The organism is Corallococcus sp. RDP092CA (genome assembly GCF_041903675.1).
In the GTDB taxonomy this organism is placed as follows: Bacteria; Myxococcota; Myxococcia; order Myxococcales; family Myxococcaceae; genus Corallococcus.
Map to the genome: position 1 here is coordinate 56,238 of NZ_JAYESI010000018.1, position 57,368 is coordinate 113,605.

Here is a 57,368-nt window from a genome sequence, read left to right on the forward strand (position 1 = left end):
CGGTGGCTGCGCCGCCCGTGCCTCCCGCGCACGCGGAGGTGCTGGAGGCGCTCAAGGGTGTGGCCATCGACCGGATGACGCCGCTGGACGCGCTCAACCTGCTGGCGAAGCTGAAGCAGACCTTGGGTTGAGCTGCAGGCACGCCCGGTTCGTGCGGGGGGGAGCATTGTCGTCCTGATCGACCAGGCAGGTCATGAGCTGCGAGCGCGTGCCGTCAGCCCTGCGCCGGTTCAGGGCGGGTGCGGCTGCCCCAGGCACGAATGGAGCGCGGGCCCCGGGCGTGAAGTAGGCTTCACGCCCGCCATGCAGCTCGCCATCCCCCACGCCCCCCGCCGCGTCCGCCTCGCCCAGGTGCCCGGGGCGGTGGCGCGGCTGGTGCGCGGGGTGGTGCTGGGCCTGGGGATCATCGCCGTGCTGGGGCTGGGTGCCGGCTACGTCGGGCGCTACTTCGTGGAGGAACAGCGCTTCACGGCCCATGCGGAGCTGGTGGACGCGGTGGTGGGCGCAAGCCACGCGCCTCCTCCCCATCAACGCGAGGACGCGGAGGGCACGCTGGACGTCCTCTACACGTTCGGTGATGAGGAACACTCCGTGTCTGGAGTCCGCACGGCCGCGGACTTCGCGGCGGGCCTGGGCCACGGCGCCCGGGTGCAACTGCTGGTGGATCCGTCCCAGCCGGGGCGCCCTCGCGAGGCGACCTACGCCCGGGCCCGGGCGGCCCGCGTGGGGCTGCTGCCCTGGGGCCTCGGTCTGGGCGCGCTGGTGGCGCTGGGCGGCTTCGCCTGGGAGGTGCGGCGGCTGTGGCGCCGGGAGGTCGTGCCCCTGCGCCTGGGCGCGCTGGTGTGGCTCACCCCGGACGACGGGTATCTGCCGGAAGGGAAGGGCGAGGCGGTGTTCCCCGCGCACTTCTTCCGCCAGGACGTGAAGCACGCCGTGCGCGCGCGCTGCCGCCCCCAGCGGGCCCCGGTGCGCAACGGCGGCAAGGTGCTGGCGGCCGTGGTCCCCGCCGAGCCGGGGTGGTGCCGCGTCATCGACGAGGAGCTGGCGCGGACGCTGGGCTGGGTGCGCTGACAGACGGACAGGTGGGGTTGAAAAGTTGCTGCCCCCCGGAGGCCGTGTGACACACGCCTGTAGCTGCAACGTCCGGAGGCTTCCATGCGCTTTCGCTTCTCCCTCTTCGTGCTGCCCGTGCTGCTCCTCACGGCCCCGAGCGCCGTCGGGGCCGGCAAGCGCAACGAAGCGGAGGAGGCGTACCAGCAGGCCCGCCGCGCCTACTACGCGCTGAAGGACGACGCGGCCCGCCGCAAGCTGCGCCACCACTGGCTCAACGTGGCGCACCGCTTCGAGTCCGTCGCCACGCGCTTCCCCAAGAGCGAGCGCGCCCCCGACGCCCTCTTCACCGCGGGCGACCTCCTCCAGGAGCTGAGCCGCATCTCCTTCGTGGACGAGGACCTCCAGGCCGCCATCGCGGACTACTCGAAGCTCGTGGAGGCGCACCCGAAGCACCGGCTCGCGGACGACGCGGCGCTCGCGCTGGCGCGCATCCACGTCAACCGCCTGGACAAGCCGGAGGCGGCCCGGAAGATCCTCAACGACTCGCTGGCCGCGAACCCCAAGGGCGACCAGGTCAAGGAGCTCAAGTCGCTGCTGGCCTCGCTGCCCGCGCCCAGCAAGACGCCGCCCGCGAAGCCCTCGGTGAAGCCGCTGCCCCCGGTGGTGAAGTCCACGCCGGACGCCGCCGTCGCCGCGGCCCCCAGCTCGCAGCTGGTGGATGCGATCACCCGGCTCGCGCGCGAGCCGTCCCCCGTGCTGCCGCGCCTGGATCCGAACGTCCCGGCGTCGGGCCCTGACACCTCCGCCAGGGATGCGGCGGCGAACATCGTGGACGCGCCCACCGTCGCCGACCGGACCGGGGACGCGAAGGACGCCGCGAAGGCTCCGGAGGCGGTGGCCTCCGCGAATGGGGCGTCGCAGCCCGCGAAGCCGGAGGCCCGCGTGGAGGTCCCGACCGTGGCGTCGAAGGCTCCGGCGGTGGAGAGCACCCCGGTACCCCCGAAGCCGGCGCAGCCCGAGGCGGTGGCGTCGAAGGCGCCCCGCGCGGTGTCGCCGGCTCCGGAGGCGCCTCGCCCGGTGACGGCGCCGGTGGACGCACAGGTGGCGCAGGCCCGGCTCAAGGCGGTGGCGAAGCAGTCCCGCAACGCGGAGCTGACGCTGGCGGAGCAGCTGGGGTTGAAGGTGCGTCGCGTGGTCATTGACGCGGGCCACGGCGGCCATGACTCGGGCGCCATCGGCAAGGCGGGGACGAAGGAGAAGGACGTGGCGCTGGCCATCTCCAAGAAGGTCGCGGACGGCCTGCGGGAGAAGGGCCTGGAGGTGGTGCTCACCCGCGACGACGACACCTTCATCCGCCTGGAGGACCGCGCGAAGCTGGCCAACGAGGCGCACGGCGACCTGTTCATCTCGGTGCACTGCAACTCGGCGGCGACGCACAAGCTGCGCGGCATCGAGACGTACACGCTCAACACGTCCGCGGATCGCTACTCCATCCGGCTGGCCGCTCGCGAGAACGCGTCCTCCGAGAAGGGCATCAGCGACCTTCAGTTCATCCTCGCGGACCTGGCCACCAAGGCGAACACCGAGGAGTCCTCGCGGCTGGCGAACGCGGTGCAGCACAACCTGGTGGCGGGCCTGTCCAGCAAGTACGACGGCATCAAGGACCTGGGCCACAAGGAGGCGCTGTTCTACGTGCTCCTCGGCGCGAAGATGCCCGCCATCCTGGTGGAGACGTCCTTCCTGTCGCACGCCGAGGACGAGAAGCGCCTGGCGTCCGAGCGCTACCAGGACGAGGTGGCGAAGAACATCGTGCTCGGAGTGGAAGAGTTCCTCGGTGATCGGCGCCGCGTGGCCAAGGTAGACTGACGCCTCCGCCGTCAGTCGTCCCCATGGCCGAGCAGTCTCCTCCGTCCAGCCCCAAGCCCGCGCAGGACCCGCACGCGCCCCCGTTCCGGACGGAGGCGGACCTGCGCGCGTGGCTGAGGGCGGAGGGCCTGGAGCACCTGTCGCGCCTGAGCCTGGCGCTGCTCACCCCGCGCGTGGAGGCCGCCTGGCTGCCGCAGGTGCGCGCGGTCATCTCCCGCCGCCGGTTGGTGGAGCTGCTGGCCCAGGACACGCTCGACCGCTGGACCGCGGAGATGCTGCCCACGCCGCGCATGCGCGACCTGCTGCCCACGCTCGCCCGGCGCCACGTGGAGGACGAGCGGCAGGGCGCCATCGAGGCCCGCGCCTCCGTCGCGGAGCGCATCACGCCTCCGGCCGACCCGCGCACGCACCCGGTCCACGCGCTGCTCATGGCGTGGCGCGGTCGGGTGCCTCCGAGCATCGCGCCGCGTCCAGCGCGCGCGTTGTCGGTGGAGGCGCTGGTGGAGGAGCCGGACCTGCCGGGCTTCCGCCTCAAGGAGACGCGCAGCTCCGAGCTGCCGGTGTCCCCGCCGGGCTCGGGCTTCATCCTGCCGGAGGCCCGGCTCACGTTCAGCCCGTCCGAGGTGACGGTGGACTGCTCGTGCGGCGCGACGTTCTGCGTGCACCAACTGGCGGTGGTGGACACCGCGCTGCTCTGGCTGCGGCAGCGCTGGACGGAGGACTTCGGCGAGACGCTGGAGGAGCTGGTGCGGCCCGCGTGGGCCCGGACGCTGCGCGCGCTGGAGCGCGCGGTGGAGGAGAGTCCGGGCGGCGGTGGGGGCGTGGAGATCGCCTGGCGGCTGGACGTCATCGAGGGGTACGGCGTGGAGGTCACGCCCTACGTGCACCGGCGCACGAAGAAGGGCCAGCGCACGACGGGCGCGAAGGTCGGCCGGCGCAAGCTGCTCCAGGAGTACGGCTCGCAGCTCAGCCCTTCGGACTCGCGCATCGCCGCGCTGCTCCCCGACGGTACGGCCCCCGCGTCGCGCGCGCTGCTGTTCGAGCTGATCAGCCACCCGCGCCTGTCGCTGGAGGGCACGCAGGACATCCCCGTGCGCATCGAGCGCGCGAAGGTGGGACTGGTCGCCGAGGACCGCGGCGGCACCGTGCTGGTGAACGCGGGCGTGGACGGCACCGTGCTGCCCGCGCCGCTGCTGGAGCGCGTGCGCAAGGCGAAGCCAGAGGACGCGGTGTTCCTCTGGGACGAAGGCGCGCACGTGCTCACGGTGCTGGACGTGAGCCCGGAGGTGCGGGCGATGGCCACCGTGCTCCAGCGGCACGGCAACGCGTTTCCGCCCGAGAGCCACGGGGCGCTGCTGGAGCACCTGTCGAAGCTCTCCGTGCGCCTGCCGGTGGCCATGCCCCGCAGCGTGATGGGCGAGTCCATCGCGCCGCAGCAGCTTCCCGTCCTCCGACTGGAGGGACAGCCCGGCGGCGCGGTGCGCCTGGAGCTGCGGCTGCGCGCGCTGCCGGATGGGCCGGCGTACCTGCCCGGCGAGGGGCCTCGCGACGTGCACGTGCGGCGCGACACGCGGTCCTGCCACGCGGTGCGCGACTTCGGACGCGAGCTGGCCGCGGCCACGGCGCTCCAGGCCCGGTTGCCGTTGCAAGCGGCGGAGCCACAGGAGCTGCCGTTCTGCTTCCTCTTCCACAGCGCGCAGGGCGGGCTGGCGGTGCTGGCCGCGTGCGCGGAGCTGGAGCCCCGGCCGGAGCTGGAGTGGGTGGGCACGTCCATGCGGCTCGTGCCGAAGCGGGGCGCGGGGGACCTGAAGGTCGTCCTGGAGCGCAAGCGCGAGTGGTTCGGTGTGCTGGGGGGCCTGTCCGTGGAGGGCGAGCGGGTGGAGCTGGCGCGCCTGCTGGACGCGGCCCGGCGCAAGGAGCGCTTCGTCCAGGTGGACGCGCGCACGTGGGTGGAGATCGAGGCCGCGCTGCGCGAGCACCTGGAGCGGCTGGCGGATCACGCGTACCTGTCACGGCACGGCCTGGAGGTGGGGCCGTCCGCGGCGGAGGCGCTGGCGGGGCTGGGCACGGCGGGCGCGATCATCGACGCGGACGCGTCCTGGAAGTCCCTGGTCGAGCGCATCTTCGCGGCGAAGGAGCTGAAGCCCCGGGTGCCCGCGACGCTCAAGACGGAGCTGCGCGACTACCAGTTGGAGGGCTTCCGCTGGCTCTCGCGGCTGGCGTCGTGGAACGCGGGTGGGGTGCTCGCGGACGACATGGGCCTGGGCAAGACGGTGCAGGCGCTGGCCGTGCTGCTGGAGCGCGCGAAGCACGGCCCCGCGCTGGTGCTGGCGCCCACGTCCGTGGCCTTCAACTGGCGGGACGAGGCGAAGCGCTTCGCGCCGTCGCTCAAGGTGACCCTCTTCTCCGACGCCGAGGACCGGGGCGGCACGCTGGAGCGGCTGGGGCCGCGGGACGTGCTGGTGCTCAGCTACGGCCTGCTGGTGCGCGACATCGAGCGGCTGGCCGCGCTGCGCTTCTCCACCATCGTCTTCGACGAGGCCCAGTCCCTGAAGAACGCGGCCACGCAGCGCTTCCGCGCGGCGCGGGCGCTCCAGGGCGACTTCAAGTTCGCGCTGTCCGGCACGCCGCTGGAGAACCACCTGGGCGAGCTGTGGGCCCTCTTCGCCGTCGTGTTCCCGGGCCTGCTGGGCAGCCTGGAGGCGTTCCGCAGCCGCTTCGCCGCGCCGATTGAAAGGCAGGTGGACCCGACGGCCGCGCCCGCGCTGGCCCGGGTGCTCCAGCCCTTCCTCCTGCGCCGCACCAAGGCGCAGGTGGAGGCCCAGCTGCCGCCGCGCACGGACGTGCACGTGCCCGTCGTCCTGTCTCCGCCGGAGTGGACGCTCTACGAGGACGCGCGCCTGGCGGCCCTGTCCGACCTGGAGACGCGCAAGGCGAAGATGAGGGACCAGGAGCGCCGCATCGAGGTGCTGGCGGCGCTCACGCGGCTGCGGCTGCTCGCGTCCCATCCCCGGCTGTACGACGCGTCGTCCAAGCTGGAGTCCGCCAAGCTGGAGCGCTTCCTGGAGCTCATCCAGGAGCTGCGCGAGGAGGGCCACCGTGCACTGGTGTTCAGCCAGTTCACGTCCCACCTGGCCCTGGTCCGCGAGGTGCTGGACGCCCAGGGCATCCCCTACGAGTACCTGGACGGCCAGACGCCCGCGGGCGCCCGTGCGGAGCGCGTGCGAGCCTTCCAGGAGGGCGACGCGCCCCTGTTCCTGATCTCCCTCAAGGCGGGGGGCTTCGGCCTCAACCTGACGGCCGCCACCAGCGTCATCCACCTGGACCCGTGGTGGAACCCGGCCGTGGAGGATCAGGCCTCCGATCGCGCCCACCGCATCGGCCAGCAGCGGCCCGTCACGGTCTACCGGCTGGTGGCACGCGGGACGATCGAGGAGCAGATGCTCTCGCTCCATGAGCAGAAGCGGGCCCTGGTGGCTGGCGTGCTGGAGGGCAAGGACGCCGCCGCGCGCCTCTCCACCCAGGAGCTGCTGGGACTGCTCGCGCAACGGCTGCCAGGCATCGATGGCCTGGAGTCCGACACCACGAAGCACTGAACAGTCTTTCCGTGGTTCTTGACGGGGCCTCTCGGGCGCCTGAACGGGCACTGAACAGACTTTTAGCCATTTCCGGCACCTTCAAGCCTGAACGGTCGAGCAGGCCCGGGGGCTGATCGGCCATGCCTACATGAAACATTGATCAGGTAGGAGGGGCACGCCGTTCGCCCGTGGACACTGGAGCGGGGCACCTACATCCACCCAGCCGACCGGAAGCATCATGCCTACATGCTCTTGTTTTCAGTGGGTTGGAGCGAACCCCGTGAAGCATGTATCAATTGAATACATGTTTCATATGTTTGTGATATGTAATTAACTGTAATCAATTGCATATTGTCTATGTTTCAGTTGTGTGTCAGCGGAAAGAAGTGTCCGATCGGGCCGTTCCCGTGGCCCACGGCGAGCGGGTAGCGCAGGGCGGAGGTGACGTACTCCTTCGCCAGCCGCACGGCCTCCAGGGGCGGGGTGCCCAGCGCGAGCCTCGCGGCGATGGCCGCGGACAGCGTGCAGCCGGTGCCGTGCGTGTTCGGCGTGTCCACGGGCGCCACGGAGAGCGTCTCCATCCGCGTCCCGTCGAACCAGACATCCGTGCCCCGCAGCGCGCCCGGCATGCCGCCGCCCTTCACGAGCACCACGCGGGCGCCCAGGGCGTGGATGCGCCGGGCCGCCTCGCGCATGTCCTCCAGCGTCTCGATGTCCATGCCCGCGAGCAGCCTCGCCTCGTGGCGGTTGGGCGTGAGGATGGCGGCCAGGGGCAGCATGCGCGCGCGCAGCGCCTCCACCGCAGCGTCGTCGATGAGCCGCGAGCCCGCGCGGGACACCATCACGGGGTCCACCACGATGGGGCCCAGCGACACGCGGGAGAGCTGATCCGCCACGGCCTCGATGAGCGCGCGCTGGGCCAGCATGCCCACCTTGACCGCGTCCACGCGCATGTCCGACGCGACGGCGTCCACCTGCGCGGTGACGGCTTCGGGCGGGAGCAGGTCCACGCGGGTGACGCCTCGCGTGTTCTGCGCGGTGATGGCCGTCACGGCGCTGGTGCCGTGGACGCGGTGGAAGGAGAAGGTGCGGAGGTCGGCCTGGATGCCCGCGCCACCGCCGCTGTCCGAGCCGGCGATGGTGAGGGCGGTTGCGACAGGGAAGGGCTTCATGGGCGCGGCATCCTACCCGCGCCCCGGCTCACGCGATCCTGGAACTAGAACTGGTTCTGCCGGGCCTGGTCGAAGTCCACGCGGTGCTTCAGGTAGAGCGTGTCCAGCATGTGGTTGCTGATGGGGTTCAGGTTGCCGTCGGTGAAGCGGTGCACCACCGCGCCCTTGCCCGCGTCCTTCAGGAAGGCCAGCGGATCCACGTCGCCGCCCAGGCCCGTGAGCGTGGGCACCGGGTCCGCGTTGTTGACGTAGTGCACGTACTGCGGGCCGTCCGGGTACTTCGTGGACGCGGCGCCGAAGGTCTCCACCTGCAGGTGGCTCATCTTCGCCTCCACCTGCGCGGCGGACAGCCCGTCCTCCACGCGCAGCCGCTTCGCTACGTCGTTCAGCGCGCGCGCCGTGATGAGGCCGCCCTGGCTGTAGCCCACGAGGTGCACGTCCCGTCCGGCCTTCAGCTCCGAGTAGAGCGTGTCCGCCAGCGTGTCCACGGCCGGGTTCTTGCCCTTGTCCAGCTTGTCCGTCACGCACTGGGCCAGGTCCTTCACCAGCCCCTCGGTGGCGTTGTGGATGCCCACCACCTTCGCGCCGGAGCTGTCCGCCAGCGCCTGCATCTCGTTCAGCTGGCCCTCCGTCGGCGTCATGATGCCGTTGACGTAGAGGATCGTCTTGTCCGGGTTCGGGTCGTTCTTCGGCGTGACGCCCGGCACGTCGCCCAGCTTCGTCGTCGACGGGAGCACCTTGCCGCCCGCGCCCACGAACATGCCGTCCTGCGCCCGGTCCGGCTTCGCGCCGCCGAAGAGGCTGGTGATCTCCCTCACCGTGGTCGCGTTGAAGACGTCCGCGCCCATCTCCAGGAAGCGGGGGATGTCCTTGATGCCGCCCACCGCCGCGTCGATGAGGCCGCCCAGCAGGTTCTTCTGCTGCGCCGGCGCCGCCTGCGTGGCGCCCGTCAGCTTCGCCGCGGAGGTGTTGGTCGCGCCCGCGCGCGACGACTCGAAGGAGGACTTCTGGAACGCGGGCGAGTGCTGCGCCGGCTTCTTCGCGAGCGGCTCCGTGGCCGGCTTCGGCGTGGAGGACGGCACGGCGAGGGAGCGGGTGCGGTCGATCGTGCTCATGGGGACCTCCAAACACCGGGGGAAAAGTGTGTTTGGGTAGGTTATCCGTGTCTTCCCAGGGAAGTTGCGTTTGTCCGCGCCATGGCCTCGCAATCCACACCGCGTGTCTGACGCATCTGGTCAATTCCAGACACGGGGGCAGGGGTGTTCAGCGCTTCACGACGTGGATGTTGAAGTCGCCGGTGCGAAGGGTGCCCCACAGGCGCAGCCACAGCGGGAGGAACGCCTCGGTGCCCCGGGCCGTGGTGATGTCACCCAGGTCGATGATGTGCTTCCAGCCGAAGCCCTCCGTGAGGAGCTGCTTCACGCGGGCCTTGGCGTCCACGTCGTTGCCGGACACGAAGACGTCGTGGTCCCCCGGCACGCGCGACGGCTCCACCATCACCTCGCAGTTCATCGTGTTGAGCGCCTTCACCACCTTGAGCGACGGGAAGGCGCGCTGGAGCTGCTCGCCCAGCGAGTCGTCCGGGGGCGTGGCGAGCACCGGCGGCATGCCCTTGGTGAAGTCGAGCGGGTTGGACACATCCACCAGCACCTTGCCGCGCAGGGCGTCCTCGCCCGCGGACTCCAGGACCTCCAGCGAGGCCGTGCCGCGCGTGCAGTTGAAGAGCAGCTCCGCGAACACGGCCGCGTCGCGGAACGTGCCCTGCGACGCGTTGCTCCCGGCCTTCTTCACCCACGCCGCGGCCTTCGCGTTGTCCGGCGTGCGCGAGCCCATGCGCACCTCGTGGCCCAGCGCCACCAGCTTGCTGCCCAGCGTCTCGCCCACCATGCCCGTACCCAGGATCGCGATCTTCATGAGGACTCCCTTTCGTGTGGGGTGAACCCTAATCGTCAACCGCATTGGCCGTGAGCACCTCCGGGTTGAACCATCGTCAACCTCCGGTTGACAATCCGTGGCATGGACCTGTTCACGGGCGTGTTGCCGTTCCTCCACGTGGCGGAGGAGCGGAGCTTCCGCAAGGCCGCGGAGCGGCTGGGCGTCACCGTGGCGGCGGTGAGCAAGGCGGTGCGCAGGCTGGAGGAGGAACTGGGCGCGAGGCTCCTGGAGCGCACCAGCCGGCAGGTGGCCCTCACCTCCGAGGGCGCCGCCTTCCTGGAGCGGGCGCGCGAGGCAGTGGCGCAGATCCGCGCCGCGCGCGAGACGGTGGCCCAGGCGCACCGCGCGCCCCGGGGGCCGCTCACGGTGTCGCTGCCGTTCATCCTGGGCCCCGTGCTGCTGCCCCGGCTGGCGCGGCTCCAGGCCCGCCACCCGCAGCTCACGCTGCACGTGCGCATGAGCGACCGGCTCAGCAAGCTGGTGGAGGAGCAGGTCGACGTGGCCATCCGCCTGGGCGGGCTGGAGGACTCCAGCCTCGTGGCGCGGCGGCTGCTCTCCACGCGGTGGATGACGCTCGCGTCGCCGGCCTACCTGGCTCGGCACGGGACGCCTGAGCACCCGTCGCGGCTGGAGCGCCACGCGTGCCTGAAGTTCGTGGATCCGCGCGGCCTCACCCGCGAGTGGCACTTCCGGACGTCACCGGGCGCCGGGCCGCAGGTGGTGCGCACGCGCGCGGCCATGGACGTGGATCACGGCCCCGCACTGCTGGACCTGGCCGCCGCCGGTGCCGGGCTCTGCCAGGTGCTGGACTTCATGAGCGACGCCCGCCTGCGCGCTGGCGCGCTGGTGGAGGTGCTGGCGGACTACGCCGCGGAAGGGCCTCCCGTCCACGCGCTGTGCCTGCCGGGGCGCCAGTCCGTGCCCCGCGTCCGCGCGCTCCTCCAGCACCTGGTGGAGGAGCTGCGCGGCGTCACGGCGTGGTGAGCGCCTCCTTCGCGCCGCCCAGGTCCCGCGCGGGCACCGCCTCGGGGGCGGAGGGCTCCACCGGCGCGTCGCTGATCTCCTTGTAGAACCGGCGGCCGAAGATGACGCCCAGCACCAGCGACACCACCATGCCCACCGCGGACACGGCGGTCATCACCGTGCGGCCCTGCGCCAGGCCACTGCCGAACTGCGCGGTGAGGAAGGTGCCCGGGATGGTGCCCAGCACCACGCCCAGCACGGAGGGCCAGAAGCGCGCGCCGCTCGCCGCGCTGGCGATCAGCATGAGGTCCGTGGGGCACAGCGGATTGAGGCAGGCCAGGAACGCGAAGTGGAAGTCATGCCGCCGCGCCGCCCTGGAGATGGCGGAGTACCTGCTGCCGCACATCCGCTGCATGGGCCGGGTGCCCAGCTTGCGAGCGACGAAGAAGAGCAGGGTGGCGGACAGGAAGCTGCCCGTTAGTGAATAGAGGGTCGCGGCGAGGGTTCCGAACATCATCCCGCCCACCGCGGTGAGCACCTGGCCCGGGAGGAGGGTCAGGGGCCGCACGGCCAGGAAGGCCACGTAGGCCAGGGGGGCGTAGTCGCCCAGGGGGAGCAACAGCTCCCGGATGGTGCGCTGATCGATGAAGTCCGGCCCCAACAGCCGGAGCATCACCAGACCGCCAATGGAGACGACCATGGGCGCCAGGATGCGCAACCAGGTCTTCAGTCCGCTGCCGCCACTCGCCAAGGAGTCCTCCCCCCACCGCCCGCGAACCCAGATGTCAGGCGTTGCGCACAAGGTGGGAACCGAGCAGGGAATCGGCAACGTGGCCTGAATTGTTGTGAACAACGAGAGCGTCCTGCCGGGCAATCACCCGTCCCGTCCGGATGCCTAGCAAGCCTGACAAGCGCGCGAAATCCTTGGGGATTATGCATGCAATGTCAGGAGAGAACGGCTGGCGGTGTACGGAGCTTGCTTGCATCGGGGCGCTTCCGTCCCAAGGTTTCAGGCAAGGGACACCAAGGCGCGGACGGGGTTGGGCAGTCACGAGAGGAGACACGGACATGACGGACAAGGACAACAAGGGAAGCATGACGGTGGCGGAGGCCGGGCGTAAGGGCGGCGAGACGGTCCGCAACGAGCGCGGTCGCGAGTTCTACGAGACCATCGGTCGCAAGGGCGGAGCCACGGTGAAGGCCGAGCGCGGCCGCTCCTTCTACGAGGAGATCGGCCGCAAGGGCGGCGAGACCGTCAAGGCCGAGCGCGGCGCCAAGTTCTACGAGGAGATCGGCAAGAAGGGCGGCGATCGCGTCAAGGCCACCCGCGGCCCGAACTTCTATGAGGAGATCGGCCGCAAGGGCGGGCAGAAGGTCAAGAAGCTGATTGAAGAGGGCAAGCGCGCCGCCCGCGCCGCCATGGAGGGGCAGGCGGGGAACGCCTCCGCGTCCGAGGGTCCCGCCGCGCCGGCTCCGGAAGAGCCCGCTCAGCCCGGTGGCAACGAGTAACGGGGGACAGGATGCGCGGTCTTCCGATATGACGGCCGCGTGTACCTGGTCATCACGTTCCTCGAACAGGTGGAGACGACCGAGCGGGCGATCCGCCGGCTCCGGGAGTTCGGCATCCCGGAACCGCTGGTCATCCGAGCGCGCAGCGCCGCCGCGGCCCTGTCCGCGGAGGTCCCGGTGTTCGCCGGCCTGCGCAGCCTCGCCCTGGGCGCGGATGAGGATCGCGTCGTGCTCGTGAGCGTGCTGCCCGCCCTCCCACAGGAGGAGCTGGATCGCATCCTCCAGCGCGTCCAGTTGGAGATGGACGCGGACGACCCGCCAATGGGGCGCCTGGTGGCCCTGCCCGTCCTGGCGGCGCCCACGCACCGGCGTTGATGACGCGCGGGGGGGCACGGGTGTAAGCACGCTCCGTGCAAGCGCTGCTCGTCTTCCTCATCGTCGCGGCGTTGTCGCTGCTCGCGTCCAGCCGGTCGCTCCTGGCTCCGGGGCGCTTCCCGGCGCTGGCGCAGCTGGCGGCCAGCGGCCTCCTGTTCCTCATCTTTGGGGCGCTGCTGGGGCCGTCGCTGTTGGGCGTGCTCACCGCGCACAACCTGGACTCGCTGCGCCCGCTGATGGCGCTGGGGCTGGGCACGGGCGGGGTGCTCCTGGGGCTCAACCTGGAGCCGCGCCTGCTGCGGCTGTTGCCCCGGCCCGTCTACGCGGCGGCGGTCGCCCACGCGGGCACGGCGTTCCTCTTCGTCGCGCTGCCCCTGTCCGTCCCGCTGCTGCTGTCCCTGGGGTTGAGGCCCCTGGTGGCGGTGGGCGCGGCGGCGCTGCTGGGCGCGGCGGCGAGCCTGTCCTCCAGCCACTTCGCGGTGCTGGGCTACCGCAACGGGCGGCTGGAGCGCGCGCGCGGCCTGGGCGTGGCGCTGCTCACGATGATGGACGACGCGGTGGGCCTGGGCGTGCTCGCGCTGGGGCTGGTCCTGGGCGCCACCGGCAACGCGGTGGAGGGGCTGGGCCTGCTGTCGCTGGCGCTGCTCCTGGGCGTGGCGTGCGGCGCGCTGCTGGCGTTCCTCACGCATTCGCTGAAGGACCTGGCGGAGCAGAGCACGGTGACGCTGGGCATGGTGGCGCTGGTGGGCGGCGCGGCGGCGTACCTGCGGCTGTCGGCGCTGCTGGCCGGCGTGGCGTGCGGCGCGACGCTGGCGCTGATCGGCGGGCGCACCGCGGAGCGGGTGGCGCGGGCGCTCTCCCGGGTCGAGCGCCCCACGTACCTGGTGCTGGTGTTCCTGGTGGGCAGCCACCTCCAGGCGCGTGACGTCGCGGCGTGGGCGCTCCTGCCCGCGTTCGTGGGGCTGCGCTTCCTGGGCAAGGTGCTGGGCGGGCGGTTCGCGCGGCGGCTCACCGCGGGCGTGTTGGACCTGCCGCCGCGCTTCGGCTACGCGCTCATCTCCCAGGGGGGCCTGGCGCTGTGCCTGGTCGCGGAGTACGTGATGCTGGTGCCCGGCTCGCTGTCGCAGCGCGTGCTGGACGTGGTGGCGGCGGGCGCCGTTGTCAACGAGATGCTCGCGCACGGGGCCTTCCGGCAGGTGCTGGCCGCGGAGCCCCGGCCCTCCGAACCCTCGCGGGACGCGCCTCCCGAGGGTGACGCGGGGGTGGCGGCATGAAGGGCTCCATCTTCCGCTTGCTGCTGCTCATGGCGCTGCTCGCGGCCATCACCCAGGCGCAGGTGGTGCGCGCGGACGCGGGCACGCCGGTGCTGCTGGCGGCGGGCGCGCTGCTGCTGTGCGGCCTGTTCGCGGGCAAGGTGGCCAAGGGCCTGGGCCTGCCGCGCCTCACCGGCTACCTGCTGGTGGGCGTGGCGGTGGGGCCCTTCGCGCTGGGCTTCATCCCCAACGCGGGGGTGAAGGGGCTGGAGCTGGTGAAGGGGCTGGCGGTGAGCCTCATCGCGCTCGTCGCCGGCACGGAGCTGCACCTGGGGCTCATCCGCCGGGTGGGCGCGCGCGTGGCGCTGCTCTGCACGGCGGTGTGCGGGGTGACGTTCGCGGTGTGCTTCGGGGCGACGTTCGCGCTCAAGCCCGTGCTGCCGTTCCTCTCCCCCATGACGGTGCCGCAGGCGCTGGCGGTGAGCGCGCTGCTGTCCACGGTGGTGGTGTCGTTCTCTCCCACGGTGACCATCGCCATCGTGCAGGAGACGTCCGCGCGCGGCCCCTTCACGGAGTTCCTGATGGCGCTGGTCATCATCGGGGACCTGTTCGTGATGGTGGCCTTCGGCCTGGCGGCGGGCATCACCCGCGCGACGTTCGGCAACGGGTTGGACGTGCCCGCGCTGGTGGGCGGGGTGGGGTGGGAGCTCGTCGGCTCGGTGGGCGTGGGGTTCCTGCTGGCGGTGGTGATGCTGCTGTACATGCGCAGCGTCAACCGCGAGCTGCCGCTGTTCCTCGTGGGGCTGTTGTTCGCGGCGGCCGAGGGGGGCTCGCGGCTGCACCTCTCGCCGGTGCTCGTCTCCCTGGCGGCGGGCGCGCTCATCGCGAACCTGGACGAGCGCGAGGGCCGGCGCATCCACCAGGCCATCAACCAGGCGGGCCTGCCGGTGTTCGCGCTCTTCTTCGCCGCGGCGGGCGCGGGGCTGCGGCTGGACTCGATGATGGCGGTGGGGCCCGCGGCGCTGCTGCTGGTGGCGCTGCGCGGCCTGGCCATCTGGAGCGCGTGCCGCAGGTTCGCGCCGGCGGAGGACCCGCGCCTCAAGCGCTACCTCTGGATGGGGCTCATCTCCCAGGCGGGCGTGACGTTCGGGCTGGCGGCGCTGGTGTCGCGCACCTTCCCGTCCTTCGGGCCGCAGGTGGAGGTGCTCCTCGTCGCGATGATCACCGTGCACGAGCTGGTGGGCCCGGTCCTCACCCGCCGCGCCCTCATGGGCAGCGGCGAAATCCGTGCGGAAGAGGCCAGCGGCGGCGCATAGTGGGGGGCACACCCCCTCACCCGGGGTGGTCTCTCCCAGGAGCCTGCCGTCATGCCCGCCGCCGTCGCTCCCATCCTCGAGGTGGACGTTGATCACCCCTCGCCGCGCCATGTCGCGCGCGCGGTGGAGATCCTGGAGAAGGGCGGCCTCATCGCCTACCCCACGGACACCTACTACGGGCTTGGCTGCGATTTGAATTCAAAGAGAGCGATTGAGCGGCTGTACCAGCTCAAGGGGCGGGACAAGAAGAAGCCGCTGTCGCTGCTGTGCCCGGACCTGTCGGACGTCGCCCGCTACGCGCACGTGAGCAACTTCGCCTACCGGGTCATGAAGGGGCTCACGCCGGGGGCCTTCACGTTCATCCTGGAGGCCACGCGCCTGGTGCCAGAGGTGATGATGACGAAGCAGAAGCAGGTGGGCCTGCGCGTGCCGGACGCGGGCCTGCCCCGCGAGCTGGCGAAGGCGCTCGGCCGCCCGCTCATCACCACCTCCGCCACCCACACGGACGGTACGGTCCTCTCCGACGCTCGGGACATCAAGGCGGCGCTGGGGCACGGGCTGGATCTCATTCTTGACGGAGGCGTCACGTTGAACGAGCCGTCCACGGTGGTTTCACTGATAGGCGATACGCTTGAAATCCTGAGGCAGGGCAAGGGTAGTCTGGAGTCCTGAAATCCTTTCCAGAGGGGGAAGCCTTGGCCGAGGGGGATCTTCCAGCAACGCCTGTCGTCGACTTACCGGAGCGGGTCCCGGGCGCGCTCGCGCTGCTCGGGCTCCTGGTGTTCCGTCCGATTGACCTGCACTACCGGCTGCGCGAGGCGGGCATCCGCTCTCCGGCGGGCCGCATCGGACAGCTGTGGCGCGAGCAGGCCGAAGGGGGCCGTGCCGCGGGGGCCTTCGTGGCGCGGATGCTGCTCCTGCTCGTGGTGCTGTCGCCGGTGCTCACCGTGGTCGCGGGGGTGGGCTTGAGGCTGATGGGCGTGCCGATGCGGGGCGTGTACCTGGTCTCCGCGGCGCTGTGCAGCGCGGTGGGGCTGGTGGTGGCGCTGGTGTCGGGGCTCGCGTCCGGGGTGCTGCTGGGCTCGCTGGCGAGCGTGTCCATGCTGGCGGCGCTGCACGCCACGGCGGGCGGCGCCTTCGGGCCGGAGTCCGGGGGCGGGGCGGCGATGACGGTGGGCCTGTGCCTGGGCATCGTGTCCGGCCTGTCCGCGGGGAGCATCGGGGGGCTGGCCAGCGGGCGCGGTCCCTCCGTGCGCAACGTGCAGGTGGCGGCCATCGCCACGAGCATGGTGCCCATGCTGGTGTGGAGCAGCGCCTCGACGGTGTCCTTCGCGGGCGCGGTGGCGGCGAGCGCGCTGGTGGCCTTCCTGATGTGCGCGTTCCGGCTGCCGTTCTACGCGCTGGAGGTGCTGGCGCAGGCGGTGGCGTACGCGGTGGAGCGCTTCACGGGGAAGCCCACGCTGCGGTGGGTGCCGGTGCGGCATCACAACCTGAGCTACCTGCCGCACCCGTTCCTGGGCCGCCACCTGGCGCTGGCGGTGCGCTCGCGGCCGGCGGAGGTGCTGGCGGTGGCGGACGCGTGCCTGCGCTCGCCGGGCAACATCCTGGTGGGCTGGCCGTGGGTGGTGGAGGCGCTGGAGCGCGCGCACGCGCAGGAGGCCTCCGCGGAGCCCCAGGCCTGAGGTGGCCGGGGGCCGTTGGTGGGGTCAGCGCTTCTCCACGGTCGTGACGACCTTCGCTCCCACCTCGTTGGGGGCGTAGGTCACCTTCACGGTGTCGCCGGCCTTGATGCCCTCCAGGGTCTTCTTGAGCGCGGGCTGCTTCGCGGTGTCGATGACGTAGTTGAGCGGCGGGCCTCCGGGCGCCGGGCTCTCCAGCACCAGGTTGACGTCGGTGATGGCCTTCACCTTGCCCTCCTTGGTCTTCGCCGCCTGGGCCAGGGCCGCGTCGCCCACGCCGCCGAGCATCAGCACCGCCATCCACATCCATGCCTGTCCGCGCATCCTCGCCGCTCCTGGTAGGGGAGGGTGCGGATGCTGGCCTCGCCCGCGGAGGAAGGCAACGACGGGGCGAGGGCGCATGCCCCCCAGCGGGCCCGGCAGCGGGCGCGGGCCGGGGAGTTGCCCCACCGCGCTTCTTCGCTACCCTCCGGTGCCATGGAAGGACTGCTCGACGCGTTCATCGCCTTCATCCGCGCGGAGCGGGGCCTGTCCGGCAAGACGGTGGACGCCTACGCGGCGGACCTCACCGTGTACTTCGAGGACCTGCGCTCGCGCGGCAAGGACGACGCGGCGCGCGTCACCCAGGAGGACGTGCTCGCGCACCTGATGACGCTGGGCAAGCGGGGCCTGGGCCGCCGCAGCCAGGCGCGCCACCTGGCCGCGCTCCGCGTCTTCCACCGCTTCCTCGTCGCGGAGCGGCTGGCGGACAAGGACCCCACCGAGGACGTGGACACGCCGAAGTCGCCCCGCAAGCTGCCCGTGTTCCTCACGCTGGAGGAGGTGGAGCAGCTGCTCGCCGCGCCCGACGAGCGCACCGTCACCGGCCTGCGGGACAAGGCCATGATCGAGGTGCTCTACGCCACCGGCCTGCGCGTGACGGAGCTGTGCACGCTGGAGATCAACAACGTGCAGCTCACGGCTGGCTACCTCGTCACCAAGGGCAAGGGCTCCAAGGAGCGCATCGTCCCCCTGGGGCGCGTGGCCATCGAGAAGGTCCAGGAGTACCTGGCCCGGTCGCGGCCGGAGCTGTTGGGCAGGCGCGAGGCGAAGGCGCTCTTCGTCACGCCGCGAGGGGAGGGCTTCACGCGGCAGGGCTTCTGGAAGCTGCTCAAGCGCTACGCGCTGAAGGCCGGCATCCTGAAGCCCTTGTCGCCGCACAAGCTGCGGCACTCGTTCGCCACGCACCTGGTGGAGCGCGGCGCGGACCTGCGCGCGGTGCAGCAGATGCTGGGCCACGCGGACCTGGCGACGACGCAGATCTACACGCACGTCAACAGCGCCCGCCTGCGCAAGGTGTATGACGAGTTCCACCCGCGCAGCGACGCCTTCAAGCCCAAGCCCCCCGCGCGCAAGCGCCCGGCCGCGACGTGATGGGGCCGCGCTCCCGCGGCGCGCCACAAACCTGACAGACGGCTGTCACGAGGCGGGCCCATCGTGGCGTCATGACCTCGAACGCTTCGCTTCCCCTGACCCTGCTGGAGCTGGCCGACCCGGGCCTGCCCGGCCTCGAGAGCTACTCCCCCTATTGCCTCAAGGTGCACCGGGCCTTGAAGTACGCGGGGCTGCCCTATGCGCGCGGCTGCGCGGACAACCCGGCCGCGCACCGCAAGCACAACCCCACCGGCCAGGTGCCGGTGTTGCGGGTGGGGGAGGAGGCAGTGCCCGACTCCACGGCCATCCTCGCCCGCATCCAGCAGCTCGCGCCGGGCCGCATCGACGCGTCGCCGGAGGCGCTGCTGTGGGAGGAGCTGGCGGACACGGCCCTCAACGGCTTCCTCGTCGCGTCGCGCTGGGCGGATGGCCGCAACTGGCCCCGGACACGCGCCGCGTTCTTCCACTTCATGCCGGCGCCGGTGCGCGCGGTGGTGCCCACGCTGATCCGGCGCAAGCAGGTGGAGAAGCTGGTGGCGCGGGACGTCTGGCGCGCGGGGCCGGAGGCGTGCTGGCGCCGCTTCGGGCTGCTGCTGGATCAGCTGGAGGCGCGGGCGCCGGAGCACGGCTTCTGGTTGAACGGCGCGCTCAGCGTGGCGGATCTCGCGCTGTTCGCGCAGCTGCACAGCCTGCGGACGCCGCTCACGCCCTGGCAGGGCGCGGAGGTGGAGCGGCGCGTGCGTCTGCGCGCGTGGCTCGAACGGGTGGACGCGGCGACCCGCGCCGCGAGCGTGCCCCTGCGCGTCGCGAGCTGAGCCGGATCGCCGAGCGGCAATGGCCGTGCCGCCAGTCCTTCCAGGCTCGACGCGACTTCGGCTGGGCCCTCAGTTCCCGCCCAGGTCCCCCAGGTTCAACCCATACGGATCCGTCGTCGTCCTCCGGGGCTCGGGCTCAGGTGTCCCGGGCGCCGCCGGGGCCACGCGGATCAGCCCCGCCGCCCGCAGCCGCTCCACCGAACGCGACGCGGCCAGCTCTCCCATGGCCGCCGTGCGCAGCGCCTGTCGGATGCTCCGGCTGCCCCTCAGCTTGGAATAGAGATACAGATCATCCGCTGTCAGGTCCGCTGGGGTGGGGCGGGGGATGGGCTCGAACACCAGCCGTCCGTCCAACGCGAACAGCGCGTCACTCAAGGCCAGCGTCAACCCCACCTCCGCCTCGCGGTACAGCGCGTGCGCCTCCGGCACCGGCCCCCGCTCCAGCACCTGCGCCGCCAGCGCCACCGCCAGGTCGTACTTGCGCGACGACAGGAACGCGCGCACCAGCGCCAGGAGCTCCGTGAACTCCGTGGACTCACCCACCGTGGGCCCCGTCGACCGGTGCGGCGCCAGCGCTCCCCTCCGGTACAGGTGCAGCACCCAGCGCGCCGCGAACAGCGGGGCCTCCCTCGCGCTCGCCAGCAGCTCGCCCAGCGTCGCGCCGCCGGCCGCCAGGTCCAGGAGCACGTCCTCCTCCTCGGAGAAGGTCTCCACCGCGAACTCGCGGAACACGCGGAACGTCGTGTCCAGGCGCGGGAAGATCTCCCGGAACTGCGCCCACTCCTGCACCCGCGCCACCGCGTCCCGGTGCAGCGTGGCCAGGGGCAGCCGCAAGCCCACCGCCCGCCCCGACAACGGCAGCCCCGGCGTGAACTCCACCTCGCCCGACTCCCAGGTGTAGCAGTCGAACAACGCCTCGCGCGCCTTGTGCTCCATCGCCTCCGTCAGCTGCGACAGCTCCACGAAGCAGCGCTGCACCAGGAACGTGCCGTAGGGCAGGTTCGCCCCCTCCGCCGCCTCGAACGCCGCCGCCGCCCGGGGCGCGTCCAGGATGCGCAGGTTCACCAGCACCTGCGCCAGGTGCTCCCTCGGATCCGTGGAGGCCACCCCCACCAGGTGCCCGTCCCGCAGGTAGAACTCCCGGCGCACCGCCCCCCGCTCCACCCGCAGCGTCCCCTCCACCCCGGGTGCCGTGAACAGGGGCGGCACCACCAACTGGAGCCGGTAGCTGGCCAGGTTTCCTGTGAACGCTTCCATCCGTGGGCGCCCTCCAAGGCAGGTCGGACATGCTGCGCCGGCCACCAGGGTAGCGGGAGACCTGAGGCCCCTCAACCCCTCGGAACTGCTGGGTTTTTCCTGCCGGGGCGCAATGTTCCAGGGACGCCGGGCGCGCGAATGTCAGGCGTTGAAAGGGCCCACCCGTCCCAACGGAAGGTTGCAGCGTGACGGCGGGTATGCGAACGAGCCGTGTCCTCCACCCGTCATTCGGAGCGCGAATCGCGATGCGGATTCTCTCAGGCGTCCAGTCGTCCGGAAGGCTGCACATCGGCAACTATTACGGGGCGCTGCGGCAATTCGTGCAGCTCCAGGACCAGGGCGAGGCCTTCTACTTCATCGCCAACTACCACGCGCTCACCACCGTCCGGGACCCCCAGCTCGCGCTGGACCTCACGCGCGACGCGGCGCTCACGTACCTGTCCCTGGGCCTGGACCCCAGGAAGGCCGTCCTCTTCCGCCAGAGCGACGTGAAGGAGGTCCTGGAGCTCAACTGGATCCTCGGCACCGTGGTGCCCCAGTCGCACCTGGAGCGCGCCCACAGCTACAAGGACAAGATCGCCCGCGGCATCAGCCCGGACTTCGGCCTCTACGCGTACCCCGTCCTGATGGCCGCGGACATCCTGCTCTACAGCGCGGATCAGGTACCCGTGGGCAAGGATCAGATCCAGCACATCGAGTTCGCGCGCGACTGGGCCGTGAAGTTCAACACCCAGTACGTCCCGGGCTACGACCCGGCGGATCCGGAAGGGAAGGAGCGGGGCCACGCGCCCGGCATCCTCAAGCTGCCCTCCGCCTTCGTGCAGGAGAACGCCGCCACGGTGCCCGGCATCGACGGACAGAAGATGTCCAAGTCCTACGGCAACACCCTGGAGCTGTTCGGCGACGAGAAGGACATCAAGAAGCGCATCATGTCCATCAAGACGGACTCCACCCCCGTGGACGCCCCCAAGCCCACCACGGACGCGCCGCTCTACGAGCTGCTCAAGCTGATGCTCCCGCCCGGCGAGTTCTCCGACGTGGACGCGTCCTGGAGGGCCGGCGGCAAGGGCTACGGCGACTTCAAGAAGAAGCTCCTGGAGGCCTTCCACGTCACCTTCGGCCCCGCCCGCCAGCGCCGGCAGGAGCTGCTCAACGACCCGGGGGAGCTGGAGCGCATCCTCGCGGACGGCGCCGAGCGCGCCCGGGCCGAAGCCACCCGCCTGATGGACCGGGTCCGCAAGGCCGTGGGAATTCCCTGAACACCTGTTCCTGTTCAAATGTTTGACCCCCCCGGGAGGCATTGCTAAGGAGGTCTGTCCCCCCGGCGCGCGCTAAAGGCCGGAAATTCGGGCCCTTTCGCATGACGAAGTTCCCATCCCCCCAGAAGGACGCCGGCCGGTGAGCGAAGGTCGCAAGCCCCCACCGCCCGACGACCTCCCACCGGACCCCGACGGGGAGGGAGTCCCGCGCACGCCTGGAGACGCGTTCCGGGTCGCGCTTCCCAACTTCGAGGGCCCCCTCGACCTGCTGCTCCACCTCATCAAGGAGCACCGGGTCGACATCTTCGACATCCCGCTGGCCCTCATCACCGCCAGGTACCTGGAGTACCTGGAGCGGATGCGGGAGCTGAACCTGGACATCGCCGGGGAGTTCCTGGTGATGGCCTCCACGCTCGCCCACCTGAAGAGCCGCATGCTCCTGCCCCGGCAGGACGCCGCCCAGGTGCCGGAAGGGGCGGACGTGCTCGCGGCGGTGGAGGAGGCGCAGGACCCGCGCGCGGAGCTGGTGCGCCGGCTGCTGGAGTACCAGAAGTACAAGGAGGCCGCGGAGCACCTGGCTAGGCAGGACATCCTGGACCGGGACGTGTTCGCCCGGAAGGTGCCCGTGGAGGCGGTCCCCATCCCCGAGGACGAGGTGGGCCTCCAGGAGATCTCCGTCCTCAAGCTGGTGGAGGCGCTCGACCGCGTGCTCGAGCGGCTGACGCCCAAGAAGCAGCACGAGGTGGTGCTGGAGCGCGTCAGCCTGTCGGAGGCCATCCTCCGGGTGGCGGAGCGGCTCAAGAAGGACGGGCAGGTGCTCTTCGAGGCGCTGTTCACGGAGGCGGCCACGCGCCAGGAGGTGGTCATCACCTTCATCGCCATGCTGGAGATGGTGAAGCGCCGCCTCATCAGGGTCTTCCAGGAGGAGCCGCTGGGCCCCATCCAGGTGACGCCCAACGGGGACGCGCTGGAGAAGCTCATCCCCACGGAGGTCGACGAGAGTGACTACCGGTAACGGTCCCGACGACGCGGACGAGACGCCCGCCCCCGGCACGCCCGGCGGCCCCGGCCAGTTCTCGGAGGAGGAGATCGCCTCCGTCACCGGCCCCGGCCCGGACGACGCGGAGCTGGACGGGGTGGAGGCGGCCGCCATCGAGGAGGACTCGGACGACAGCGTCCCGGACCTCCAGTCCTCCTTCGAGAAGCTGGTCTCCAAGAGCCGCAACCTCTCCCCGGACCGCATCCGCACGGTGCTGGAGAGCGTGCTCTTCGTCGCCGAGCGCCCCCTCGACGTGGACGAGCTCTACCAGGCCACCGGCATCCCCCGGGAGGCCATCCTCCAGGCGCTGGATCAGCTCTCCGGCATCCACCGCGAGGGCATCAGCGGCGTCGTCCTCTACGAGGTGGCGGGCGGGTGGCAGTTCCGCACGGACCCCCACTCCGCGGAGTACGTCCGGCGCTACCTCCGGGTGAAGCCGCAGCGGCTCACCCGCGCGGCGGTGGAGACCCTGGCCATCATCGCGTACCGCCAGCCCGTCACCCGGCCGGAGCTGGAGGACATCCGCGGCGTGGACTGTGGCGCGGTGCTCAAGGCGCTGATGGACCGCAAGCTCGTGAAGATCCTGGGCAAGCGGGAAGAAGTCGGCCGCCCCATTCTTTATGGAACCACGCGCGAGTTCCTGGAGTTCTTCGCGCTGAAGGACCTCTCCGCGCTGCCCACGCTCCGGGAATTCCATGAGTTGACCCAGGAGCACCGGGAGATCGTGGAGAAGGAGGCGGCGCCGCCGGCACCGGTGGCCGCGGGGACGGTGGCGGCGCTGTCGGACCCGGGGTTCACGAAGCGGATGGAGAAGAACGAGGCGGCCAGCGAGGCCGCCTTGGAGGAGCTGGAGGAGGCCATGGCGGCCGCGGAGCGGAGCCAGAAGGTCAGCGCCAGCATCCTGGAAAGCCCCCCTTCGCCCGAGAAGGGTGATAGCGAGGGGCCCAAGCCCGAGTGATGGGCGGCAACTGGAAGAAGGCACGGAATGGCGGCGGAACGTTTGCAGAAGTACCTGGCTCGCGCGGGAGTGGCTTCGCGCCGGCACGCGGAAGAACTGATTACCTCCGGTCGCGTCGGAGTGAACAACGAGACGGTGACGGAGCTGGGCAGCCGGGTGGAGCCCGGGGTGGACCTGGTGACCGTGGATGGGAAGCTCGTCACGCCGCCGGAAGAATCGTCGTACTACCTGCTCTACAAGCCCGTGGGCGTCGTGACGACGCTGTCGGATCCGCAGGGCCGGCCCACGGTGGCCAGCTACGTGGAGGAGACGGGCCGCCGCCTGTTCCCCGTGGGGCGTCTGGACTACGACGCGGAGGGCGCGCTGCTCTTCACGGATGACGGCGCGCTGGCGCACAAGCTCACGCACCCGAGCTTCCAGGTGCCGCGCACGTACCTGGCGAAGGTGAAGGGCACGCCGGACCAGCCCACGCTGGAGAAGCTGCGCGGCGGCGTGCGGCTGGAAGACGGCATGGCCACGCCGGTGTCGGTGGACATCTTCGAGAAGGCCGAGCGCAACACCTGGCTGAAGATCGTCGTGGCGGAGGGCCGTCCCCACCTCATCAAGCGCCTGTGCGCGGCGGTGGGGCACCCGGTGGTGCGCCTGTTCCGCCCGAACTACGCGGGCGTGGGCGTGGAGGGGCTGCGGCCCGGCGAGCTGCGGCCGCTGAAGGTCTCGGAGGTCACGCAGCTCACGGAGGTGGCGGAGGGCCGCGCGCAGCCGTCGGCCGCGGAGCTGAGGCTGCCGCCGCGCCGTCATGGGCGCACGGCGCCGGGCTTCAGCGAGGCGGATGACGACGACATCGAGCTGTCGATGGACGACGACGCGCCGGTGGCGCCGCCGCGCAAGGCGGCGCGCGCGGAGAAGAAGGCCTCGACCGGGCCGAAGACCCGCGAGGCGCGTCCGGAGCGCAAGGAGTGGAAGGGCGTGCAGGACGGAGGCACGCGTCCGCCGAAGTTCGCGAAGCGCGGGGCGACGCTGGCCACGGACGACGATGCGGACCTGGATGAGGACGTGCCGTCGTTCGATGACGACGGTGATGAGGTGACGGAGTCGGAGGGCGCCACGTACGGCAAGGCCGCGCGGGGCGCGGGCCGGTTCAGCGAGCCCGAAGGTGAGCGTGCGTCCCGTGGCACCTCGCGCATCGGCAGGCCGGCGCGTCCGGCGCGTTCCGAGGGGCCTGCGTCGCGCGCGGGTGGCCGGTTCGGCGCCGAGGGCGCTGCGTCGCGCGGAGGGGGTCGTGCCCGTGCGGGCGCTGAGGGTGATGCGCCTCGCGGTGGGGGGCGCTTCGGCAAGCCCGCGAGCCGCTTCGGTGGTGAAGAGGGCGCCTCGCGCGGCGGTCGGTTCGGCAAGCCCGCGGGCCGTGGCGGAGACGAGGGTGGTGCCGCACGTGGCGGCAGTCGTTTCGGGAAGCCCGCCGGTCGCTTCGGTGACGAGGGTGGTGCTGCGCGCGGTGGTCGTTTCGGCAAGCCCGCGGGCCGTGGTGGTGACGAGGGCGGTGCTGCGCGCGGTGGTCGTTTCGGCAAGCCTGCGGGCCGTGGTGGTGACGAGGGTGGTGCTGCTCGCGGTGGCGGCCGGTTCGGCAAGCCCGCGGGCCGTGGTGGTGACGAGGGTGGTGCTGCTCGCAGTGGCGGCCGGTTCGGGAAGCCGGCGGGTCGCTTCGGTGACGAGGGCGGTGCTGCTCGCGGTGGTGGTCGTTTTGGCAAGCCGGCGGGCCGCTTCGGTGCGGAAGGCGGTGCTGCGCGCGGTGGGGGTCGCTTCGGCAAGCCGGCGGGCCGCTTCGGTGCGGAAGGCGGTACTGGCCGTGGCGGCGCTCGCTTCGGCAAGCCGGCGGGCCGCTTCGGTGAGGAAGGCGGTGCCGCGCGTGGCGGCGCTCGCTTCGGCAAGCCGGCCCGCGCGGGTGCTGAGGGTGATGCACCTCGCGGTGGTGGTCGCTTCGGCAAGCCTACGAGCCGCTTCGGTGGCGACGAGGGTGGCGCGTCTCGCGGCGGTGGCTTCGGCAAGCCTGCGCGCCGCTTCGGTGGCGACGAGGGCGATGCTCCTCGCGGCGGCCGGTTCGGCAAGCCCGCTGGCGCGGGTCGTTCCGAAGGCGGTGCGTCGCGCGGCGCGTCCCGTTTCGGCGGTGACGAAGGTGCCGCCCGCGGTGGCCGCTTCGGGAAGCCCGCTGGCGCGGGTCGTTCCGAGGGCGGCGCGTCCCGCTTCGGCAAGCCCTCGAGCCGCTTCGGCGGAGACGAGGGACGTGCGCCCCGTGGTGGCAGCCGGTTCGGCAAGCCCGCGGGCCGGGGTGGTGACGACAGCGCCCCGCGCGCTCGCTTCGGCGCCGAGGGCGGCGCGTCGCGCGGTGGTGGCCGGTTCGGCAAGCCCGCGAGCCGTGGCGGTGACGAGGGCGGTGCGCCTCGCGGCCGTTTCGGAAAGCCCGCCGGCGCGGGCGGTGACCGTCCGGAGCGCCGCGAATGGAAGCCTCGCGGTGAGTCCGCGGGCCGCCCCGAGCGCCGCGAGCGTCGCGGTGAGGACACCGGCAGCCGGTCTCGCGGCGGTGGCGCGTCGTTCAGCGGCTCTGGCGAGCGCATCGTCCGCGCGGGTGTGAAGAAGGCGCCCCCAGGCGAGGGCGGCGGCTTCCAGGACTGGAAGGAACGCAAAACGCGTGATTCCGAGCCGCGCTGGAACAGCAAGGCGCCTCGGAGTGGGGCTGGCCGCCCGGCTCCTCGCGGCGGCCCCCGCCGCTCGCGCTGAACCACCCATCCTCCCGGGTCGTGCCGTCGGTGGGCGGCCCGGGGGGCCGTTGATATAACCGCCGCCTACCTCCACCGTCCGCCGCTCCGGGAGAACGATGCGAATCCGCGTGCGCCCCCTCTTCCTCGCCCTGACCCTGCTCGTCGGGTGCAACGGCAATCGGGATCAGCTCCTCGCGGAGATCCAGGACCCCCGTCCCGAGATTCGCGCCGCGGCCGTGAAGAAGCTGGCCGCGCAGAACAACCCGGACGACCTGGTCCTCTTCACCCGCGCCGCCAAGGACCTCTCCGCCATCGTCCGCGGCGAGGCCGCCGGCGCGCTCGGGGAGAGCCAGGATCCGCGCGTCGTGGATCTGCTCGGAGAGCTCCTGGAGGACTCCGACGAGACCGTGCAGGGGCAGGCCGCCCTGGCGCTCGCGAAGGTGAAGAACGACAAGGCCAAGGCGTACCTCACGCTCCAGTACGGCCGGCGGGGCCGCGCCACACGGCAGGTCATCGTCCAGGCGCTCAAGAGCACCAACGTCCCCGGCGCCATGGCCTCCGTCGTCGCGGCCGAGGCCAAGGGCCTCTGGGATCGCAACCTCCTGGCCCTCACCGAGGGCGTGCTCCCGGAGCGCGTGGGCGCCGCGGAGGAGCTGGGCAAGAGCGGCCGTGTGGAGGCCGTGAACCGGCTGCTGCCCATGGTGCGTGACAGCCAGGTCCTCCTCGCCGCCGCCGCCGTGCGCGGCCTGGGGGACGCGGGCGACACCCGCGCGGTGGCCCCCATCGCGCTGCTCCTCGACGAGAGCTTCCCGGAGCTGCGCGAGTCCGCCATCGGCGCGCTGATGAAGCTCCAGGACCCCTCGGCCGCGGCGAAGCTCCAGGCGGTGGCGGTGGAGAAGAGCGCGGTGAGCCCGCTGGCCACCGACGCCATCCTGACCTTCCCGCGCACGCCCGCGACGGACGCCGCGCTGTGCGCCATCGTGCTCGACGGTGCCCGGGACGAGGCCCTGGGCGCCGGCCGCGCCATGCGTTCGCGAGGCGGCTGCCTGGCGGAGCCCATCGCGGACCGGCTGTCGCGCCCTGCCTCCGCGGCGTCGGGGCTCCAGGCGGTGACGGGCCTGGGCCCGGCCGCGCAGGCCCTGCTGCCCAAGGTGACGCCCTGGCTCAACCAGCCGGACGTGGGCCTGCGCACGCTCGCGGTCGAGGCGGTGACGCACGTGGGTGACGCCTCCGTGGCGCCTGTCATCCAGAAGCTCTACGAGCAGGAGGTCGCCGGGCTCGCGGCGCTGCGCGCGGACTGGATCCCGCAGGCGCTGCCGCGGAAGTACAGCGCGGATCTGGATCCGTCGGCCCCGCGTCCGGAAGGGGCGAAGCTCAGGGACGAGGCCCGGTCCGCCAAGCACGCGCAGCTCTTCGAGCGGCTCCAGGCGCTCAACGCGGCCCGCGCCAAGGAGGCCGGGCGCGTGGTGGTGCCGCCGCGGGTCCCCTCGGAGCTGAGCGACGACGTGGAGCCCGCGAAGCTCCAGCCGCTGGCCACGCTGCTGACGGCGCTGGGCGCGCTCAAGGCGCCTGGGGCGCTGGAGATCCTCAAGGGCTATACGGACGACGCGAGCCCGGTGCTGCGCGCGGCCGCGCTGGTGGGGCTCTCGTCGCTGGGGCCCGAGGGCATCGAGGTGACGCGCGCGGCGCTGCTGGAGCCCGACCGCGAGCTGCAGAAGACGCTGGCGCTGGCGCTGGCCGAGCAGGGCGAGGCGGGGCAGCTCGCGCTGGTGGCGTCACTGCCGAAGATGGGCGGCGAGAAGCTGGTGGTCCTGGATGCGCTGTCGCGCGTGGGACCGCCGCCGGCCTCCGCGTCGGAGGCGTTGCAGGCCGTGGTGTCGGAGGGTGGGGCGGAGGCGGCGCTCGCGGCGCAGTTGTTGGGGCGGATGGGCGCGAAGGACGCGGTGCCCACGCTGCTCAAGGCGCTGGATGACTCCAACAGCGTGGCCCGGCGCGACGTGCTGCTGGCGCTGGGGGTCATCGGCGACGCGAAGTCGGCGGAGGTGGTGGGGAGGGATCTGTACCACGACCTGCCGGAGATCCGGGCCGCGGCGGCGACGGCGCTGCGCAAGATGAACACGGGCGCGGTGGCCGAAGCGCTGGACGCGCTGAAGGGCGACTACTTCCGCGAGGTCCGCGTCGCGGCGGGCGCCACGGTGACGAAGGAAGGCACGGCGGCGGGCGAGGCGCAGTGAATGGAGGCGCGCGCGCTCAAGGAGAAGGCGACGGAGGCCTTCAGCAAGGGCCGTTTCGCCAAGGCCGCTGAGCTGTACGAGGACTACTGCCAGGCGGATCCGAAGGACCATCAGAGCCGGCTGCGTATGGGGGATGCGTGGGCCAAGGCCGGTCAGCGTGACCGCGCCGTCTCCGCGTATCAGTCCGCGGCGGAGGGCTTCGCCAAGGAGGGCTTCCTGCCGCGCGCCATCGCCGCGAGCAAGCTGATCCTCGAGCTGGATCCATCCCATCAGGGCGTGCAGCAGATGCTCGCGGACCTCTACGCGCGGAGAGGCACGCCGGTCACCTCCAGGGCGAAGCCGAAGGACGCGGCGCCTCCGTCCACTCCCGCGAGCCTCATCACGCAGCGCCAGGTGGCACCCGCCGCGCCACCCAGGCCGCTGGAGGCGGGTGGGGCGCCGGTGGACCTGTCGGACTCGCTCCCGCCGGAGCTGGCCCGGTCGAACGCGCCCACGGTCGCAGCGAAGGAACAGCGCGGCCCCGTGGCGGACGACACCGAGGTCGTCCTCTCCGTCGAAGTGGAGCTCGAGCCCGCGCAGGACGTGTCCTCGGCGACCGAGGCGCCAGCGGCGCCTGTGGATGCCGTGCCGACCGCCGCGAGCCCTACCGTCACGCCATCCGCTGGAACCGCGTCGCATCAGGCGCCAGCGGCGCCTGGAGTCGCTACGGCTACGCCATCCACCGCGCCGACCGCCGCGAGCTCCACTGGCACGCCGGCCGCCATCGCCCCACCTCCCGCGACGGCCACGGTGAGCCCCACTGGCACGCCGGCCGCCATCGCCCCACCTCCCGCGGCGGGCCCCGCTGGCACGCCGGCCGCCATCGCCGCGCCTCCCGCGGCGGCCACGGCGAGCCCCACTGCCACGCCCGCCGCCCACACGCAGCCAGGTCTTGCCGCGCGCACAGCGCCGCTGTCCCCATCCACCATGCCTCCGCTTCCCCAGACCCGGACGCCCAGCGGACGCTGGCAGGCCCTCGCGCCGCCCATCACGGGCCCTGACACCACGCCGGCTCCCACGGAGCCGAAGCTCCCCATCCAGGCCGCGCCTCCCGGCCTGCGCCCGCGCCGCGCCGAGGCGCCGTCCACGGCCACGCCCGCCGCTGGCGCCTCCGTGGTGCCCACCACCAGCGGCGCCCAGGAGCCCTGGCGCGCGTCCCTGCGCGTCTCCAGCTTCACGGAGCTGGAGCTCGAAGCGGACTCACTGCTGCACGCGGTGGAGCTCGCGGCCCAGCGCGGGCTGGCCGAACACGCGCCAGAAGAAGAGCTTGTCTACGAGCTGACCGAGGAGGCCGAGCCGACTCACGGCACGCTGGACGCGCTGCCGTCCATCCCGCTCTTCTCCGACCTGCCGCGCGACGCGTTCATCCAGCTCTTCGAACGCTGCCCGCTGCGCCGCTTCGCCCACGGCGAGCGGATCCTCGCGCAGGGCACGCACGGCGACGCCTTCTACGTCATCTGCGAAGGCCGCGTCCGCGTCTTCCGAGAAGAGAACGGCCACCGCCAGGACCTGGCCACGCTCGAGGGCGGAGCCTTCTTCGGTGAGATGGCGCTCCTGTCCGGCGCTCCGCGCGCCGCCTCCGTGGAGTCCGCGGACGACGACACGCAGGTGCTCGAGATCTCCGCCGCCGTGCTCGCCGCGCTCTCGCGCAGCCACCCGCCCGTGGCCAGGGCCCTCAAGAAGTTCTGCCGCGAGCGCCTCCTCGCGAACGTGATGAACAGCTCCGAGCTGTTCCGCCCCTTCAACCGCAAGGACCGCCGCAACCTCGTGGAGCGCTTCCGGGCCCGCGACGTCGAGCGCGGCGACGTCATCATCCGCGAAGGTGACGCCACCGATGGCCTCTACGTCGTCCTCTCCGGCGAGGTGGAGGTCCACAAGGGCGGCCAGCGTCTGTCGACCCTGAAGGAAGGGGAGCTCTTCGGGGAGATCTCCCTCCTGCGGAAGACGCCGGCCACCGCCACCGTGGAGGCCACGCGCCACACCACGCTGCTGCGCCTGCCGCGCGAGGACTTCGACTCGCTCATCTCCAGCCACCCGCAGGTCCTGATGCTCGTCGCGGACCTGAGCGACGAACGCCTCCGCCGCACGCAGCACGCGCTGGACTCCCAGGCGGGCGCCGCCACGAGCGACGACGAGGAAGACCTCATCCTCGTCTGACGGCGCGCTCCCGGGTCCCGAGATCCGCGTCCCACCCCGTGAGTCATTCGCCGCACCCGGACACCGAGTGGCGCGTCTTCGCGGGTCGGCTTCACCGTGGACGACCCGCGTGGCCCGCGGTGGTGCAGGGGAGGGCGCCAGGTTGTGACCCCGGGAAGCGCCCGCTATCCTGCCTGGCATGGCTGGAGGCCAGCACGCGACAACGGGATTGGGGCCCGACGACATCGCCGAGCTGGAAGCCCTTGGCTCCGAGCCCGGCTATGACGTGTTCCTGGCGCCCGCGCGTGCCCTCGAAGGCCCCGTGGAGGAGTGCCGCTCCAACATCGCGCTCGCATTCCACAACACGAAGCGCGGGGTGGAGGGCGTGCTCGCCCGCGAGGCGGAGATCGCCGCGCTCCCGGGCGTGAACGTGGAGGAGCTGCGCGAGCTGCCATTGCTCGCCCAGGGCCTGGCCCACGCGGCGCTGCGCGTCCAGCGCGACATGCGGGCCAGCGCCTTCGGAGCCCTCTTCGACCGCGCCCAGCAGCTGCGCCGCAAGCTGCTCAAGACCGCGGAGGCGCTCGCGGAGGCCTCCTTCCTCGCCTCCGCGGACGTGGCCGCCGCCCACGGCGAGGGACACCGCGACGTGGTGGGGGACTGCCTGGGGCTGGTGGCGCTGTTCCGCAGGCACGAGGCGAAGCTCGCGGGCCGCTCCCCCGTCGCGCCCGAGGACGTGAATGAAGTGGAGCGCGTGGCGCAGCAGCTGCGCGCCCTGCTCGCCGCCCCGGGCGACGCCCGCGAGGACGCGAGCTCCCCGCTGCTCTTCGAGGCCTCCGAGACGCGGGACCGCTTCTGGACGCTGCTGATCCGGCGCCACGACGTCCTCTGGCGCTGCGGCGCGTGGCTCTACGGCCGCGACGTGGACATGCACGTGCCGCCGCTCCAGGCCCGCCACCCGCGGGTGCGCGTCGTGGAGCCCACGTCCATCGAGCGCGCGCCGCAACACGCGTCGACGAAGCGCGGCGCGACCCCGCTGCCCGCCATCGCTCCGGACAGCACCGTGCGCTCCAAGGTCCGTTTCATGGTGAAGGTCGGCTTCGACTTCCCCTCGCGGTAGACACCCATGCCATTCGACGTGAAGGACATCCTCCGGCAGGTGGAAGCCGGCTTCGCTCCGGAGTCCGGGGCCCCGAAGTGGTGGCAGGAGAGCTGGGCGGATCCGGACGGGCTCGCCGCGGCGCTCGCGGAGGCCCACGCGGGCCGGGGCGCCCCTCCGCCCAAGAGCCGCCCGGGTCAGCAATACGACTTCTTCCACGACCTGATGGTGCGCCACGTCGCGCTGGAGCGCCCTGCGTTCCGCACGCACCCGCGCATCCAGGGCGCGCAGGCCCTGGGCTACCGCGCCCTGCACGACCTGGCCTCGCGCCGCGCCGGCGAGTGGGCGGAGCAGGGCGTCGAGCCGGGCGCCAAGGTGTGCCTGGTCCACGGCGTGGGGCAGGAGCTGCTCGTGTCGCTCCTGGCCACGCTGAAGCTCGGAGGCTGCTTCACGCTCCTGCCGCCCATGGGCCCGCGCGCCATGGCCACCCGGCTGGAGGCCCTGGCGCCGGACTTCATCGCCGCGGAGCCCCACCAGCTCCCGCTCCTCAAGGGCCACGAGCCGCTCCTGCTCAAGAGCCAGGGGAGGGGAGCGCCGGGCTTCACGTCCCACACGTACAGGCCCTCGGACGTGGTGGGGCTGCTCTTCTCGCCGCTGGTGGATCCGCCGCACACGCCGGTGCCCCTCACGGCGGAGAACGCGTGGAGGGGCGCCCTGAACGACGGGATGATCACCTTCGGCCTGTCGCCGGGGGACCTCCTCGCGGCGCCGGACTTCCCGGTGCTCCAGCACCTGCCGGCGCTGCTCTTCGCCACGCTCCTGCGCGGCGCCACCTACCTGCACCTGGAGATGGCGGACCTGGCGCTCAACCCGGCCCCGCTCCTGGAGCACCCGCTGCGCGCCCTGGGCGTCACGCCGAAGCTGCGCGACCTGCTCCTGCGCCACCGCGCCTCCTTGCGCAACGTGCAGCACTGGTTTCGCAACCCGGAGGAGCCCTTCGATGCCCAGGCCTGGCGCACCTGGGTGAAGCAGTGCGGCCTCCAGGCCGTGCCGTCCTCCAACATCCTCATCGACGCGGCGGCCGGCGGCGCGGTGCTGGTGTCGTCGCGCGGCGTCACCGAGCCGCACACCGACGTGCACACGGACGTCTTCCCAGCCCCGGGCCGCGCGTGGACGCTGAAGGATCCGAACGAGAGCGGGCAGGGCGCTCCCTCGGACGTGGGCGTCTTCACGCTGCTGCCGGACAAGGACGCGCCGCCGGGCCATGTCCTGCTCGCGCGGATCCGCCAGCGCTACCACTACGGCGGCACGCTGGGCTTCCGGCATGACGGCCGCACCTACTCCGCGAAGGAGGTCACCGCAGCGCTGGAGGACGTGCCGTTCCTCGCGGGCACCTGCGTGGTGCCGGTGTCCACCGGCGGCCTCGCCAGCCACTCGCGCTTCATCCTCCTGGCCTTCACGGGCGCCACGCCCGCTCCCCCGTCCGCCGAGCAGGAGCTCAACCGGCGGATCGAAATGCTCCTGGGCGGGGATTTCCTGCCCGACCGCATCGAGTTCTTTCCGCTCTTTCCCCACCGGGTGAAGGGCGCGGTCGACGACGCGTGGTGCGCCTCGCAGTTCTTCACCGGCGCGCTGCACCGCAAGTCGAAGGACCCGATGTTCCAGGCCCTCACCGCCCTGCGGGGACGACTGCTGGAAAGCGCCGCCGCTTCGGGTGAAGATGGCCTGTCGCCAGCGCGCTGAAAAAAGGAGCGGCACATGGGTGCTCAGGTCGTGATGGGAGCGATGCTCCAATGCAGCTTCGGGATGGCTCCGTCGTCGCTGATGGTGCTGCCGGCGAACCGGGTGATGGCCACCACGCCCGCGGCGAACATCATGGACAACAAGCCGTTCATGAACATCCTGCCCTTCGGCATGTGCCAGTCCCTGGCCAACCCCATGGTGGCGGCGGCGACCGCGGCGGCCTTCGGCGTCCTCACCCCCATGCCCTGCATCCCCGCCACCGCGGCCCCGTGGGTGCCCGGGTGCCCCAAGGTGATGATCGGCAACATGCCGGCGCTGGAGAGCAACTCCAAGTGCATGTGCAACTGGGGCGGCGTCATCCAGGTCGTCTCGCCTGGGCAGATGGTGGCCATCGATGGCTAGCCCCGCCCCGGCGTTGGAGCCCGTCGACTTCGCGCTGCTCGACACGGCGTTCACCACCGCCCCCGTCTTCATCGACGAGTCCGAGGGCCCGGATCCGCGCATGGAGGCCATCACCGGCCTCGTCGCCCGGAGCGAGTACGCGGACGCCGCCCGCGCCGCCGCCGTGCTCCTGCGCGAGGGCCGGCGCGACGTGCGCCTCGTGGGGCCCTACCTCTTCGGCCACTTCGTCGCGGACGGCATGAAGGCGCTGCCCTCCGTCTTCCGCTCGCTCAAGCGCACGCTGACGGAGAACTGGGACTTCTTCGGCCCGGTGGAGAAGAAGCGCGTCTTCGCGGACACCGGCCTGCGCTGGCTGCTGAAGATGATGGGCAAGCACCTGGAGCACCATGCGCGCCTCAAGGACGCGCAATGGCAGGCCTGGACCGCGCCCGGCAACCGCGAGCCCCTGGAAGAGGCGCTGGCCCTGGGCGACCCGCTCATCGCCGCCCTCGCCATCCTTCAGAAGAGCGCGTGCATGGACGCCATGCGCACGCTCCTGGGCGCGCTGCGCTCCCACGCCCAGGCCGTGCCCTACCTGCCTCCGCCGGAGGAGCCCAGGCCCGCTGATGCCGGGATCGCCGCCGCCCCGGACGACGAGGACGATGACGAGGAAGAAGGGGAGGACGAAGAGGAGGCCCGCCCCACGCGCGTGAAGAAGGCCGCCCGCGCGGAGGCCCAGGACGCGGGCCCGACCGTGCCCATGTCCCCCGCGCTCGCGCAGCTGGTCCGCAAGCTGTCCGCCTTCGAGGCGCTGCTGGAGCGCGAGGACTACGGCAAGGCGAGCGTCATCGCCGTCGACGTGCTCGCCACCGTGGAGCGCTTTGATCCGCGCGTGTACCTGCCGCAGCTCTTCTCCGGCTTCTTCAATGGCCTGGCGCAGCACGCGGAGGCCATCGAGCCCATGCTGCACAACACGGAGACGCTGTCCTTCCGCGCCATGGATCAGCTCTACCGCGTGGACCTGGACGCGTTCCTCGTCGCCCAGCAGCGCCAGTCGTCGCGCGCCGGCTCGGAATACGACGAATAGCCCTCCATGGCTCTCGAGCGCGAACAGCCGGGCCGCATGCTCACCGTCGAGGAGCGCATCAGCGAGCGCATCCGCAGCTTCGACGTGCCGGCCCTCCTGGACCTGCTCGCCAAGGAGGGCTACGGCGAGGCGGAGGTGGAGTTCCGCAGCCACCGCAGCACCGTGCACCAGCCCCACCTGGTGCATGCCATCGAGTTCAGCCGGCATCCTCGCAAGCGCGTGGTGATCACCGTCAACCTGGGCCTGCTCAGCCTCCAGACGCCGCTGCCATCCTTCCTCTTCCAGGCCATGGACCGCCTGGAGCAGGACACCATGGCGGACTTCCTGGGCTACTTCGATCACCTGCTGCTGCGGACGCGCTTCGCGGGCCAGTTCCCGGATCGCGACGAGTCCCTGCTGCCCGGGTGGGAGCACTCCACCGCGCACCGGCTGCGCCTGTTGCGCCTCGCGTGCCCCAGCAGCCTGCACTGGCTCTTCGCCAAGGTCTTCCCGGAGGCGGAGGTCTTGGTGCGCCGCGAGACGCGCCGCCAGCGCATCGAGGCCAAGGGCATCCGCCTGGGCGCCGCGGCGCTCGGAGACGGCAGCGCGGTGGGCGGCTTCGCCACCGTCCCCACGGGCGGGGTGGAGGTGCGCCTCTTCCTCAACGAGCCCCACTCCGGCACCGGCATCCCCTGGGCCGTGGAGGCCCGCCGCCGCCTCAACACCCGCATCCTCCCGAGCCTCGCGGAGACGCCGCTCGCGCTCGGCGTGATCCTCTGCCTGCGGGATCAGAGCAGTTGGGCCCGCCTCCAGGACGGCAGCCACCTGGGCTACGAGCCTTTGGTAGGAGGACCGGAACAGACCCAGGAGGTCCTCCTGTTCTCCGGGGACACCGCGCAATTGCGATCATCAGAACCCCGCTAGACCTGATATGTCGGCTGGTTGACGGGAATTCCTGATCGCGCCTAGGCTGTAAATGTTCACTCGGCAGGGCGTACTCCCGGGGCGGCTCCAGCAGTACGGGGGGATGACGCGCGCTGCGAATGTCAGGGAGTCACCGTGGCCATTCAGGACCAGCTTCCCAAATCCCGCATCACCCTCACGTACCGCACCACCATCAACGGCGAGCAGGAAACGGTGAACCTGCCGTTGCGCCTCCTGGTCATGGGCGACTACTCCCTGGGCTCCTCCGAGGATCGCAAGCAGGACCTGGAGACCCGCAAGCTGCGCTCGGTGGATGGCCGCAACCTGGACGAGTTGATGAAGGACATGAAGATGTCCGCCAACTTCCAGGTGCCCAACCGCATCAACCCGGACGTGGAGGCGGAGCTGAACATCGACCTCCCCATCAACCGGATGAAGTCCTTCCACCCGGATGAGATCGTCAAGCACGTGCCCAAGCTCAAGGCGCTGCTGCTCCTGAAGACGCTCCTGGTGGAGATGCAGTCGAACATCGACAACCGCAAGGATCTGCGCCGCGAGCTCTACGAGCTGTTCTCCAAGCCGGAGGCGCTCAAGGAGCTGCTCAACGAGCTGAAGGGCTACGAGACCATGCGGCTGCCCGCTGGCGAAGCCGCGAAGGCGGATGCCACCGCTGCCGCCGCCACCGCCGCTGGCAAGCCCGCCGCGGGTGCCGCCGCCACGGCCGCGGTCGCCGCCACCGTCGCCGCGGGCGCCAAGCCCCCGGCCGCCTCCTGATCCGCCCCCCACACCTCCGACTTCCCAAAGGACTCCGCCATGGCTGAGACCACCTACCTGAAGCGCCTGTTCTCCAGCGTCCGGCTCGATCCGCCCCAGGAATCGGCGCCGATGATCACCACCAACTTCGCGCCCGCCGGCGACGAGCAGCAGGTCACCCTGGAGAGCCGCTTCCTCTCCAGCGTCGCGGCCCTGCTCCAGAACGTGGCCCCCGTGGAGGGCCCGGACAACACCGCCCGCTTCGACAAGGGCCAGGTGCTGGATGTCATCAGCCGCATCGATCGCATGATCGACGCGCAGATGAACGAGATCCTCCACAACGAGACCTTCCAGAAGCTGGAGTCCACGTGGCGTGGCCTGGAGGACCTGGTCAACCACACCAACTTCAAGGCCAACATTGCCATCGACATCCTGGACGTCGCCAAGGAGGAGCTGGCGGAGGACTTCGAGAACAACTCCAGCAACATCTTCGCCGGAGCGCTGTTCGACAAGGTCTACATCCAGGAGTACGACCAGTACGGCGGCCGGCCCTTCGGCGCCATCGTGGGGCTGTACGAGTTCTCCTCCACGCCCGCGGACCTCACCTGGCTCCAGCGCATGGCGAAGCTGTCCAACGCCGCGCACGCGCCGTTCGTCTCCGCCGTCAGCCACAAGTTCTTCGGCTGCGAGACCATCGAGGAGATGGAGGCCATCAAGAACCTGGAGGGCGTGCTCGCCCACCCGCGCTTTGGCCGCTGGAACGCGTTCCGCGACACGGAGGAGGCCGCCTACGTGGGCCTGACCTTCCCGCGCTACGTGCTGCGCCTGCCCTGGCACCCGGACAAGAACCCCTGCGACGTCCTCAACTTCACCGAGACGGCGCGCGGCGACTCCGACAAGTACCTCTGGGGCAACTCCGCCATCCTGCTCGCGCGCAACATGGTGAAGGCGTTCGAGATCAGCGGCTGGTGCCAGTCCATCCGCGGCCCCAAGGGCGGCGGCCTCATCTCCGGCCTGCCGGTGGACACCTTCACCCTGCGCGGCCAGGAGGAGATCAAGGCCCCGGTGGAGATCGCCATCCCGGACTACCGCGAGTACGAGTTCGCGCGCTCCGGCTTCATCCCGCTCGTGTACCGCAAGGGCTCCAGCGACGCGACGTTCTTCAGCACCCAGTCCGCCAAGGTCGCCAAGACGTTCAAGGACCCCAAGGACTCGGAGAACTCGCAGCTCGTCACCAACCTGGCCTACACGTTCTCCATCACGCGGCTGGCGCACTACGTGAAGTGCATCATGCGCGACAACATCGGCAACACGGCGGACGCGGACTACATCCAGCGCCAACTGGACTCGTGGCTGTCCAACTACGTCACCACCGTGGCCAACCCGGACGACCTCACGGTGCGCCGGTTCCCCTTCAAGGCGAGCAGCGTGACCGTCTTCCCGCGCCCCGGTGAGATCGGCTGGTACGACTGCAAGCTGGCCGTGCTCCCGCACATCCAGTTCGAAGGCCTCAACGTGGAGCTGATGCTCGAGTCGCGGCTCGGCTGAGCCGCATCCCACTTGGGGCAGGCGACAGCCTGCCCCGCCAACCCTGGAGTGACAGATGCCCCAGTTTTCGCGCAACCTGGACGTGTATCAGGGCTTCAACTTCAAGAAGGACAAGCAGACCCCGGTCGGCTACATCACGGCCATCTCCATTGGCGGCGTGCCGCTGACGGCGGACCAGGAGACCATCAAGGATCCGGAGAACCCGGACGCGGCCATCGCGGACAAGGTCGTCGCCGTCCTCAACCACTACCTGTGGGAGACGGGCGTGACGGACGCCATGTACTTCTCCGGCCAGGTGTCCGTGGCGAACAAGCAGAAGGTGGCGGAGATGCTGCTGGGCAAGTTCAGCAACATCGAGGTCGTCTTCAAGTACGTCGTCTACGAGTACGACCCGCTCGGCAAGAAGTACTTCAAGTCCAACTTCCTCGACGCGGAGATGAAGGGCCTGCTCGAGAAGAACGGCGACGAGCTGAACATGTCCGTCGCGGACAACGAGTCCCGTGAGGTCCAGTCGCCCAAGAACTACACGTTCCAGATCGGCATCAAGCCGCAGGCGCTGGAGCAGTCGCTGAACCTGGCCACCTCTTCGACGAAGAAGTTGGCCAAGAAGTGGGGCGTCACCGAGACGGCCAGCTAGCATCGGCCGGAGGTAACTCCGCCTCGCGCCCGGGCCGGGAGCACGCACGCTCCCGGTCTTGCTGGCGGGCGGAAGGAAGAAAGAAAGGCGCATGCAGCGGTACAAGCTCGCACGGGTCCGCTGGCACGTCGGCCAGACGCTGCTCCCGGAGCATTTCGTCGCGCAGGAGGACGCGCTGGACGCGGAGATCCGCCTCCACGCCACGCTCTCCGGCCTGCCGTCCTACGGCGTCGCGAACCTGGCGTGGAACGAGTCGCTCCTGCAGAGCGGCAGCCTGTCCATCTCCGCGCTCACCGTCGTCACCAAGTCCGGGGACCTGCTGGACGTCCCGGGCAACTCCGTCATCGCGCCGCTGTCGCTGGAGGCCGTCGGCAGGACGGAGTTCATCATCTACCTGCACGTGCTCAAGGAGACCGTCAGCGCGGAGGGCATCCGCCTGTACGCGGATGATCCGCCGGTGCTCCAGCGGGTGCTGCACAAGCTCCAGCTGTCCACGGAGCCGGTGCTGGACGGCACCCTCGCGTCCCTGGGCCTGGCCGCCGTGTCGCAGGACGAGGACGGCGCCTGGCACACGTCCCCGGACTGGGTGCCGGCGCTGCTGCTGGTGGGGCCCAACCCCTTCCTGGAGAAGCTGCTCACCACGCTGGACGACCTGCTGGATCAGGTGCGCCAGCAACTGCTCACCAACATCTCCGACACGTACCTGCGCACGGACCGGCTCACCAACGCGCGCCGGGCGCTCTTCGAGGTGCAGCGGCTCATCGCGATGCGCCGGGACATGTTCCGGCAGGTGTACGTGCACCCGTACCACCTGTTCGACGCGCTCCGCCGGCTGTACTTCGAGGCGTGCTGCTACCTGGAGATGCTCCCGGACGAGCAGATGCCGGTGTACCAGCACGAGCAGCTCAACGAGGCCCTGGGCGGGTGGATCCGCCTGCTCACGCGCAGCTTCCAGCCGGAGGCCACGCGCTCCACGCACAAGGCCTTCCAGGCGAAGGAGGGGCAGTTCCAGATGACGCCGCTGCCGCCGGAGATCCGCTCCGCCAGCGAGGCGTACCTGCTGGTGCAGCGCACCAACCCCGGGGAGCGCACGCCGCTGGACGGCGTGAAGCTGGCCAGCCCCTCGCGGCTGCCGCTGGTGCGCCGCCAGGCCCTGAAGGGCGTGCCCTTCAAGCACGTGCCGTATCCGTCCTTCCCGCACGCGCTGGGGCCTGAGATCGACTGGTACCTCCTGAGCAACGGCGAGGAGTGGCAGCACGCGCTGCGCGAGGACGGCCTGGCCTTCTACGTGACGCCCGCGCTGCGGGGCGCCCAGACGTCGCTGTTCTGGCGGAGGAGCTAGCCGGCATGGCGCGCGCACCGTTCCTGGACAAGTTCGCGGCCCGCGCGCAGCGCTCCAGCGTGCGCGACAGCCTGGAGCACGTGATGCGCAACATCGAAGCCGTGCTCAACACGAAGAAGGGCTACGGCTTCTTCATGCACGACTTCGGGCTGGGCGGGTACACGGAGAAGCTGGGCACGCGCGAGCTGGTGGAGGCCCTCACCGCGGAGATCCAGCAGGAGGTGACGCGGCACGAGCCCCGGCTGGTGGAGCCGGAGGTGAAGCTGCGCGGCCGCGACAGCACGCTGTGGCTGCACTTCGACTGCAAGGGCACCTTCGACGGTCAGCCCTGCCACCTGCGCCTGCTGTTCCACGCCACCACCGGCCGGGTGCGCGTGCAGGCGGAGGACACCTGATGGCCTTCGCCGACCGCCTGGACCTGGGCCTGACGCTCACCCTCGGCGGGACGGCGCACGCCATCCCCCCGTCGGACGTGCTCGCCTTCGAGCTGGATCTGCACGGCTGGGGCCACGAGGGGCGGGTGGAGTTCCGCGTCCTCGACGAGACCGCGCACGGCGGCCAGCTGCAGGACCTGGTGCTGGCGGACTTCCTCAAGCCGGATCTGGCGGAGGTGTCGCTGGAGCTGAAGGCGGTGCACTCCGACACGGCGACCCAGCCCGCCTTCACGTCCCTGAAGGTGAAGGGGCTGGTGCAGGAGAAGGCGCTCACGGAGGAGGCGGTCGCCCGGGCCAGGGGCGCGGGCATCACGTACCGGCACTACACCGTGCGCTTCGTGGACCCGGCGCGGCTGCTCTGGACGCAGCACCACCCGTGCGTGCTCTACACGCAGAAGACGCTGCAGGACGTGCTGGACGCGCACAAGGGCGACAAGATCGCCCTGGCCAACGACTGGGCCGCGCAGCTGGACGCGACGCTGCCGCTCATCTTCCTGGGCCTGGCGCCGGAGTCGGGCGCCAGCTTCTACGACTTCGTCGTCTGGTTCGTGCACACGCGCGACGGCGTGCTGGCGTACGACTACACGGCGCAGGGCTACCAGCTGCGTGCGGCGAAGGACGCGAGCCCCACGCCCCTCACGCTGCGCGCGGCGGACGTGGACCGCGTGTCGGTGGTGTTCCCGGAGGTGGCGCGGCACGACGTGGCCATCCTCAATGCCGCCGCGGAGAGCCCCAAGAACCAGGCCATCACCAACGCCCAGGCCGTCACCGGCGTGCGCCAGGACGTGCTCCTGCGCACGGACATCGAGGACGACGTGCAGGCCCGCGTGACGCTGGAGACGGCGCGCCTCAAGGTGCGCGGCCTGGAGGTGGAGCTGGACTGGAACCGCTTCCCGGCGGTGGCCTTCGCCCCGGGCGCGCTGGTGAAGCTGCCGGCCACCGCCGGGTGGACCGCCGCGGGCGTGCCCTCCACGGAGGACTTCCGGGTGCGCCGGATGAGCCTGCGCGCGGAGCCGCTGCCCGTGGAGGCCGGGGACGGGGAGGGGACGCCGGACGGGCCGGGGGAGGCGCCCACGCGCCGCCCCAAGCCGGAGAGCCGCTTCCTCATCACCTTCACCACGCGGCTGGAGAAGAAGGCCGAGCTGCACGTGGACCTGCCGCCCTTCACCGCGCCGGTGTACCCGCGCTTCGTGGAGGGGCTCATCGTCAGCGAGGTGGGCGAGCAGGAGGACGAGACCTGGCAGGCGTACACCGACGACGCCACCTCCCTGGACAGCTACAAGATCAAGCTGCCGCTCTTCGCGAACCAGATCATCCAGGTGCCGTTCAACGCGAACCTCCTGCCGGGGCACTTCTACTTCCCGGCCTACAAGGGCGCCCGGGTGCTGGTGGCGCTGGACTTCCTGCGCGCGTGGCTCAAGCGCCACCTGGACTGGCGGGCGGGCGCGCGGCTGCCCTCGGACGGGCAGGGCGTGCACCTGCTCGTCGGCAAGACCACGACGAGCGGCACGTCCATGCGGCACTTCTACGAGGACAACAAGCCGCTGTGGCGCCTCCAGCGCACGAACGAGAGCGACACGGAGAAGATCGAGCTCAAGGAAGGCAACCTGCTCATCCTGGTGAGGGAAGAGTCCGCCTAGGCGGGAGGGACCGATGGGCACGCTGGTTTGCAAGATCGAGCTGGACAAGCAGAAGGGCATCACCGTCCAGGTCGACAACGCGGATGATCAAATCACCCAGACCCTCGTGATGGACGGCACCAGCATCACCATCACCGTGAAGGGACCGCAGGAGACCAGCACCCTCGTCCAGAAGCAGGACAGCATCGTCGTCACGGTGAAGGACCTCACCTTCGACACCGACACCCTCACGATGAAGTCCAAGGGCGTCTCCAAGTGGACCAGCCAGGACACGCTCACGGTGGAGAGCACCCAGGACATGACGCTCAAGACGAGCGCCAAGCTCACGCAGACGGCCACCAGCGACGCGAAGCTGTCCTCCAGCGCGAACGTGAACATCGAGGCCACGTCCAAGCTGGCCATGAAGGGCAACATGGGCGCGGAGATGGTGACCTCCGGCGGCGAGGCGAAGGTGGACGGCGTGACGCTGAAGCTCGCCGGCAAGTCCCAGGCGGAGATGTCCGGCGCGATGACCAAGGTGGCCGGCACCGGCAAGCTCGACCTGGAGAGCTCCGGCATGGCGAACCTGAAGGGCTCCATCACCAGCGTGGGCGGCACCCTGGTGAAGCTGGGCTGACGACGCACATGGCGACGATGGACGTACGGCGGGAGAGCGGGCGGTGAAGGACTTCTCGGAGAAGATCTACCTGGACTTCCTGTCGGAGCTGGACGGGCTGGAGCGCTTCCGGCAGCGCTTCCAGGAGCGGCACCCGGCGGCCCCGCTGGACCGCGAGGACCCGGACGTGCGCCGCCTCATCGAGGCGATGGCGTTCTTCTCCGTGCAGACGCGGCACGCCACGCTGCACAACCTGCGCTCCACCTGGCGCCGGCTGTTCGCAGGCTTCTTCGACTTCCTGCTGGAGCCCGTGCCCGCCGCCGCCATGGCGCAGGCGGTGCCCACGGAGAAGATGGTGGAGCCGGTGCTCCTCACCCGGGGCACGGAGCTGCGCCTGACGCCCGCGGAGGGCGTGGCGGGCTCCTTCCGGCTCCAGCGCGACCTGCGCGTGCTGCCCATCTTCCTCAGGGGCACGGACGTGGTGCCGCAGGTGCGCAGCGGCCACCGGCTCATCCTCCGCTTCGAGTCCCGCTTCGCGCGCAAGGACGCCATCGACGTGCTCAGCCTGCACGTGCGGCACCTGGACGACTACCGCTCGTCGCTGGCCGTGTTCCACGCGCTGCGCAAGCACCTGAAGCAGGTGAGCGTCGTCTACGACGAGGAGGCGGACGAGCACTCCGTGGGCAGCCCCTGCGAGGTGTCCTTCAACCGCGACCCGCCCGCGCCGGACGACAGCGGCCTCTACGCGCACCCGTTCCAGCGCCTGCGCGCGTTCTTCCAGTTCCCGGAGCAGCAGCTCTTCGTGCACGTGAAGGTGCCGCCGCCGCGCAACAGCTCCTGGATGCGGTTCTGCCTCTGCCTGGACCTGGACAAGGACTGGAACGTCGGGCGCTCGCTGCACCCGGACTTCTTCCAACTGTTCACCGTGCCGGTGGTGAACCTCAAGGCGGAGCCCGCGCAGGTCATCGTGGCGGACGGCACGCGCGCGGAGCACCCCATCCTCAGCATGAGCGCGGGGCGCGAGTTCAGCCTGCACTCGGTGACGGGCGTCTACGAGATGACCAAGGCGGGCCTCGCCCCGCTGCGGCCCGCGTTCCTGCCCGGCAAGGGCCCCAGCTACGAGGTGGACGAGACCTTCGACGAGAAGCTCGCCTCGCGGCAGAGCCTCATCGTGCGCATGCCGGAGGCGTTCACCGCGCCCCGCAAGATCGTGCTGGAGGCGCTGTGGCACCAGCCGCAGTTCTCCGCGCAGGCGGCGGGCAGGGTGGAGGTGTCCATCCCGGGCCGGCACATCGAGGGCCTGAAGTGGCAGACGGTGGGCGGCCTCCAGCCCCACCGCGACAGCGTGCTACGGGATGACGTCGAGGCGCTGACGCAGTTCCTCGCGTGGAAGGCGAAGCCCACGCTGGGCCGGGACGAGGTGGTCGCCCTGCTGGGCCACCTGGGGACTCCCGCGGAGAGCTCGTTCCGCCGCGTCCTCCCGTGGCTCAAGGAGTTGAAGTTCAGTGTCGTCCCCGACAGCGCGCTCAAGGGCTCAGGGCTCCGCCACTCCTACGAAGCCGTGATGGAGCCCTTCGACCAGAGCTTCGAGCCTGTCGTCATCTGCTTTCTTGAGCAGCTGAGGGACCTGCTTGATGCTTGGAACAATGAGGCCACGGTTGATCTCAAGGCCTCGGTGGCGGGTCTGGGGCCGCTACAGCTTCCAACATAGACAAACACGCGCATGAAACTGGAGCACTGGAACGCACTCCTGGCCACGCAGCGTCGCGTGCGCCAGCTCCTCGACCGGGCCCTGCCCGCCGAGCCCGCCCCGGGTGCGCGCCGGCCGCAGGGCAGGGTGGGGCAGGAGGCGCTCGGGCACCTGGAGCAGGCGCTGATGGTGGAGCTGGAGCGCCTGCGCGCCTCGTTCGGCGCGGACATGCCGCCCGACGCGGTGGAGGATCTGATCCGCCCCTTCGTGTTCTTCCTGGATGAATGGGTGCTCCGGCGGCTGGCGGACGCGGAGCAACATCTCTGGCCGCTCCTGCAGCAGAACCTGTTCCAGGTCGACTCCGGCGGAGACCTCTTCTACGACTTCGTGGAAGAGAAGTTGCGCCGCAATGACACCCCGCCCATCGTCTTCGAGATGATCCGCTTCTGCCTGGCCGCGGGCTTCACCGGACGCCTGGTGGGGCAGCCCGAGCGCATCCGCGAGCTGAAGGACCGCATCTCCCAGCGCATCCCGCAGCCAGCGGCCCTGGCACCGCCCGCGCCGGTGGTCCCGCCGGCGGTGCCCACCGTCTACGACTTCCCGGTGCACTACTACGTCGCGACGGCCCTGATCGTCCTGGGGCTGCCGGTCTTCCTGTGGTGGGCCTCCAATTGAGGCCCTTCCCGGCACAGGACCACCGGCCTCCCGCGCCGGCCTCCCAGACGCCGCCCGGGACGCTCGCGCTGCTGGACGCGCTGGAGCAGCGGGTGGGCGCGGAGCTGGGCGCGCTGAAGGAGGGCGTGCAGCCGCTGCTGGACGCCGTGCGTGAGGGGCTGGTGGCGCTGGAGCCGCCCGGGGACGGGGTGCTGCCGTCGCCGCAGGAGCAGGAGAAGCTGCGCGCGAAGCTGGGCGCCACGCTGGAGGAGGCGGAGGACGTGCTGGAGGCGCTCCAGCTCGCCGTGAGACCGGGCGGAAGGGGCGGCGGCTGACCGTGGGCGCGCTCCAGTCCATCGTGGCGGCAGTGAAGGCACACTGGGTGCTCGTGTTGGGCATCGTGGTGGTGCTCACTGCCGTGGGCGTGGGCGTGGCGGTGTGGTGGCGCAAGCGGCAGCGCGGCCCGTCGGTCGCGGGGGAGCAGCGGCCGCTGTCGTCGGGGCAGCTGCTGGCGATCCGCAAGGCGTTCCTGTCGAAGCTGCCGTGGCGCTTCCGCGCGTCCGTGCGGGACTTCCCCACGCTGGTGGTGATGGGGCCCGCGGGCAGCGGCAAGTCGGACCTCATCGAGGCGGAGGTGGACTGGCAGCGGCAGCAGCGCCAGTTCATGCCCAGCCACACGGACGACCCGCTCCTCAAGGTGTTCCTGGGGCCGGAGGTCGTGGTGCAGGAGCTGGCCGCGCCCGTGCTGGAGGACGACTCGCACCACGCGCGGCGCGCGCTGCGCCGGCTGTGGAGGGCCACCTTCGGGCGCCGGCATGTGGGCCGGGCCGTCATCGTCCTGAAGGCGGGCTGGCTGCTGGAGACGTCTCCGGACGAGCAGAAGCGCGTCACCCAGCTCCTGCGCGGCAAGGTGAACCTGCTGTCGGAGGTGTGCCAGTCGCCCGTGGAGACGCGGCTGGTCCTCACGCACATGGACACGCTGGACGGCTTCGCGGACTTCGCGCAGCTGCTCCGCAAGAACGGCGTGCCGCTGGAGCTGGAGGTCCCGCCGCCCGGCAGGGAAGGGGAGCTGGGGGAGGCGCTCCAGCCCATGGAGAAGTACCTGGCGCTGGGGCTCACCTCGCTGTCGCCGGACGCGTTCGAGCGGCTGGCGTCGTTCTACTCGCGCGGCGGCGAGGCGTTCGCGGCGCTGGGGCGCTTCGTGGCCACGCTGATGGAGGGCGGGTCGCTGACGTTCCCGCTCCACCTCAAGCGCGTCTACCTCTCGTCGAGGGGGACGGACGCCCAGCCCACGGGCGCGCTGGCGGTGCGGGCGGATCAACCGGCGGAGCTGCTCGCCAGGGACTACCGCTGGATGCACCTGCGCCGGTGCGCGGTCATCCTCGCGGTGGGGTGCCTGCCGGTGCTGCTGGCGTATGGGCACTTCTACCAGCTGCTGATGCGCGCGCAGGACAAGCTGGACGCGTTCCAGGTGACGGTGCAGCGGCTGGAGGAGCGCAACCAGAGCGTGTCCGGCTCCGTCGTGGAGTCCCAGACGAACGACGCGGTGCGGGCGATGGAGGACCTATGGGGCGCCACGCGCTACTGGCCTCCGCTGACCCACAGCTTCAAGGACGAGTGGGAGGAGCTGCGGGCGCGGCTCGCCCGCAGCATCCGGATGTCCTACCTGAAGCCGATGCTGGAGAGGTGTCAGGACCAGTGCCGGCGCTGCGCGAGCCAGATTCCCGGCTGCCAGCCCGCGCCCGTGTTCACCGGCCGCGGCACGCGCGCCACGCCGCTGAACCCGGCGCCCTCGGGGGATGACAGCTGCCACCTGGAGACGCTGTGCCGGCCGGAGCAGGCGCTCTACACGCTGGGCGTGCTCTACGCCTCGCGCAACGAGGACCTGGGCCAGTTCGTGGTTCGCAGCGTGCACGGGGCGCACAAGAAGCAGCTGGGCTGGACGGTGGAGGCCTTCGGCATGAGCCTGGCCGGCGCGGACCAGGAGCCCAACTGGCTGGACGACATGGGCCTCGCGGAGCCGATGATCGCCAACTACGTCATCGCCAGCGACAGGCCCTTCGACGAGGACGTCCCCTGGACGCGCTGGCCCTACGGGTGGCTGACGATGGACGGCCTGCTGGGGCCGTGGCGCGAGCACTTCACGCAGCTGCAGGACGTGCTGGCCGCGAAGGAGCTGGACCTGGCCCGGTGGGCCGCGCTGGCGGACGGCCGCGAGCGCCTGCGCACCTCGCTGGCGCAGAGCGCGCCGTACAGCTCCGCCCGCAGGGTGATGGACCTCATCAACGCGTCGGACGCGGAGCCGGACGCCAGCCAGCTGAAGGGCGTGGGCAGCCTGCTGGACTCGCTGGACTGGCTGCGCCAGAACCGCCAGACGCTGGAGGCCATCCTCCGCATGGAGGACGAGGCGGACGCCGCCCTGCGCGCCGCGGCCCGCATGACGCCCGCGGAGCTGCTCACCCGCGCGGACGGCCTCTTCGCCCCCAGCGACGGCGACGCGCGCTACCAGGTGGAGGTCCTCCGGCGCGACTTCGAGTTCCGCCCCCTGGACGTGTCGCGGCAGCTGCTGAACAAGGTGCTGCGCACGCTGAAGGAGACGGGCCGCACGCCGTTCGCCGCCGACTCGTTCAACCCGGGCACGGGCGAGACGACGTCGGAGGTCGCCAACGAGGGGATGGGAGACGACGACACGGAGTTCGCCAGCGGGCAGGCCCCGGTGGTGGGCCGCGTCCTGGGCAAGGCCGCCTTCGACGCGCAGCTGGCACCGCTGGTGGACGAGTTCACCACGCGGCTCGCCAAGTCGAGCCTGTCTCGCGAGGAGGCCGTGGAGCGCGCGGCCTTCGTGCAGGGCAAGGTGCAGACCTTCGCGAAGCGCTACGGCCAGGACCTCTACGCGACGTACCGGGGCTACCGCTTCCGCACCTCACCGCGAGGCTCGCTGGCCAGCGACCTGTCCGTGCTGCTCCAGCCGTCGTCGCCGCTGGAGGCGATGCTGCGCGACGTGGCGGCCCGCGCCGGCGTGGGCCCGCTGGAGAGCGAGTACTACGCGCCCATGCGCGACGCGGTGGCGCCCTTCAAGCCGGTGGTGCAGTTGATGACGCCGGACAAGAACGGCGCCTTCGCGGAGCTGGCGGCCTACACCACGCTGGTGTCGCAGCTCCAGCAGGAGCTGTCCGGGGTGAAGCCCGCGGCGGCGCCCAGGGACCCGGCGGCGCCTGGGGCGGCGACGGCGTCGTCGGCGGGCTCGCAGCTGGCGGAGATGCTGTCTCCGGTGGGGCGGGTGGCGCTGAGCATGCTGCTGGAGGAGGAGGACTCGTACCTGCGCCGGGTGGACGCGTGGCTGGATCAGCACGGCCTGGTGGGCGAGTTCCGGGCGCCGTTCCGCCAGCCCTTCGTCGTCGTGCGCAACCGGGGCCGCGCGGAGCTGGAGCGCGTCATCGCGGAGCAGTGGACCTACCAGGCGCGCCGCACGCTGGATCCGCTGGTGAAGCGCTACCCGTTCAACCCCAGCGCGTCACAGGAAGTGGACCCGGTGGAGCTGGAGGTGCTGCGCCGCAAGGACGGGGCCTTCTGGGGCTTCGTCACGCAGGTGCTGTCGCCGGTGGTGGAGGAGCGCGGCACGGACTGGTCGCTGCGCTATCCGCTGAAGTCCCGGCTGCTGTTGCCGCCGCGCATGCTCCACGCGCTCGGGCAGCTGGGCCGCCTGTCGAAGCTCCTGTGGGATGACGAGGGCAAGCCGCGGCCCATCGCGATGCAGGTGCGCCCGCTGCCGCTGCCGGCGGCGCCCACGCCGGACAGCTTCGTGACGCTGTCGTACTTGAAGTGCGGTGGGGCCGCGTCGTTCGGCTTCAACCAGCGGCCCGCGTGGGGGGACTTCCCCCTGAGCTGGTGGAGCCCGCAGCCGTCGTCCATCGGCGTGGAGCTGCGCTCGCCGTCGAAGGATGGGAAGCGCTACCGCTCCATGGAGATGTCCGAGTCGTCGTGGAACTGCTTCCGCCTGCTGGAGTCCGCCACGCTGACGGACCAGTCCAACGTGGTGTGGGTGCTGCCGGGGCGCGGCCTGGCGGCGAACGAGAAGGTGCTGGAGATCAGCTTCGGGTTGCGCGGCGAGCCATGGGCGCCATTCCGTGGGGTGGTGCCATGAAGGGCAGAGGCGTGAGGCTGGCGGCGGGGCTGGTGACGGCGATGGTGGCGGGCAGCTGCGCGGCGCCCAGCCTGACGGTGAACGTCAGGGCGCCGGCGGGCACCAACCAGGGCCGGCCGCTCTACATGCTCATCCGCACGGTGTCGAAGACGTCGATGACGGAGGGCTACGCGGACGTCGCGGCCAAGGTCATCAGCCCGGACGACTCCGTGCTCCAGACGGTGGTCATCTACCCGAGCCGCTCGAAGCAGGTGAAGGTGCCCCTGCCGCCAGAGCAGGCGGTGGCGGTGAGCTTCCTCTTCACCACGCCCAACGGCGCGTGGCAGGCGCTGCTGGACGTGCCGGTGCCCAAGACGGTGGACATCGAGCTGCAGGAGAGCCGCATCCGCACGGACCTGCCCAAGAGCGTGCCCGCGCAGGAGTCCACGCCGGAGGTCCCCAAGGCTCCGGCGGCGCCCAAGGCCCCGGAGCCGCCGGTCTCCGTCGCCTCTCCCAAGTAGGAGCGGTCCAGGGGAATTGCTTCCGGGTCGAATCCTGGCCGCTGGAGGCGGGAGCCCGCCCGCTGGCCCAGCACCGGTCGTTCGAGCAGCCGGAGCTCCCCATCAGGCAATCGGCTAGGACGCGAGCGCGTCCAACTGGGGACCCAGCGCGTTGAGCGCGGAGGTCACTCGGCTGTTCGCCGCGGTCACCGGCTTCGCGAAGGCGCCTGCCTGGAGCTGGGCGCCGATCGCGTCCAGCGGGGAGAGGAGCTGTGGCTTCTGTCCCGTGGCCTGGGTGGAGACGGCGTCCACCTGCGTCTCGGCGCCGGACCTCTGGCCCTCCGCGCGCCGCTGGAAGGCCGCCAGCGCCGAGTCCGCCTGGGTGGTGAGGGACGTCTCCGCGCTGGCGCGAGCCGTCTCCAGTGACGTCAGCCCGGTCGTCACGGACGCATTCGTGGCGCCCAAGTGCGAGTCCAGCCGGCCCTTCGCGGCCGTCACCTGGCCCTCGGCGGTGTCGCGTGCCGCCTGCATGGCCTGCACCGCCGCGTCGATGCCGGAGCCCACCTGGGCGTCCAGGGCCTCCAGGCGCTCGGGCACCTGCGTGTCCAGCGGTGTCACCCGCGCGGCCACCTGATGCTTCATGGCCTCGATCTGCCGCACGCCCTGGTCCTTCACGGTGCCGATCTGCGTGACGGCCGCGGCGATGATCTGCCCCACCTGGGCCTTGGCCTGCTCGATGCCCTGGAGGATGGACTCGGTGAGCGTGCCCATCTGCGTCACGGCCTGGGTCGTGGCCGTGTCGATCTGCGTCTGTGCCTGGGTCTGCACCGTCTCCACCTGCGAGACGATGGTCTTCTGCACGGCCTGGAGCTGGGGGCCCACCTGCGAGGAGAGGGTCCCGAGCTGCGTCGTGATCTGCCCCACCACCTGGCTGATGCCCTGCACCGCGGGGCTCACCAGCGGCTTGGGCAGGTCCGCGGCAGGGATGGCGTCCAGGAGGCCCATGGCCCGCTCCAGCAGCGACTCCAGCGAACCGACGATCTGCTGGAAGAGGGTCTGGAGCTGCTCCAACAGCTGCGGCAGCGACTCGAACAGCGCCATCACCTGCTGCTTGAGGTCGCTGATGGTCGCGACCAGCGAGTCCAGCGTGGTGAAGGCCGCGTCGAGCGTCGCCTTCAGCGGCGCCTTGACGGTCTCCACCGCCGTGAGCGCGCCCTTCACCAGGCCGTCGATGGTGCCGCTCACCGTGTTGATGGCGGTCTCCACCTGCTCCTGCACCTGGTCGATGAGCTTCTCCACCGCTGTCAGCGACGCGGTGACGCTGGCCACCTGGCCGGCGATCGTCCTGCCCAGCGTGTCCAGCGCCCCGTCCGCCTGCGCCTTGCCGGTCGTGAGCGACGGGGCCACCTGCGTGTCCAGCGGATCCACGATGCCGGCGGCCGTCGCGGCCGCGGCCATCAGCTGATCCACCAGCGACTTTCGCTGCCCCTCCAGCGCGGCCTGCTGTTGCTGGTGGGCGTCCATCGTCGTCGTGCCCGCGTCGAGGAGCTCCTGGTGCAGCGCCGCCAGCGCGCTCATGGGATCCTTCACCGCGCCGTCCAGCGTGGAGGTCAGCTGCGCGCCTTGGCCCGTCGCCGCGTCGCGCGAGGTGGCCAGCCGCACCAGCACCGCCGCCAGCGCCGCCGCGATCGTGGACCCCACGCCGGTGAGGTCCTGCGTGAGCTGGGAGCGCGTCTGGTCGATGAGCGCGTAGCCCTGCGCGCGGCGGGCCTCCGTCTCCTGCTTGGAGCCCTTGCGCTTCGCGAGCTTCGCGTCGAAGGACTTCCGATCCGCGTCGCACTGCTGGGCCACCTGCTGCTGGAGCGCGGTGAGCTGCCCTTGCGACGCCTCCGCGGAGGACTTCGCCTGGGCCTCCAACCCCTGGCTCTTCGCCGTGGCCTCCTGGCCCAGCGCCTCCACCTTCGTGCGCGCCGTCTCGCTGGAGGCGGCCAACGCCTGCTGGTGGCCCTTCACCTGCGAGGCCAGCGCCTGGAAGCGAGGGGAGGGGTCCGTCAGCGTCAGGTTCGCCGCGTTCACCCGCGTGAGCAGCGCGCCCAGCGTCGCGCTGATGGAGGGGCGCAGCGCGCCGACCTGCTCCACGACCCCCTGGGCCAGGGCCTCCACCTCGCCCTTCGCGGTGGCGAGGCGCGGCGCGACGCTGGAGCCGAAGCCCTCCACGGCCGCCTTGTGCTTCGCCACGGTGGCGCGCAGCTCCTTCATTTCAGCCCCGCGAGCGCGGCCTTGGCTTCAGCGGCGGCGCCGGAGAGCGCGCCCGTCTGCCCGTCCAGGCCGTCGAGCGCGCTGGTGAGCTGGGCGCGGGCTTCGCCGGCCTTGCCCTTCACCTGGGCCTCCGCGGCGGAGAGGGCCGCGCCCGTCTCCTCCGCCGCCGCGTTCAGCTTCGCGTTCACCGCCGCCGAGGATTCCTTGTACGCCGCCGTCGCGTCGCTCACCGCGCCGTCCACGCCCGCGGTGAGGTCGCCCTTCGCCGTCTCCACCTGCGGCGTCACGTCATACGTGGGCGTGGTGGTGGCGCCGCCGGGGTTCTCCTTCGTCTGGATGAGGAGGTGCCCTTCCGACAGGCGGATGACCTCCGTGTCGTTGGCGTTCACCCGTCCCAGGTTCCACACCGGCTTGTTGTCCTGGAAGTCGTGCGTGAGCGCCGTCTGGTTCTCTCCGTTCTTGCCGAAGAGGAGCTGATCGCCCTGGCTGTCCTGGGGCATGCGCACGCCCTCGCCCCAGTCCAGGAAGCGGTTCAGCTCCGCGTGGTCGAAGTGCAGGGCCACCAGCGCCCGCTCGTTCTTGTACGGCGGGAAGTAGAACGTCCCCGGGAAGTGGCCGGGCTCCGCCGGCACGCTCACCGTCTTGTTCCAGAGCGGAATCGTCACCCGGTAGTTCGTCACGGACGTCTTCTCGTCATCCACCTGGAGGTAGATGCGGTCCGAGGCCTCGCCGCCGGGGCTGTGCACCTTGCCCTCGACGTAGATGGGGTAGCGGGGCGGGCGGTACGCGGGCAGCTCCGGCACCGGATCCGACTTCAGCTCCAGCAGCATGGACAGGGTCAGGGTGAAGCCCTGCATCGTCTCCTGCTGGCCGTCATGAGGCCCGGCCTGGAGCCCCACGCCATCGAAGGCCAGCTCCGCCACACGGTGCTCTTCCCCCAGGCCCGTGAGGTCCGGGCTCCACCGCTCGCCGTCCAGCTTGAGCAGCGCCCCCGGGTGCATCGCGATGGGCGGCACGTCGAGGAACGTCAGCCGCAGGCGCCGCTTGCGCACGCGCAGGCGCTCCTTCTCCAGCGACTGGCGCTGCTCCGCCACCGCCGCGATGGGCGTGCGCACCAGCACGTCGTGCTGGATGCCCGCCACCTCCTGGGATTGCTCCAACGCCACGGTGGTCGCCCCGGCCCCGAAGCCGTTGAGGACCCGCGTGGCGTGCCGGATGACGGGCGGCAGCTCCACGTCCACCCGCGCCACGTGCTTGCCGCTGAGCCCGGTGACGGAGCCCGTGGCCGGCTTCTTCGCGGAGAGGGTGTACGTGTCCTGGGGGCTGTCGTAGGTGAGCACGCCGCCGCGCGTGTCCACGTACCAGAGGACGAAGTCGTAGAAGCTCGCGGCCGGGTGGTCGTCGCCGAGGCCCAGGCACACCAGCGCCTGCTTCGCGTCCAGCGCGTCCCAGTCGTAGGTGAGCTGGAGGCCGCCGGGCTTGTGCGCGTCCAGCAGCTCCGACAGCTTCTTCGCCGTGTGCAGCTCCACCGGGCGGTGCTGCCTCCAGAGCACCCGCGCGGCGTCCTCGAAGGTGACGGTGTACTGGCGGAAGGCCACCGCCACGGAGTCCTTGGTGCCGTGCGCGGTGCCGCTGACGCGCTTCTCCGTGACGAGGCCCTGCACCACCAGCGGCGCGGGCGGCGGGTCGAAGACGCCGGACAGGGCCAGCCGCACGCGCACCAGGTCCGGCTTGCAGAACGCGGTGAACAGCGCCGCGTCCGCCTTCTCCAGCGCGGTCCAGAACGTCAGCTCGCAGCGGAAGCCGGTGGGCGTCATCCGCAGCGAGAAGTCCTTCACCTGGCCGCCGGGGATGGCGAACGCCTGCTCCCCGGCGGTGACGCTCAGCTCCAGCTTCAGCTTGTCGGAGAAGGGGAGCGCCATGCCGTGGTCACCGGGCCTTCGCCTGGACCTCCTCGCGGGTCAGCGCGCCTCGGGCCTCCAGGGCGTCCATCATCGCGCGCATCACGCGGGCCTGCTGCGCCACCATGCGCTCCAGGTCCGAGACCTGCTGCGTGAGCGCCTCCACCTTCGACGCCAGCTCCGCGTCGCGCACCACCGGCGGCGGCGTGGGCGTCCGCGGCGCCGCGGCGGCCTCCGGCTGCTGGGGCGGGGCCAGCTCGAAGGTGGCCTCCTCCAGGCCGAAGCTCAGCGGCGTGGCGGCCGTGGAGGTGATCTCTCCGTGGTAGTGGTGCCGGATGGCGCGCTCGATGGAGGACGCGGTCGCCACCACCACCTGGAGCTTCTGGCCGGAGTGGAAGGCCAGCTCCTGGAGGGACTCCACGTTGGTGGGGTCCGACGTGGCCACGGTGAGCGTCTTGGTCGCGGGCTCGTAGGCGATGGGGAAGACGGTGTAGCGCTCGGCGATGTCCACGCGCAGCGCTTGGAGCGCGGACGGGATAGGGGCGTGCGTGTCCAGGTCCACGGTGGGGATGGCCAGCTGCCGAGACAGGGCATGCACCATGGAGCTCTCGTCCACGACGCCCATCTGCACCAGGGTGAGGCCCAGCCGGCCCCCCCACTTGCGCTGTTCAGCCAGCGCGGTGCGCAGCTGGGTTTCGGTGAGCAGGCCGGCGTCCATCAGGATCTCCCCCAACCGCCGCTTGCGGTTGGGGCCCGGGCCGGGAGGAACAGGAGGGGGAGGAGTCACGGCCGGGCAGCATATCAGCGCCGGACACTCCCCAGGCCTCCGGTGGGTCGCGAACAGGCCAGGCGGGCGGGGATGGGATAGCCTGGGCCTCATGGTGCGAAGCCGAAGCGTCCTTTTCGCGGCAGTCCTCGTGGCCTTCACCGCCGGTTGTGCCTCCCAGCGACTGTCCGGCGCGGACCTGGACCGGGTCCAGCGGCCCGCCTTCATCTCCCGCATCGAGGACGGCGCTGGCCCCAAGAGCCGCGTCTTCCAGGAGGACGACACCTACGCGGACAAGCTCAAGAAGCTGGAGCCCAAGGAGGCGGACCGCCGGCTCACCGTGAAGCTCCAGCAGGCGGTGACGCGCTTCGAGCTGTCTGAGCGCCTGCGCGTCACCACCCTGTCGCGCCTGCCGGAGGAGGCCCCCTGGACGGACACGGTGGACCCGGCCCGGGTGGCCTCCGCGCTGGAGAGCTTCCTCGTGGAGGAGGTGCCCGCCAACGCGCCGGACTATGACCTGATGGCCCCGCTGGGCGCGGACACCATCGTGGAGTTCGTCATCCAGGACTACGGCATGCGCAGCGACGACGGGCGCGCCGGGGCCTACCTCAAGGGATACGGGCGCATGTTCCGGCTGGACGGGCGCTCGGAGCTGTGGCGCCGGCCGTTCGACATGGACGGCGTGGAGCAGGGCGCCCCGCACCTGGATCCGTTCAAGGTCGGCAAGGAGCCGGAGCTGTTCCGCCTGGCCATGACGGAGCTGCTGGACAAGGTGGCGGACATGTTCGTGAAGGACCTGACGCCCAAGAACCGCAGGGGCTCGGTCCCCACGGGCAGCGCCGCGCCGGACACCGTGCCCTCCGCCGTCACCCCGGCGCTCGCGCCGGCCGCCGCGCCCACGCCGCCCGAGCAGCGGCTGCCCCCGGGCGAGCTGCCGGATCCGGATCCCTAGAAGAGGGCGTGCTCGGCCAGGAGGACGCCCAGGCCCACGGCGAAGCTGATCAGCGTCACGGGCACGCCCACGCGCAGGTAGTCCATGAAGCCCATGCGGACCCTGCCGCGCGCGGCCTCGAAGACGATGAGGTTGGCCACGCTGCCCACCAGCGTGAGGTTGCCCGCCAGCGTGGAGCCCAGCGCGAGCACGTGCCACGCCAGCTCCGGCTCCTGCATGGCCGGCACCCACGCGCGCGCGAGCATCACGAAGGGCACGTTGCTGAAGAGGTTGGACGCCACCAGCGTCAGCCCCGCGAAGCCCAGCGTCTCGCGCCACGGCGGCCCGGCCATCAGCGGGGAGAACAGGTGGCGGATCTCCTCCGCCCAGCCCGCCTTGTTCACCCCGTGCACGACGACGAAGAGGCTGGCGAAGAAGAGCAGCAGCACCCAGTCCACGCGCTCCAGCGCCTCGCGCGAGTCGTGCCCGGACAGCGTCATCACCAGCACGCCGCCCGCGAGCGCGCTCCAGCTCATGGGCAGGCCCGCGAAGAACGCCACCACCACGCCCAGCAGGCCGCCCAGCCCCAGCGTCAGCAGCCGGCGGTTCACCTCCAGCGGGGGCGGGTGCGTGTCGAAGCGCGCGGCCGGCAAGTCCCTGCGGAACAGGTAGAGCAGGGACACGGCGACGATGGCCGTGGACAGCAGGGCGGGCAGGGCCATGTACGCGGCGAACCGCGCGTAGCCCAGGCCGGACGCGCCCTGGATCAGCATGTTCTGCGGGTTGCCGGTGAAGGTGGCCACGGAGCCGCTGTTGCTGCCCATGCACACCGCGAGCAGGTACGGCGCGGGCGGCAGGCGCGCGTCCTCCACCACTGCCAGCACCAGCGGCGTGAGGAACAGACACACGGTGTCGTTGACGAGGAACGCGGACAGGAACGCGCTCACGAACGTCACGGCCGCCAGGAGCAGGCGGGGCGTGTGCGCAACCTTGAGGGCCCTGGCCCCCGCGGCGCGGAAGAAGTTCGCCTGCGCCAGGTACACGGCCAGCAGCATCATCCCCAGCAGGAGGACGAGCGTGTCCATGTCGATGGCCTGGCGGCCGCGCTCCGTGCTGTGGCCGAAGACCTCCGCGGGCGTGACGACCCCGGCGACGACCATCAGCGTGGCGCCCAGGAGCGCGCCTCCCGGACGGTCCAGCTTGATGAAGGGCAGCCGGACCCCGGCGATGAAGACGTACGTGAAGAGGAAGATCGCGAGCGCCACGGGCGCGGGACACTAGGGTCCGCTCCGGAAGCCCGTCGACGCCTCCCGAGGCCGCCTGTCCAGGAGCAAATCGTGCCGGCTACTGCCGGGCGCGAATGTGGGTGATGGGCCCCCAAAGGACCGCCCTGGTGGGTCCTGACGCGCGTTGTCCTTCCGGGTACACGTCTGTACAGTGTCCGGCCCTATGAAGCCCGAGAAGGAAACCGAGGCCTTCTCCGGCCCGCGCCGCACGCCGTGGTCGGGGGCTCGCGGGCTGGACGCCGTCCTCCAGGCCTGGAGGTCGGACCGACAGGTGTGGCGGAACCTCGTCCACGACGCGGTGACGCCGGCCCGCGCTGGCGTCTTCGCGCCGCTGCCGGAGGGGCTGTCCCCCCAGGTCCGGGAGGCGCTCCAGCGCCGGGGCGTGGAGCGGCTCTTCTCCCACCAGGCGGAGGCCTTCGAGCGGGCCCGGGCTGGGGAGAGCCTGGTCATCGCCACGCCGACCGCGTCCGGCAAGAGCCTTTGCTACAACCTGCCGC

General features: G+C 71.4%; 48 protein-coding genes (2 of these 48 cut by a window edge). 38 read left to right on the plus strand and 10 right to left on the minus strand.

What is annotated here, in order from left to right; all coding sequences use genetic code 11:
* The 4 genes from mutS to U8525_RS20115 all read left to right on the plus strand — a co-directional run.
* Positions 1 to 131, plus strand: partial view of a DNA mismatch repair protein MutS gene (mutS, locus tag U8525_RS20100; RefSeq protein WP_374267891.1) — the final stretch only. 2,638 nt of this gene lie to the left of the window's left edge; the window shows 131 of its 2,769 coding nt (coding positions 2,639-2,769); the start codon falls outside the window, past its left edge; its stop codon occupies positions 129 to 131.
* A 172-nt stretch (positions 132 to 303) separates the two neighbouring features.
* Positions 304 to 1,071 carry a DUF3592 domain-containing protein gene (locus U8525_RS20105; RefSeq protein WP_374267892.1) on the plus strand — a complete coding sequence of 256 codons (768 nt, stop codon included), beginning with the start codon at positions 304 to 306 and terminating at the stop codon, positions 1,069 to 1,071.
* 84 nt (positions 1,072 to 1,155) lie between these two features.
* Complete coding sequence (locus U8525_RS20110) at positions 1,156 to 2,919, plus strand: N-acetylmuramoyl-L-alanine amidase (protein ID WP_374267893.1); 1,764 nt, start codon at positions 1,156 to 1,158, stop codon at positions 2,917 to 2,919.
* A gap of 23 nt (positions 2,920 to 2,942) precedes the next feature.
* Positions 2,943 to 6,515: an SNF2-related protein gene (locus tag U8525_RS20115; RefSeq protein WP_374267894.1), complete on the plus strand. Its 3,573-nt coding sequence runs from the start codon at positions 2,943 to 2,945 to the stop codon at positions 6,513 to 6,515.
* Between the two features lie 344 nt (positions 6,516 to 6,859).
* Here U8525_RS20115 and thiD read toward each other — a convergent pair whose 3' ends face one another.
* From thiD to U8525_RS20130, 3 genes are all read right to left on the minus strand, one after another.
* Positions 6,860 to 7,669: a bifunctional hydroxymethylpyrimidine kinase/phosphomethylpyrimidine kinase gene (gene thiD / locus U8525_RS20120; RefSeq protein ID WP_374267895.1), complete on the minus strand. Its 810-nt coding sequence runs from the start codon at positions 7,667 to 7,669 to the stop codon at positions 6,860 to 6,862.
* A 44-nt stretch (positions 7,670 to 7,713) separates the two neighbouring features.
* Complete coding sequence (locus tag U8525_RS20125; protein WP_374267896.1) at positions 7,714 to 8,784, minus strand: hypothetical protein; 1,071 nt, start codon at positions 8,782 to 8,784, stop codon at positions 7,714 to 7,716.
* 148 nt (positions 8,785 to 8,932) lie between these two features.
* Positions 8,933 to 9,583 (minus strand): NADPH-dependent F420 reductase, encoded by a 651-nt coding sequence (locus tag U8525_RS20130; RefSeq protein WP_374267897.1) that lies wholly within the window; start codon positions 9,581 to 9,583, stop codon positions 8,933 to 8,935.
* Positions 9,584 to 9,685: 102 nt separating this feature from the next.
* Here U8525_RS20130 and U8525_RS20135 point away from each other — a divergent pair, with 102 nt between their 5' ends.
* Positions 9,686 to 10,588: a LysR substrate-binding domain-containing protein gene (locus tag U8525_RS20135; RefSeq protein WP_374267898.1), complete on the plus strand. Its 903-nt coding sequence runs from the start codon at positions 9,686 to 9,688 to the stop codon at positions 10,586 to 10,588.
* Here the strand turns inward: U8525_RS20135 and U8525_RS20140 are convergent.
* Complete coding sequence (locus U8525_RS20140; protein ID WP_374267973.1) at positions 10,575 to 11,351, minus strand: TVP38/TMEM64 family protein; 777 nt, start codon at positions 11,349 to 11,351, stop codon at positions 10,575 to 10,577. The genes U8525_RS20135 and U8525_RS20140 overlap by 14 nt on opposite strands.
* Positions 11,352 to 11,635: 284 nt before the next feature.
* Here U8525_RS20140 and U8525_RS20145 point away from each other — a divergent pair, with 284 nt between their 5' ends.
* Genes U8525_RS20145 through U8525_RS20170 form a run of 6 tightly spaced genes read left to right on the plus strand, consistent with a single transcriptional unit; the run spans position 11,636 to position 16,702 of the window.
* A complete protein-coding gene (locus U8525_RS20145; protein WP_374267899.1) occupies positions 11,636 to 12,076 on the plus strand; it encodes a general stress protein in 441 nt (146 codons plus the stop codon).
* A gap of 39 nt (positions 12,077 to 12,115) precedes the next feature.
* Positions 12,116 to 12,451 carry a hypothetical protein gene (locus U8525_RS20150; RefSeq protein ID WP_374267900.1) on the plus strand — a complete coding sequence of 112 codons (336 nt, stop codon included), beginning with the start codon at positions 12,116 to 12,118 and terminating at the stop codon, positions 12,449 to 12,451.
* A 35-nt stretch (positions 12,452 to 12,486) separates the two neighbouring features.
* Positions 12,487 to 13,725, plus strand: coding sequence for a sodium:proton exchanger (locus U8525_RS20155; protein ID WP_374267901.1), 1,239 nt, complete (start codon positions 12,487 to 12,489; stop codon positions 13,723 to 13,725).
* Positions 13,722 to 15,020 (plus strand): cation:proton antiporter, encoded by a 1,299-nt coding sequence (locus U8525_RS20160; RefSeq protein WP_374267902.1) that lies wholly within the window; start codon positions 13,722 to 13,724, stop codon positions 15,018 to 15,020. Before U8525_RS20155 ends, U8525_RS20160 begins: the two co-directional genes overlap by 4 nt.
* A gap of 51 nt (positions 15,021 to 15,071) precedes the next feature.
* Positions 15,072 to 15,692 carry an L-threonylcarbamoyladenylate synthase gene (locus U8525_RS20165; RefSeq protein ID WP_374267903.1) on the plus strand — a complete coding sequence of 207 codons (621 nt, stop codon included), beginning with the start codon at positions 15,072 to 15,074 and terminating at the stop codon, positions 15,690 to 15,692.
* A 23-nt stretch (positions 15,693 to 15,715) separates the two neighbouring features.
* Entirely contained in the window at positions 15,716 to 16,702 is a 987-nt protein-coding gene (locus U8525_RS20170) for a hypothetical protein (RefSeq protein ID WP_374267904.1), read from the plus strand.
* Positions 16,703 to 16,726: 24 nt separating this feature from the next.
* Here U8525_RS20170 and U8525_RS20175 read toward each other — a convergent pair whose 3' ends face one another.
* A complete protein-coding gene (locus U8525_RS20175; protein ID WP_374267905.1) occupies positions 16,727 to 17,023 on the minus strand; it encodes a hypothetical protein in 297 nt (98 codons plus the stop codon).
* A 153-nt stretch (positions 17,024 to 17,176) separates the two neighbouring features.
* Between U8525_RS20175 and xerD the strand changes: the two genes are divergently transcribed.
* Together xerD and U8525_RS20185 are read left to right on the plus strand one after the other, a co-directional pair.
* Positions 17,177 to 18,112: a site-specific tyrosine recombinase XerD gene (gene xerD, locus U8525_RS20180; protein WP_374267906.1), complete on the plus strand. Its 936-nt coding sequence runs from the start codon at positions 17,177 to 17,179 to the stop codon at positions 18,110 to 18,112.
* Between the two features lie 71 nt (positions 18,113 to 18,183).
* Entirely contained in the window at positions 18,184 to 18,927 is a 744-nt protein-coding gene (locus tag U8525_RS20185) for a glutathione S-transferase family protein (protein ID WP_374267907.1), read from the plus strand.
* 69 nt (positions 18,928 to 18,996) lie between these two features.
* Here the strand turns inward: U8525_RS20185 and U8525_RS20190 are convergent, their stop codons facing one another.
* On the minus strand, positions 18,997 to 20,184 hold the full coding sequence (locus tag U8525_RS20190) for a DUF4388 domain-containing protein (RefSeq protein WP_374267908.1): 1,188 nt from the start codon (positions 20,182 to 20,184) through the stop codon (positions 18,997 to 18,999).
* A gap of 245 nt (positions 20,185 to 20,429) precedes the next feature.
* Between U8525_RS20190 and trpS the strand changes: the two genes are divergently transcribed.
* The 23 genes from trpS (at position 20,430) to U8525_RS20305 (ending at position 49,749) form a co-directional block, all read left to right on the plus strand.
* The gene (gene trpS, locus U8525_RS20195; RefSeq protein WP_374267909.1) at positions 20,430 to 21,443 is read left to right on the plus strand and encodes a tryptophan--tRNA ligase; all 1,014 of its coding nucleotides are present in this window, start codon (positions 20,430 to 20,432) and stop codon (positions 21,441 to 21,443) included.
* A gap of 139 nt (positions 21,444 to 21,582) precedes the next feature.
* Positions 21,583 to 22,458 carry a ScpA family protein gene (locus U8525_RS20200; protein WP_374267910.1) on the plus strand — a complete coding sequence of 292 codons (876 nt, stop codon included), beginning with the start codon at positions 21,583 to 21,585 and terminating at the stop codon, positions 22,456 to 22,458.
* Positions 22,445 to 23,440, plus strand: a complete 996-nt coding sequence (gene scpB / locus U8525_RS20205) for an SMC-Scp complex subunit ScpB (RefSeq protein WP_374267911.1) — start codon at positions 22,445 to 22,447, stop codon at positions 23,438 to 23,440. The genes U8525_RS20200 and scpB overlap by 14 nt, the downstream gene beginning before the upstream one ends.
* Positions 23,441 to 23,467: 27 nt before the next feature.
* A complete protein-coding gene (locus U8525_RS20210; RefSeq protein ID WP_374267912.1) occupies positions 23,468 to 26,212 on the plus strand; it encodes a pseudouridine synthase in 2,745 nt (914 codons plus the stop codon).
* Positions 26,213 to 26,309: 97 nt separating this feature from the next.
* On the plus strand, positions 26,310 to 28,427 hold the full coding sequence (locus U8525_RS20215) for a HEAT repeat domain-containing protein (RefSeq protein WP_374267913.1): 2,118 nt from the start codon (positions 26,310 to 26,312) through the stop codon (positions 28,425 to 28,427).
* Positions 28,428 to 30,623, plus strand: a complete 2,196-nt coding sequence (locus tag U8525_RS20220; protein WP_374267914.1) for a cyclic nucleotide-binding domain-containing protein — start codon at positions 28,428 to 28,430, stop codon at positions 30,621 to 30,623. It abuts the gene before it with no gap.
* Between the two features lie 208 nt (positions 30,624 to 30,831).
* Positions 30,832 to 31,719, plus strand: a complete 888-nt coding sequence (locus U8525_RS20225; RefSeq protein WP_374267915.1) for a hypothetical protein — start codon at positions 30,832 to 30,834, stop codon at positions 31,717 to 31,719.
* 6 nt (positions 31,720 to 31,725) lie between these two features.
* Complete coding sequence (locus tag U8525_RS20230) at positions 31,726 to 33,441, plus strand: long-chain fatty acid--CoA ligase (RefSeq protein WP_374267916.1); 1,716 nt, start codon at positions 31,726 to 31,728, stop codon at positions 33,439 to 33,441.
* 15 nt (positions 33,442 to 33,456) lie between these two features.
* Complete coding sequence (locus U8525_RS20235) at positions 33,457 to 33,843, plus strand: DUF4280 domain-containing protein (protein ID WP_374267917.1); 387 nt, start codon at positions 33,457 to 33,459, stop codon at positions 33,841 to 33,843.
* A complete protein-coding gene (locus U8525_RS20240) occupies positions 33,836 to 34,909 on the plus strand; it encodes a type VI secretion system protein IglI family protein (protein ID WP_374267918.1) in 1,074 nt (357 codons plus the stop codon). Before U8525_RS20235 ends, U8525_RS20240 begins: the two co-directional genes overlap by 8 nt.
* 6 nt (positions 34,910 to 34,915) lie before the next feature.
* Positions 34,916 to 35,812, plus strand: a complete 897-nt coding sequence (locus tag U8525_RS20245) for a hypothetical protein (RefSeq protein ID WP_374267919.1) — start codon at positions 34,916 to 34,918, stop codon at positions 35,810 to 35,812.
* Between the two features lie 135 nt (positions 35,813 to 35,947).
* Positions 35,948 to 36,586, plus strand: a complete 639-nt coding sequence (gene tssB / locus U8525_RS20250; RefSeq protein WP_374267920.1) for a type VI secretion system contractile sheath small subunit — start codon at positions 35,948 to 35,950, stop codon at positions 36,584 to 36,586.
* A 39-nt stretch (positions 36,587 to 36,625) separates the two neighbouring features.
* Positions 36,626 to 38,113, plus strand: coding sequence for a type VI secretion system contractile sheath large subunit (gene tssC, locus U8525_RS20255; protein WP_374267921.1), 1,488 nt, complete (start codon positions 36,626 to 36,628; stop codon positions 38,111 to 38,113).
* Between the two features lie 55 nt (positions 38,114 to 38,168).
* Positions 38,169 to 38,750 carry a hypothetical protein gene (locus U8525_RS20260; RefSeq protein ID WP_374267922.1) on the plus strand — a complete coding sequence of 194 codons (582 nt, stop codon included), beginning with the start codon at positions 38,169 to 38,171 and terminating at the stop codon, positions 38,748 to 38,750.
* A 91-nt stretch (positions 38,751 to 38,841) separates the two neighbouring features.
* Complete coding sequence (tssK, locus tag U8525_RS20265) at positions 38,842 to 40,092, plus strand: type VI secretion system baseplate subunit TssK (RefSeq protein WP_374267923.1); 1,251 nt, start codon at positions 38,842 to 38,844, stop codon at positions 40,090 to 40,092.
* 5 nt (positions 40,093 to 40,097) lie between these two features.
* Positions 40,098 to 40,487 carry a GPW/gp25 family protein gene (locus U8525_RS20270; RefSeq protein ID WP_374267924.1) on the plus strand — a complete coding sequence of 130 codons (390 nt, stop codon included), beginning with the start codon at positions 40,098 to 40,100 and terminating at the stop codon, positions 40,485 to 40,487.
* Complete coding sequence (locus U8525_RS20275) at positions 40,487 to 42,166, plus strand: hypothetical protein (protein ID WP_374267925.1); 1,680 nt, start codon at positions 40,487 to 40,489, stop codon at positions 42,164 to 42,166. Before U8525_RS20270 ends, U8525_RS20275 begins: the two co-directional genes overlap by 1 nt.
* A gap of 13 nt (positions 42,167 to 42,179) precedes the next feature.
* The gene (locus U8525_RS20280) at positions 42,180 to 42,782 is read left to right on the plus strand and encodes a hypothetical protein (RefSeq protein ID WP_374267926.1); all 603 of its coding nucleotides are present in this window, start codon (positions 42,180 to 42,182) and stop codon (positions 42,780 to 42,782) included.
* A 43-nt stretch (positions 42,783 to 42,825) separates the two neighbouring features.
* Positions 42,826 to 44,472, plus strand: coding sequence for a type VI secretion system baseplate subunit TssF (locus tag U8525_RS20285; protein ID WP_374267927.1), 1,647 nt, complete (start codon positions 42,826 to 42,828; stop codon positions 44,470 to 44,472).
* A 12-nt stretch (positions 44,473 to 44,484) separates the two neighbouring features.
* Complete coding sequence (locus U8525_RS20290) at positions 44,485 to 45,126, plus strand: DotU family type IV/VI secretion system protein (protein ID WP_374267928.1); 642 nt, start codon at positions 44,485 to 44,487, stop codon at positions 45,124 to 45,126.
* Entirely contained in the window at positions 45,123 to 45,440 is a 318-nt protein-coding gene (locus U8525_RS20295; protein ID WP_374267929.1) for a hypothetical protein, read from the plus strand. Before U8525_RS20290 ends, U8525_RS20295 begins: the two co-directional genes overlap by 4 nt.
* A 2-nt stretch (positions 45,441 to 45,442) precedes the next feature.
* On the plus strand, positions 45,443 to 49,249 hold the full coding sequence (locus tag U8525_RS20300) for a type VI secretion IcmF C-terminal domain-containing protein (protein ID WP_374267930.1): 3,807 nt from the start codon (positions 45,443 to 45,445) through the stop codon (positions 49,247 to 49,249).
* The gene (locus U8525_RS20305; RefSeq protein ID WP_374267931.1) at positions 49,246 to 49,749 is read left to right on the plus strand and encodes a hypothetical protein; all 504 of its coding nucleotides are present in this window, start codon (positions 49,246 to 49,248) and stop codon (positions 49,747 to 49,749) included. The genes U8525_RS20300 and U8525_RS20305 overlap by 4 nt, the downstream gene beginning before the upstream one ends.
* 114 nt (positions 49,750 to 49,863) lie before the next feature.
* Here U8525_RS20305 and U8525_RS20310 read toward each other — a convergent pair whose 3' ends face one another.
* The 3 genes from U8525_RS20310 to U8525_RS20320 are packed head-to-tail and all read right to left on the minus strand — an operon-like array spanning position 49,864 to position 54,606.
* Positions 49,864 to 51,987 (minus strand): hypothetical protein, encoded by a 2,124-nt coding sequence (locus tag U8525_RS20310; RefSeq protein WP_374267932.1) that lies wholly within the window; start codon positions 51,985 to 51,987, stop codon positions 49,864 to 49,866.
* Positions 51,984 to 53,909 carry a hypothetical protein gene (locus tag U8525_RS20315; protein ID WP_374267933.1) on the minus strand — a complete coding sequence of 642 codons (1,926 nt, stop codon included), beginning with the start codon at positions 53,907 to 53,909 and terminating at the stop codon, positions 51,984 to 51,986. The genes U8525_RS20310 and U8525_RS20315 overlap by 4 nt, the downstream gene beginning before the upstream one ends.
* 7 nt (positions 53,910 to 53,916) lie before the next feature.
* Positions 53,917 to 54,606, minus strand: a complete 690-nt coding sequence (locus U8525_RS20320) for a hypothetical protein (protein ID WP_374267934.1) — start codon at positions 54,604 to 54,606, stop codon at positions 53,917 to 53,919.
* Between the two features lie 160 nt (positions 54,607 to 54,766).
* Between U8525_RS20320 and U8525_RS20325 the strand changes: the two genes are divergently transcribed.
* A complete protein-coding gene (locus U8525_RS20325) occupies positions 54,767 to 55,606 on the plus strand; it encodes a hypothetical protein (RefSeq protein ID WP_374267935.1) in 840 nt (279 codons plus the stop codon).
* On the opposite strand, the gene U8525_RS20330 is transcribed toward U8525_RS20325, so the two are convergent.
* Positions 55,603 to 56,850 (minus strand): SLC13 family permease, encoded by a 1,248-nt coding sequence (locus tag U8525_RS20330; protein ID WP_374267936.1) that lies wholly within the window; start codon positions 56,848 to 56,850, stop codon positions 55,603 to 55,605. The two genes, U8525_RS20325 and U8525_RS20330, sit on opposite strands and share 4 nt — an antisense overlap.
* A gap of 184 nt (positions 56,851 to 57,034) precedes the next feature.
* Between U8525_RS20330 and U8525_RS20335 the strand changes: the two genes are divergently transcribed.
* On the plus strand, positions 57,035 to 57,368 hold the start of the coding sequence (locus U8525_RS20335) for a DEAD/DEAH box helicase (protein WP_374267937.1). 2,087 nt of this gene lie beyond the right edge of the window; only the first 334 of its 2,421 coding nucleotides appear in the window; the start codon lies at positions 57,035 to 57,037; its stop codon lies beyond the right edge, outside the window.

Bases quoted from the DNA above. Each gene is read 5' to 3' on its own strand.
- U8525_RS20105 (WP_374267892.1), top strand. From the start codon at position 304: ATGCAGCTCGCCATCCCCCACGCCCCCCGCCGCGTCCGCCTCGCCCAG.
- U8525_RS20110 (WP_374267893.1), top strand. From the start codon at position 1,156: ATGCGCTTTCGCTTCTCCCTCTTCGTGCTGCCCGTGCTGCTCCTCACG.
- U8525_RS20115 (WP_374267894.1), top strand. From the start codon at position 2,943: ATGGCCGAGCAGTCTCCTCCGTCCAGCCCCAAGCCCGCGCAGGACCCG.
- thiD (WP_374267895.1), bottom strand. From the start codon at position 7,669: ATGAAGCCCTTCCCTGTCGCAACCGCCCTCACCATCGCCGGCTCGGAC.
- U8525_RS20125 (WP_374267896.1), bottom strand. From the start codon at position 8,784: ATGAGCACGATCGACCGCACCCGCTCCCTCGCCGTGCCGTCCTCCACG.
- U8525_RS20130 (WP_374267897.1), bottom strand. From the start codon at position 9,583: ATGAAGATCGCGATCCTGGGTACGGGCATGGTGGGCGAGACGCTGGGC.
- U8525_RS20135 (WP_374267898.1), top strand. From the start codon at position 9,686: ATGGACCTGTTCACGGGCGTGTTGCCGTTCCTCCACGTGGCGGAGGAG.
- U8525_RS20145 (WP_374267899.1), top strand. From the start codon at position 11,636: ATGACGGACAAGGACAACAAGGGAAGCATGACGGTGGCGGAGGCCGGG.
- U8525_RS20160 (WP_374267902.1), top strand. From the start codon at position 13,722: ATGAAGGGCTCCATCTTCCGCTTGCTGCTGCTCATGGCGCTGCTCGCG.
- U8525_RS20165 (WP_374267903.1), top strand. From the start codon at position 15,072: ATGCCCGCCGCCGTCGCTCCCATCCTCGAGGTGGACGTTGATCACCCC.
- U8525_RS20175 (WP_374267905.1), bottom strand. From the start codon at position 17,023: ATGCGCGGACAGGCATGGATGTGGATGGCGGTGCTGATGCTCGGCGGC.
- xerD (WP_374267906.1), top strand. From the start codon at position 17,177: ATGGAAGGACTGCTCGACGCGTTCATCGCCTTCATCCGCGCGGAGCGG.
- U8525_RS20185 (WP_374267907.1), top strand. From the start codon at position 18,184: ATGACCTCGAACGCTTCGCTTCCCCTGACCCTGCTGGAGCTGGCCGAC.
- U8525_RS20190 (WP_374267908.1), bottom strand. From the start codon at position 20,184: ATGGAAGCGTTCACAGGAAACCTGGCCAGCTACCGGCTCCAGTTGGTG.
- trpS (WP_374267909.1), top strand. From the start codon at position 20,430: ATGCGGATTCTCTCAGGCGTCCAGTCGTCCGGAAGGCTGCACATCGGC.
- U8525_RS20210 (WP_374267912.1), top strand. From the start codon at position 23,468: ATGGCGGCGGAACGTTTGCAGAAGTACCTGGCTCGCGCGGGAGTGGCT.
- U8525_RS20215 (WP_374267913.1), top strand. From the start codon at position 26,310: ATGCGAATCCGCGTGCGCCCCCTCTTCCTCGCCCTGACCCTGCTCGTC.
- U8525_RS20220 (WP_374267914.1), top strand. From the start codon at position 28,428: ATGGAGGCGCGCGCGCTCAAGGAGAAGGCGACGGAGGCCTTCAGCAAG.
- U8525_RS20230 (WP_374267916.1), top strand. From the start codon at position 31,726: ATGCCATTCGACGTGAAGGACATCCTCCGGCAGGTGGAAGCCGGCTTC.
- U8525_RS20235 (WP_374267917.1), top strand. From the start codon at position 33,457: ATGGGTGCTCAGGTCGTGATGGGAGCGATGCTCCAATGCAGCTTCGGG.
- U8525_RS20240 (WP_374267918.1), top strand. From the start codon at position 33,836: ATGGCTAGCCCCGCCCCGGCGTTGGAGCCCGTCGACTTCGCGCTGCTC.
- U8525_RS20245 (WP_374267919.1), top strand. From the start codon at position 34,916: ATGGCTCTCGAGCGCGAACAGCCGGGCCGCATGCTCACCGTCGAGGAG.
- tssC (WP_374267921.1), top strand. From the start codon at position 36,626: ATGGCTGAGACCACCTACCTGAAGCGCCTGTTCTCCAGCGTCCGGCTC.
- U8525_RS20260 (WP_374267922.1), top strand. From the start codon at position 38,169: ATGCCCCAGTTTTCGCGCAACCTGGACGTGTATCAGGGCTTCAACTTC.
- tssK (WP_374267923.1), top strand. From the start codon at position 38,842: ATGCAGCGGTACAAGCTCGCACGGGTCCGCTGGCACGTCGGCCAGACG.
- U8525_RS20270 (WP_374267924.1), top strand. From the start codon at position 40,098: ATGGCGCGCGCACCGTTCCTGGACAAGTTCGCGGCCCGCGCGCAGCGC.
- U8525_RS20275 (WP_374267925.1), top strand. From the start codon at position 40,487: ATGGCCTTCGCCGACCGCCTGGACCTGGGCCTGACGCTCACCCTCGGC.
- U8525_RS20280 (WP_374267926.1), top strand. From the start codon at position 42,180: ATGGGCACGCTGGTTTGCAAGATCGAGCTGGACAAGCAGAAGGGCATC.
- U8525_RS20290 (WP_374267928.1), top strand. From the start codon at position 44,485: ATGAAACTGGAGCACTGGAACGCACTCCTGGCCACGCAGCGTCGCGTG.
- U8525_RS20305 (WP_374267931.1), top strand. From the start codon at position 49,246: ATGAAGGGCAGAGGCGTGAGGCTGGCGGCGGGGCTGGTGACGGCGATG.
- U8525_RS20310 (WP_374267932.1), bottom strand. From the start codon at position 51,987: ATGAAGGAGCTGCGCGCCACCGTGGCGAAGCACAAGGCGGCCGTGGAG.
- U8525_RS20315 (WP_374267933.1), bottom strand. From the start codon at position 53,909: ATGGCGCTCCCCTTCTCCGACAAGCTGAAGCTGGAGCTGAGCGTCACC.
- U8525_RS20320 (WP_374267934.1), bottom strand. From the start codon at position 54,606: ATGGACGCCGGCCTGCTCACCGAAACCCAGCTGCGCACCGCGCTGGCT.
- U8525_RS20325 (WP_374267935.1), top strand. From the start codon at position 54,767: ATGGTGCGAAGCCGAAGCGTCCTTTTCGCGGCAGTCCTCGTGGCCTTC.